General features: G+C 42.8%; 47 protein-coding genes and 1 riboswitch (2 of these 48 cut by a window edge). Of the genes, 23 read left to right on the top strand and 24 right to left on the bottom strand.

Annotation, left to right across the window (positions count from 1 at the left end; genetic code table 11):
- On the top strand, positions 1-139 hold the end of the coding sequence (locus AC1RRY_RS17995) for an NYN domain-containing protein (protein ID WP_492822042.1). It extends 635 nt beyond the left edge of the window; the window shows 139 of its 774 coding nt (coding positions 636-774); its start codon lies beyond the left edge, outside the window; it ends in the stop codon at positions 137-139.
- 123 nt (positions 140-262) lie between these two features.
- Here AC1RRY_RS17995 and AC1RRY_RS17990 read toward each other — a convergent pair whose 3' ends face one another.
- From AC1RRY_RS17990 to AC1RRY_RS17955, 8 genes are all read right to left on the bottom strand, one after another.
- A complete protein-coding gene (locus AC1RRY_RS17990) occupies positions 263-1477 on the bottom strand; it encodes a multidrug effflux MFS transporter (protein ID WP_492822044.1) in 1215 nt (404 codons plus the stop codon).
- Between the two features lie 168 nt (positions 1478-1645).
- Positions 1646-2584, bottom strand: a complete 939-nt coding sequence (locus AC1RRY_RS17985; RefSeq protein WP_492822046.1) for a hypothetical protein — start codon at positions 2582-2584, stop codon at positions 1646-1648.
- A gap of 538 nt (positions 2585-3122) precedes the next feature.
- Positions 3123-5798 carry an ABC transporter permease gene (locus tag AC1RRY_RS17980; protein WP_492822048.1) on the bottom strand — a complete coding sequence of 892 codons (2676 nt, stop codon included), beginning with the start codon at positions 5796-5798 and terminating at the stop codon, positions 3123-3125.
- Positions 5799-6006: 208 nt separating this feature from the next.
- Positions 6007-8652, bottom strand: a complete 2646-nt coding sequence (locus AC1RRY_RS17975) for an ABC transporter permease (RefSeq protein WP_492822050.1) — start codon at positions 8650-8652, stop codon at positions 6007-6009.
- Positions 8653-8855: 203 nt separating this feature from the next.
- On the bottom strand, positions 8856-11537 hold the full coding sequence (locus AC1RRY_RS17970) for an ABC transporter permease (protein ID WP_492822052.1): 2682 nt from the start codon (positions 11535-11537) through the stop codon (positions 8856-8858).
- A 279-nt stretch (positions 11538-11816) separates the two neighbouring features.
- A complete protein-coding gene (locus AC1RRY_RS17965; RefSeq protein WP_492822054.1) occupies positions 11817-14474 on the bottom strand; it encodes an ABC transporter permease in 2658 nt (885 codons plus the stop codon).
- A gap of 290 nt (positions 14475-14764) precedes the next feature.
- The gene (locus tag AC1RRY_RS17960) at positions 14765-17422 is read right to left on the bottom strand and encodes an ABC transporter permease (protein WP_492822056.1); all 2658 of its coding nucleotides are present in this window, start codon (positions 17420-17422) and stop codon (positions 14765-14767) included.
- 104 nt (positions 17423-17526) lie between these two features.
- Positions 17527-17853, bottom strand: a complete 327-nt coding sequence (locus AC1RRY_RS17955) for a PadR family transcriptional regulator (RefSeq protein ID WP_492822058.1) — start codon at positions 17851-17853, stop codon at positions 17527-17529.
- Between the two features lie 412 nt (positions 17854-18265).
- Between AC1RRY_RS17955 and AC1RRY_RS17950 the strand changes: the two genes are divergently transcribed.
- On the top strand, positions 18266-19438 hold the full coding sequence (locus AC1RRY_RS17950; RefSeq protein ID WP_492822060.1) for a ligand-binding sensor domain-containing protein: 1173 nt from the start codon (positions 18266-18268) through the stop codon (positions 19436-19438).
- A gap of 409 nt (positions 19439-19847) precedes the next feature.
- Here AC1RRY_RS17950 and AC1RRY_RS17945 read toward each other — a convergent pair whose 3' ends face one another.
- From AC1RRY_RS17945 to AC1RRY_RS17935, 3 genes are all read right to left on the bottom strand, one after another.
- Positions 19848-20921: an acyltransferase family protein gene (locus tag AC1RRY_RS17945; RefSeq protein WP_492822062.1), complete on the bottom strand. Its 1074-nt coding sequence runs from the start codon at positions 20919-20921 to the stop codon at positions 19848-19850.
- Positions 20922-21013: 92 nt separating this feature from the next.
- Positions 21014-21433: an outer membrane beta-barrel protein gene (locus tag AC1RRY_RS17940; RefSeq protein WP_492822064.1), complete on the bottom strand. Its 420-nt coding sequence runs from the start codon at positions 21431-21433 to the stop codon at positions 21014-21016.
- Positions 21434-21677: 244 nt separating this feature from the next.
- On the bottom strand, positions 21678-22907 hold the full coding sequence (locus AC1RRY_RS17935) for a sialidase family protein (RefSeq protein ID WP_492822066.1): 1230 nt from the start codon (positions 22905-22907) through the stop codon (positions 21678-21680).
- Between the two features lie 234 nt (positions 22908-23141).
- Here AC1RRY_RS17935 and AC1RRY_RS17930 point away from each other — a divergent pair, with 234 nt between their 5' ends.
- Together AC1RRY_RS17930 and AC1RRY_RS17925 are read left to right on the top strand one after the other, a co-directional pair.
- On the top strand, positions 23142-24179 hold the full coding sequence (locus tag AC1RRY_RS17930; RefSeq protein ID WP_492822068.1) for a nitroreductase family protein: 1038 nt from the start codon (positions 23142-23144) through the stop codon (positions 24177-24179).
- Between the two features lie 100 nt (positions 24180-24279).
- Entirely contained in the window at positions 24280-24945 is a 666-nt protein-coding gene (locus tag AC1RRY_RS17925) for a DNA alkylation repair protein (protein ID WP_492822069.1), read from the top strand.
- A gap of 126 nt (positions 24946-25071) precedes the next feature.
- Here the strand turns inward: AC1RRY_RS17925 and AC1RRY_RS17920 are convergent, their stop codons facing one another.
- Positions 25072-25464 carry a hypothetical protein gene (locus tag AC1RRY_RS17920; RefSeq protein ID WP_492822071.1) on the bottom strand — a complete coding sequence of 131 codons (393 nt, stop codon included), beginning with the start codon at positions 25462-25464 and terminating at the stop codon, positions 25072-25074.
- Positions 25465-25907: 443 nt separating this feature from the next.
- A riboswitch (TPP riboswitch) is annotated at positions 25908-26000 on the top strand.
- A 69-nt stretch (positions 26001-26069) separates the two neighbouring features.
- Here AC1RRY_RS17920 and thiM point away from each other — a divergent pair.
- Genes thiM through tenA form a run of 4 tightly spaced genes read left to right on the top strand, consistent with a single transcriptional unit; the run spans position 26070 to position 28966 of the window.
- Complete coding sequence (thiM, locus tag AC1RRY_RS17915; protein WP_492822073.1) at positions 26070-26861, top strand: hydroxyethylthiazole kinase; 792 nt, start codon at positions 26070-26072, stop codon at positions 26859-26861.
- Between the two features lie 5 nt (positions 26862-26866).
- Positions 26867-27496, top strand: coding sequence for a thiamine phosphate synthase (thiE, locus tag AC1RRY_RS17910; protein ID WP_492822075.1), 630 nt, complete (start codon positions 26867-26869; stop codon positions 27494-27496).
- On the top strand, positions 27493-28329 hold the full coding sequence (thiD, locus tag AC1RRY_RS17905; protein WP_492822077.1) for a bifunctional hydroxymethylpyrimidine kinase/phosphomethylpyrimidine kinase: 837 nt from the start codon (positions 27493-27495) through the stop codon (positions 28327-28329). The genes thiE and thiD overlap by 4 nt, the downstream gene beginning before the upstream one ends.
- Positions 28316-28966 carry a thiaminase II gene (gene tenA / locus AC1RRY_RS17900; RefSeq protein ID WP_492822079.1) on the top strand — a complete coding sequence of 217 codons (651 nt, stop codon included), beginning with the start codon at positions 28316-28318 and terminating at the stop codon, positions 28964-28966. The genes thiD and tenA overlap by 14 nt, the downstream gene beginning before the upstream one ends.
- 54 nt (positions 28967-29020) lie before the next feature.
- Here tenA and AC1RRY_RS17895 read toward each other — a convergent pair whose 3' ends face one another.
- The 4 genes from AC1RRY_RS17895 to AC1RRY_RS17880 all read right to left on the bottom strand — a co-directional run bounded on the left by AC1RRY_RS17895 (position 29021) and on the right by AC1RRY_RS17880 (position 32904).
- Complete coding sequence (locus AC1RRY_RS17895) at positions 29021-29875, bottom strand: DUF4261 domain-containing protein (RefSeq protein ID WP_492822081.1); 855 nt, start codon at positions 29873-29875, stop codon at positions 29021-29023.
- 69 nt (positions 29876-29944) lie between these two features.
- Entirely contained in the window at positions 29945-30694 is a 750-nt protein-coding gene (locus tag AC1RRY_RS17890; protein WP_492822083.1) for a hypothetical protein, read from the bottom strand.
- An 823-nt stretch (positions 30695-31517) separates the two neighbouring features.
- The gene (locus tag AC1RRY_RS17885; RefSeq protein ID WP_492822085.1) at positions 31518-31892 is read right to left on the bottom strand and encodes a hypothetical protein; all 375 of its coding nucleotides are present in this window, start codon (positions 31890-31892) and stop codon (positions 31518-31520) included.
- 193 nt (positions 31893-32085) lie between these two features.
- Positions 32086-32904 (bottom strand): universal stress protein, encoded by an 819-nt coding sequence (locus tag AC1RRY_RS17880; RefSeq protein ID WP_492822087.1) that lies wholly within the window; start codon positions 32902-32904, stop codon positions 32086-32088.
- A 213-nt stretch (positions 32905-33117) separates the two neighbouring features.
- On the opposite strand from AC1RRY_RS17880, the gene AC1RRY_RS17875 reads away from it, so the two are divergent.
- The 4 genes from AC1RRY_RS17875 to AC1RRY_RS17860 all read left to right on the top strand — a co-directional run bounded on the left by AC1RRY_RS17875 (position 33118) and on the right by AC1RRY_RS17860 (position 35067).
- Entirely contained in the window at positions 33118-33927 is an 810-nt protein-coding gene (locus tag AC1RRY_RS17875) for an SDR family NAD(P)-dependent oxidoreductase (protein WP_492822089.1), read from the top strand.
- Positions 33928-34163: 236 nt separating this feature from the next.
- Complete coding sequence (locus AC1RRY_RS17870; protein ID WP_492822091.1) at positions 34164-34424, top strand: PqqD family protein; 261 nt, start codon at positions 34164-34166, stop codon at positions 34422-34424.
- Positions 34425-34601: 177 nt separating this feature from the next.
- Positions 34602-34730, top strand: coding sequence for a hypothetical protein (locus AC1RRY_RS17865; RefSeq protein WP_492822093.1), 129 nt, complete (start codon positions 34602-34604; stop codon positions 34728-34730).
- Between the two features lie 211 nt (positions 34731-34941).
- Positions 34942-35067 (top strand): hypothetical protein, encoded by a 126-nt coding sequence (locus tag AC1RRY_RS17860; protein ID WP_492822095.1) that lies wholly within the window; start codon positions 34942-34944, stop codon positions 35065-35067.
- Between the two features lie 331 nt (positions 35068-35398).
- On the opposite strand, the gene AC1RRY_RS17855 is transcribed toward AC1RRY_RS17860, so the two are convergent.
- A complete protein-coding gene (locus tag AC1RRY_RS17855) occupies positions 35399-37237 on the bottom strand; it encodes an asparagine synthetase B family protein (RefSeq protein WP_492822097.1) in 1839 nt (612 codons plus the stop codon).
- A 90-nt stretch (positions 37238-37327) separates the two neighbouring features.
- On the opposite strand from AC1RRY_RS17855, the gene AC1RRY_RS17850 reads away from it, so the two are divergent.
- The 3 genes from AC1RRY_RS17850 to AC1RRY_RS17840 all read left to right on the top strand — a co-directional run bounded on the left by AC1RRY_RS17850 (position 37328) and on the right by AC1RRY_RS17840 (position 40618).
- The gene (locus tag AC1RRY_RS17850; protein WP_492822099.1) at positions 37328-38251 is read left to right on the top strand and encodes a phosphoenolpyruvate carboxykinase (ATP); all 924 of its coding nucleotides are present in this window, start codon (positions 37328-37330) and stop codon (positions 38249-38251) included.
- Between the two features lie 840 nt (positions 38252-39091).
- Positions 39092-39226: a hypothetical protein gene (locus AC1RRY_RS17845; RefSeq protein WP_492822101.1), complete on the top strand. Its 135-nt coding sequence runs from the start codon at positions 39092-39094 to the stop codon at positions 39224-39226.
- 243 nt (positions 39227-39469) lie between these two features.
- Positions 39470-40618 (top strand): DUF4249 domain-containing protein, encoded by a 1149-nt coding sequence (locus AC1RRY_RS17840; RefSeq protein WP_492822103.1) that lies wholly within the window; start codon positions 39470-39472, stop codon positions 40616-40618.
- 87 nt (positions 40619-40705) lie between these two features.
- Here AC1RRY_RS17840 and AC1RRY_RS17835 read toward each other — a convergent pair whose 3' ends face one another.
- The 5 genes from AC1RRY_RS17835 to AC1RRY_RS17815 all read right to left on the bottom strand — a co-directional run bounded on the left by AC1RRY_RS17835 (position 40706) and on the right by AC1RRY_RS17815 (position 47153).
- Complete coding sequence (locus AC1RRY_RS17835) at positions 40706-42388, bottom strand: ABC-F family ATP-binding cassette domain-containing protein (protein WP_492822105.1); 1683 nt, start codon at positions 42386-42388, stop codon at positions 40706-40708.
- Positions 42389-42745: 357 nt separating this feature from the next.
- On the bottom strand, positions 42746-43585 hold the full coding sequence (locus AC1RRY_RS17830) for a DUF2306 domain-containing protein (protein WP_492822107.1): 840 nt from the start codon (positions 43583-43585) through the stop codon (positions 42746-42748).
- Positions 43586-43832: 247 nt separating this feature from the next.
- Positions 43833-44834 (bottom strand): hypothetical protein, encoded by a 1002-nt coding sequence (locus tag AC1RRY_RS17825; RefSeq protein ID WP_492822109.1) that lies wholly within the window; start codon positions 44832-44834, stop codon positions 43833-43835.
- A gap of 915 nt (positions 44835-45749) precedes the next feature.
- On the bottom strand, positions 45750-46016 hold the full coding sequence (locus AC1RRY_RS17820) for a hypothetical protein (protein WP_492822111.1): 267 nt from the start codon (positions 46014-46016) through the stop codon (positions 45750-45752).
- Between the two features lie 666 nt (positions 46017-46682).
- Entirely contained in the window at positions 46683-47153 is a 471-nt protein-coding gene (locus AC1RRY_RS17815; RefSeq protein ID WP_492822113.1) for a hypothetical protein, read from the bottom strand.
- Positions 47154-47429: 276 nt separating this feature from the next.
- Here AC1RRY_RS17815 and AC1RRY_RS17810 point away from each other — a divergent pair, with 276 nt between their 5' ends.
- From AC1RRY_RS17810 to AC1RRY_RS17800, 3 genes are all read left to right on the top strand, one after another.
- Positions 47430-48125 (top strand): helix-turn-helix domain-containing protein, encoded by a 696-nt coding sequence (locus AC1RRY_RS17810; protein ID WP_492822115.1) that lies wholly within the window; start codon positions 47430-47432, stop codon positions 48123-48125.
- 164 nt (positions 48126-48289) lie between these two features.
- Positions 48290-48622 (top strand): hypothetical protein, encoded by a 333-nt coding sequence (locus AC1RRY_RS17805; RefSeq protein WP_492822116.1) that lies wholly within the window; start codon positions 48290-48292, stop codon positions 48620-48622.
- Positions 48623-48653: 31 nt separating this feature from the next.
- Positions 48654-49079 (top strand): SRPBCC family protein, encoded by a 426-nt coding sequence (locus AC1RRY_RS17800; RefSeq protein ID WP_492822118.1) that lies wholly within the window; start codon positions 48654-48656, stop codon positions 49077-49079.
- A gap of 203 nt (positions 49080-49282) precedes the next feature.
- On the opposite strand, the gene AC1RRY_RS17795 is transcribed toward AC1RRY_RS17800, so the two are convergent.
- Positions 49283-49576 carry a hypothetical protein gene (locus AC1RRY_RS17795; RefSeq protein WP_492822120.1) on the bottom strand — a complete coding sequence of 98 codons (294 nt, stop codon included), beginning with the start codon at positions 49574-49576 and terminating at the stop codon, positions 49283-49285.
- 218 nt (positions 49577-49794) lie between these two features.
- On the bottom strand, positions 49795-50469 hold the full coding sequence (locus AC1RRY_RS17790) for a TetR/AcrR family transcriptional regulator (RefSeq protein WP_492822122.1): 675 nt from the start codon (positions 50467-50469) through the stop codon (positions 49795-49797).
- A 127-nt stretch (positions 50470-50596) separates the two neighbouring features.
- On the opposite strand from AC1RRY_RS17790, the gene AC1RRY_RS17785 reads away from it, so the two are divergent.
- The 5 genes from AC1RRY_RS17785 to AC1RRY_RS17765 form a co-directional block, all read left to right on the top strand.
- Positions 50597-52234 carry a peptidase domain-containing ABC transporter gene (locus AC1RRY_RS17785; RefSeq protein WP_492822124.1) on the top strand — a complete coding sequence of 546 codons (1638 nt, stop codon included), beginning with the start codon at positions 50597-50599 and terminating at the stop codon, positions 52232-52234.
- A gap of 7 nt (positions 52235-52241) precedes the next feature.
- Entirely contained in the window at positions 52242-53588 is a 1347-nt protein-coding gene (locus AC1RRY_RS17780) for an HlyD family secretion protein (RefSeq protein ID WP_492822126.1), read from the top strand.
- A 92-nt stretch (positions 53589-53680) separates the two neighbouring features.
- A complete protein-coding gene (locus AC1RRY_RS17775) occupies positions 53681-55057 on the top strand; it encodes a TolC family protein (protein WP_492822128.1) in 1377 nt (458 codons plus the stop codon).
- 268 nt (positions 55058-55325) lie between these two features.
- Positions 55326-56981, top strand: coding sequence for a hypothetical protein (locus AC1RRY_RS17770; protein ID WP_492822130.1), 1656 nt, complete (start codon positions 55326-55328; stop codon positions 56979-56981).
- 557 nt (positions 56982-57538) lie between these two features.
- Positions 57539-57671, top strand: partial view of a hypothetical protein gene (locus tag AC1RRY_RS17765; protein ID WP_492822132.1) — the beginning only. Its footprint extends 1550 nt past the window's final position; 133 of the gene's 1683 nt are visible here — the first part of the coding sequence; its start codon is at positions 57539-57541; its stop codon lies off the right edge, out of view.

Raw genomic sequence — 57671 nt, 5'->3', positions numbered from 1 at the left:
AATTGACCCCAGCTTTGACTCCAGAACCTACGGCTTCAAAACGCTATCCAAACTATTAGAAACCCTCGATAAATACGAAGTTGTCAAGAAAGAAATCAACGGCATCAATCACCCACTTTTAAGACTGAAGCAGGTTTGATTCGATTCTCCATCAATTATCTACGCCTCAACCCCAAATAGATTATTCCGGCACAAGGCTACACAATTTCAAATAATCCAATTCGACAATCCGCAATCGAAAATCGACATTCGAAAATCCCCATCACTTTCTCCACCACAAAAATAGCCCCAATGCCAGGCAACCGTCAATACAATAAGCAATAGCCAGTGGAGTAATTGAATGCGCCAGCAGGCTGTCTATCACCGAGCCCAGAAACGCACCGATAACCAGATACGAAGTACCATAAATAGAAGCTGCCATTCCGGCCTTATCACCCATCGGCTCCAATGCCAGTGAACTACTATTGGGCTCAATAGCCACATTCAAACTCTGTAATAGTCCTATAATGGCAAAGAGCAAAAACAAATGCACCGGAGCCTGAGAAACAACCGTAAGCAGCAACAAGACACACGCCCCACCTGCATAGATAAACAGCAACAGCCGGAGCGTTCGTTTCGCCCCGAGTTTCTCAACCAAACGGGAGTTGATAAAAGTAAAAACACTCATGCAAAAGCCGATGGCTCCAAAAATGTATACAAACAAGTGAGGCTGGCCATATAACGTGCCAATGATGCGCTCCGAACTGCCCACATAAGAGCTAAACGCCGCAAACAGCACAGTAGTAATGGCAGTATAACGCACAAACTGCCGGTTGCTGAAAACGGTCCGAAACGACCGCATCAAACCAAAAACATCCGTATGCTTGCGCCCCTCGGCAGGTGCCGATTCAGGCAGGCGAAGCGACCAGCAGAAAAACACTATGGCAAATGCAGCCGGAGTAAGAAACACCACCTGCCAGTTGGAAACCGACAAAATAGCAGCCCCCAGCAAGGGCGCCAGCACCGGAGCAATCAGAAAGATGGTCAGTATCAACGACATGGTCTGTGCCATTTCATTGCCTACAAAGCGGTCGCGTACACAGGCAAGCACACTCACAAACATAGCCGACGACCCCATGCCCATCACAAAGCGCGCAGCCGACAGCCAGATGATATTGGGTGCCAAAGCTCCGCCCACACAGGCGCTGATAAACAACACAAAGCCCACCCGCATAACCGGCACACGCCCGTATTTATCAGCCAACGGACCGAATATCAATTGGCAGAATTGCCCCATAAAGAAAAAAGTAACTAACCGTGCCGTAGCAGCAGACTCCCTGCCCAAGCCAAAATGCGCCCGTACATCGGCAAAAGTAGGCAGCATGATATCAATGGCCAGAGCCGTCAGTAATTCTATACAGGCCATCATGGCAATAAATTCCATGCGGCTCAGTTTTTTATCGGCAGTTTTAGGCTGGCTCATTTCTATTGTTTGCATTGATCGGAAAGCTATTTTTACCCCACAAAATTATACTATCTGAACCACACCACAAAGGTGTAAAAACGCCAAAATAAGGGGGCAAACCGGACAAATAGCCGAGGTATCGTGGCACGCCTGTCCTCGCAAGCATAAGGGCGTGTCACGGTTAGTATTGGCATTGCACGCTCACTTATCTTTTATACAGATATACTCATAGGCAAATATTTCGTTTTCCTCTGTAACAGCCAGCTCTTCACGCTGGTACTTAAACCGGGTGACCGCTCCGTTGCTTTTATCAAAAACTGCCTGCCACAATTCTTTCCACACCGGCTGATATTTCTCCAGTTTAGCCTTAGCTTTTTCCAGACTTTCTATTGGCATTCCCATCTCAATCCAGGCCTTTTCAAAACCTGCTGTACGATATTTCTTGTATTCGGCAGGTGACAGCTCCGTTTCAAAGCTAACCTCATACTCTGCGGCTGACTCTTTTACCTTACGGCTCACCTTTTTTGGTACCCGCACTTTACCGGCTAACTCATTTTCTAATACCCTGACGGTATCTCTGGTAAGATCAGAATCGGCCCGTAACAACAAAAAAGCCTTGAAAAATTGACCCACCTCCGGCACATGACCCGATAGGAAATCTTTCGAATCTTCTCTTATCTGCGTCAACCATTGCACTCTATAGTCGCATATAGCAACTCCTGCTTTCCGACGTTCGTCATCATATAAAGCCAGTAGTTTTTTCCTAAGTTCCGGTAATTCAGTCCAACCTGCAAATGCTCCTTCTTTATTGATACGTAGCCGTAGGGGTGTCTGCAATAAAAATTTCCGTAGTATAACAATACAGCTATTCGGTAGGCTATCCGTCTGCGGACTATTATAATACAGATACTGCCATTCGGCCTCGTAGTCACCTGCTTCGCCCCGGGTCTCATCGAGAATCTTCAACCGAAAGCCCATCCGGCTTCTTTCATCGCCATCTGTCCATCGGCTCCGTTCCCTTTTCTGTAAATCGTAAGTCCATGAATCTCCCGCTTTCCAGCGTATGGGTATCTCAGTTTTTTGTGAGTAAGTTGTAAAAGAAGTAAGCAGAAGAAAGGATAAAAGGAAAAGACTTTTCATTGATGCCACAGTTATAAGTTGCAAAAGAATAAGGGTGCAAAATAGTGAAAATCAGGAAATAACAGAGATAAAACAAGAGAATTAAAGATAGATAAGAGAACACGCATCATTTCATAAAAACAGAATAAAATCCCCCCGCCCACAAACAAAAAAGCCCCTAAATGAAGGGGGTTTTTGCTTTAATTACAATTGATTTTTACTTTTTTACAAAGTACGTGCGTTGCACATTACTTACAACGCTTTTTTATTAAAAAATTGTAAAATAAATAAGCTATTATTAAAATATTTTAATAATTATTGAATTAATCCTATTTTATATAAAAGTGCCGCTCAATGCTCCCAAAAGCACTAAGCGGCACCAATTAATTATCAGAGTAGCCATGGAATTGCTCTATGCAGACTTAACAGGCTGCTATAATAGACGGCCCAACAGCCCTAAGATTACAAAAACCCAGAAATCTCTATTCGCTAATTCACCATTCACTAATTCGTCATTTCCCAATCACTCATTCACTAACTCACTCAATCACTAAATCTTTTACTCGCTCTTCAAACTCTTCACGGGATTCATCAGCGCGGCTTTAATGCCATGATAACTCACAGTCACCAGCGCTATTGCAACAGCTACACAGCCTGCCAATGCAAACATCCACCATTGCATGTCAATTTTGTAAGCAAAATCCTTCAGCCACTGGTTCATGGCATACCAGGCCAGAGGAGAAGCAATAAGCACTGCTATCAATACCAGCATGATAAAATCTTTCACCAACAACTGCACAATACCATTCACCGAAGCCCCCAGTACTTTTCTTATACCCACTTCTTTTTTACGTTGCTCAATAATAAAGGTTGAAAGCGCAAATAGCCCAAGGCTGGCAATGATAACCGCTAGCATGGCAAATATTGAAAATATCTGCTGGGTGCGTTGTTCTCCGGCATAGAGCGAGGCAAAATTCTCATCCAGAAAGTAATATTCGAGTGGCGCAGACGGATGAAAAGCATCCCAGTATTTTCGCAAATCAATCAGAAAATCCTTAATATCTGCCGTATTCATTTTTATTACCATTCCACCGTAGTTCCGGCCCAGTTGCATCATGGCAGGCGCCACTTTCTGTTTTACCGAAGTATAGTTGAAGTCTTGCACAACACCCAATACTTTAAGCTCTTGCTGCCCCGAGCGCACAATGGTACGACCGATGGGGTCAAGCCCTTTCCATCCCAGTTCTCGCACTGCCGATTCATTAATAACTACTCCGGCAGAATCGGTCGAAAACTCTTTCGAGAAAGCCCTACCCTTAATAATTTTCATGCCGAGCGTATTGAGGTAATCATAATCGACATTAAAAATATCAATGTGTATCTCCACCCCGTTCGACTTCTCATTTTTTGGATACACCTGCGTGCCGTTCAGATTGTTGTTACCCGGTACCATCCGCGATATGCTCGCCGACACCACGCGTTTATCCTGCTTCAATTGTTCCTGAAAAACCTGCTGGTTACTTTGTAACACACGGGTATCGGGCAGAAACAAAACCTGGTCTTTGTCGTAACCCAGTTTTTTAGTCTGCATGTGCTGCAACTGCTGATACACCACTATGGTGGCAATAATCAGAAGCGTGGAAACCGTAAACTGAAACACAATCAGGCTGCTTTGCAATGGTTTTTTCTGGCGGTTCTTGTTAAACAAAGCCCCTTTAAGCGTGCGTATAATATTGAACGACGACAAAAAGAAAGCCGGATAAATGCCCGCAACAATGCCTGACAAGAAACTAACCAGCAGCAAGGCGCCAATCACCCGGTAGTTCAGGAAAAAAGCGAAACTCAGGTTTTTACCGGCCAGTTGATTAAAATAAGGCAGCAATAAAAAGATAAACAGGTAAGCGAAAATCATGGCAAAGAATGTCAACAATATTGATTCAGCCAGAAACTGAATCACCAGTTGCTTTTTTACTGAACCCAGTACTTTTCTGATACCCACTTCTTTAGAGCGCTTCACAGATAGCGCCGTCGATAGATTGGTAAAATTGACACAGGCCAGCATCAAAATAAACATTGCCAACACACTGAACACATAGACGTACCGGATGTCTCCCCCCGGTTCAAGCTCATATTTGGTGCCTCCGTACAGATGCAAATCGGTTAGCGGCTGTAGCAAAAACCGGAATGTATCTACCGACTTGCGGGCTTCTTCTAAGCTCACGCCCATGTCGCGCTGCACTTCGGGCACAACATATTTCAATACCAGCTGCGGAAACTTCGCTTCAAGTTTTCCGGCATCGGTATTTTTGTTCAGCTCAATGTAAGTATGGGGCCCAAGATTGCTCCAGGTTGCATTCTGAATATGCCAGGTTACAATACTCAGCAAAGCCTCGAAATGAAAATGTGAATTGTCAGGTATTTTATCAAACACGCCCGTAATCTTATAAGCTCTTTGCTGTGTACCAATCTCCAGCGATTTTCCCACAGGGTCAGTATCTCCAAAGTATTTCTGTGCCAAAGCCTTTGAAATCACCATTGTGTTGGGTTCTGTCAAAGCATTATCAGGGTTTCCTTCCAGCAAAGGGATAGAGAACATCCTGAAAAAATTAGCTGTGGTAAAAGCCAACTTGGTTTCTTTAAAATGGTTGTCTTCATACTTCACAAAGTCAGTAGCCGGCGATACCATGGTATAGGCCTTTACTTCGGGAAATGAACTTTTCATGCCTTCTCCTACCGCAAAATCTACATTGGGGTAAGTGGCAATATTTCCATTGCCGGTAACAGCTACATTGACCCTGTAAATCTGCCCGGCGTTGTCAGGGTGCCGGTCATAGTTCAGCTCGTCGTATACAAACACAGCAATGAGCATGAAACAACAGATTCCCAGCGCCAGTCCGAAAATGTTGATAATTGAAAACGCCTTGTTGCGAATCAGATTTCGCCAGGCAATGGTAAAGTAATTGCGTATCATAATTAGTGAGAATATAGAAACTGAATTAGAATAAATATCTGGTGTTTTTGGGAAAAACCGTCGTTTCAGAAAATAGGGTCTGCAGAACCTTAGAACCTCCCACACATATAGCCATCTGGCTTGGGTTAAGCCCTTTTCTGTCACCATCCACTCAAATTGCTCGTGCATATCGCCCTGCAATTCTTCCGCCAGATCATCCGGCAAAAAAACCATCAGCAGTTTATCTGCCCAGCGTGGTGGCGATATGTTTTCGGGTTGGGTCATTTATATTTGTTTATTGAGTGATTGAGCGATTTAGTGAATGAGTGATTGGAAAATGACGAATTAGCAAATGGTGAATTAGTGAATAAATTTACTAAACGGATGTCTTAGAGTGAACAATTGTTTAGTCGTAACATATATAAATCAGTTAAACTAGTTATTAAAAATAATCACTAATTCACTCAATCGCTCAATCACTCAATCCTTTACCTCATTCACTTTTCAAACTCTTCACCGGATTCACCAATGCTGCCCTGATGGCCTGAAAACCGACTGAGATGAGTACAATGATAATTGACGACACCAGCGTAAGGATAAACACCCCTGCACCAATACCAATCCGGTAGTTATAGCCCTGTAGCCATTGCTCCATGGCATACCAGCCGATAGGCGCTCCTATGGCAAAGGCAATCAGCAACAACCGGATAAAATCTTTGGTTAATAACTGCACAATACTCACCACCGGAGCACCCAGTACTTTGCGTATACCTACCTCTTTTGTTCTCTGCTGTGCTGTATAAGCCGCCAGCCCGAACAAACCCAGACAGGCAATAAAAATGGTGAGGCCCGTAAACAATCCGGTGAGCGATCCGGTGCGTTGTTCATCCGCAAACTTTGCCTTATACGATTCGTCAGCAAAGCTGTATTCAAACGGATACGCCGGGTTATATTTGGCAAATATCCGTTCCAAAGTTTCCAGATTTTGCGCCATTGGGTTGTTGTTATTCAATCGGATACTAAGCCAGTTTTTAGCTACTGTTCCTCCCGGCCCCTCAATCAGCACCGGATTAATAGGATCATACGGCGAAGCAAAAATGAAATCTTTTACCACCCCTACCACACGCCAGTCGGCATTCTGAATACGAACCGTCGTGCCGATAGGGTTTTTCAGGTTCATCTTTTTTACCGCGGCTTCGTTCAGCATTACAGCAGTAGAGTCGGTCCGGTATTTACTAATATCTATTTCTCTTCCCGTCACCAGGCGGGTACCCGTTGTTTTCAGAAAATTGGCGTCCGTGCCGAATTTATCAAATTCCACATCTTTATCAGCTTGCGTACTACCCGGCCATATTACACCCCATTGCCGCGTATTAATTTCGGTTAGCGGCCCTAAAGATTTACTCATCGATACGGCAACCCCACTTTGCATCAATTCTTCTTGCAGGGCAGTATAGTGATCAGGCAAATCACCCGATAGGTAGGTGAAAAGTAAATTGTTCTGGTCATACCCTTTACTTCTCGCCTGGGCATGGTCAATTTGTCTGTTAATAATGAGCGTTGCCACAATGAGTACAATGGCAAAAGTAAATTGCACCACTACCAGAACCTTTCTTGGAGTAAAAACCGCTCTTTGCGAACTGAAGGTCCCTTTCAGAACTTTGATAGGTTGGAAATTCGCCAGAAAAAATGCCGGATAATAGCCCGCCAGCAAACCTATAAATAATAAAACACCCAGGGCTGCCAACCAGAAATAACCGGAGGTGAAATCTAACGAAAGCGTTTTACCCGTCAACTCATTAAAGAAAGGCAGTGCGATCAGAACAATCAGCAAGGCAACGATACCGGCCATAAAGGTAAGCAGCACCGACTCGCCGATAAACTGTAAAACCAACGACACTTTCTGTGCGCCTGCTACTTTTCTGACACCCACTTCTTTGGCTCTTTTCTCGCTGCGGGCCGTACTCAGATTGATGAAATTAACAGCCGCTATCAACAGAATAAAAACTGCGATTAATCCGAACAAACGCACAGTTACAATTCTTCCTTCTACCAGTTGTCCGTTTTCCTGCTTCGAATACAAATGCCATTTACTGGCAGGATGCAGGAAAATCTCGCGGTTTTTCACATCTTCAATAACGCCTTTCAGATGCTCGGCCGTCAATTTCTTGATTTTCTGATTTGCTGTTGCTTCATCGGCGTGTTCTTTCAGTAAAACATAGGTATAATCATTGTTCGACTCCCAGGCATCAGAGCCCCAACCCAGCGTAACAAAATAGTTGTAAGGCAAAAAATAAGATATATTACCGAATTTGCTGTTGTCCGGTATATCTTCCAACACACCCGTTACTGCAAAACTCTCTTTATTTTCAATCTGCACTACCTTGCCTACTGCCAGCTTTGTACCAAATAATTTCTCTGCCAGTGACTCCGTAATCACAATTCCGTTATTGCCGGCCAGCACACTTTGCACATTGCCTGACTTTAAGGGGAAATCAAATAATTTCAGAAATGACGGGTCAACAAAAGCCCCGCCAACGTTCAATTTATTATCATTTACACTTAATAATAAGCCCGTCTGTCTGAATCGGGACGTCTCCTCTACCTCCGGATAGTTCTGTTTCAAAGTTGGTGCTAAAGGTCTTGGTGTCGATTCCCACACCATTGGTGTCCCGCTGAAAATGTCCTTATTATATACCTGATACAATCGGTCGGTTTTGCTGTAAAAGCGATCGTATTGCAATTCGTTCTGTATCCAGAGAATGATGAGCGTACAGGCAGCGATACCCACAGCCAAACCGGAAATATTGATAAACACATAGCCTTTGGCACGCATCAGGTTACGAAAAGCTATTTTGAGATAATTTTGTAGCATAACAGGGTTTATTAAAGAGTAATAGTCGTTCACTGATTCAGCCTTGGCTGATAATTTACGTTTCAGAAAATAAGGTCTGCAAAACCGCAGCACCTCCCACACATACAGCACCCGGGCAAGGGCTAAGCCCTTTTGTTCCACCATCACCTCAAACTGCTCATGCATATCGCCTTGCAGTTCTTCATATAAATCCGGCGGAAGCATCGCTTCAAGCAACGCATCTGTCCAGCGGGGAGGTGATATATTTTGGGGATACTTTTTCATAATTTATTTGGTGAATTGTGTCCTGAACTGTGATTTAACTGATTAACCTGATTAGTATGATTTTCATTTGAAGGCTAATTTTAAAGAATGAATGATTCATAATCAATGATAAAATCATTCATAAAACAATCAGTGAAATCCTAAAATCAGTTTAATCAAAGTTCAAGACAATTCGACAATCTGCAATCGACACTCGAAAATCACTATTCACTCTTCAAACTCCTCACCGGATTCATCATCGCTGCCTTAATTGCCTGATAGCTTACTGTCAGCAGAGCAACGCCAATAGTAAATGCCCCTGCTACAGCAAAAACCCACCATTCAATATCTATTCGATAAGCAAAATTTTGCAACCAGTAATTCATCAGATAATACCCTATCGGAAACGCCACCAGCATGGCAATACCTACCAGCACTATAAATTCTCTGGTTAGTAAGGCATACACACTTCTGATGCTCGCCCCCAGCACCTTCCTGATGCCAATCTCCTTGGTGCGCAGTTGTACTGCATATAATACCAGTCCTAATAATCCAAGAGAAGCAATGAGAATAGCCAGTAAGGCAAAACTTGTGGAAATACTGCCGGTTTTGCGATCGGTTTCATACTGTCGGTTAAAATCTTCATCCATAAAACTGTAACTCAGAGCCTCTTCCGGCACACGTGCTTTCCATCTGGATTGTATCTGACCGACTAAACCGGGAAAATCCTGAGAGGATACTTTCAATGCAATATTTACGGCATTCCTGCCAGACACCAAGGCTAAAGGTGTGATTTCTTCCCGCAGGTTACTGAAATTGAAGTTTCGGGCAATGCCTATTACTGTATAGGTCCCTATCTTTTTTACATTCACATCAACAAAGGTGTAAATCTGCTTACCCACAATGGCATCCCCACCGAATTTTCGGGCAGCTATTTCATTCAATATAATCGCCGATGAATCAGTGCCGAATGCTTTTGAAAAATTACGGCCTTTTACTATCTGAATACCAAGGGTTTTGACGTAATCTTCATCAACAGACCAGTTCTGCATCGACACCATACCTTCCACATCGGCTGTTGGCGTACTAAAATAGGTGTTATTAGAGCGGTTAAAATTAACCGGAAGAAAATCACTGATTGAAGCGCTTTCAACACCCGACAGCCCCAGCAGTTCTTTCTTGAAGCTTTCAATCCTGTCGCCCAGAGAACCTACATTCTGCAAAACCAATACATGGCTGCGGTCGTACCCCAGGTCTTTATGCTTGATATAATCTAACTGGCGGTAAATAATAATGGTGCCAATCAGCAGAACAATGGTAATACTGAATTGAAACACCACCAGCGAATTACGGAACCAGCCCGACTTGAAACCTTTGGAAACCTTGCCTTTTAATACCTGGCTCGGCACAAAAGAAGAGATAAAAAACGCTGGATAAGCCCCTGAAAACAACGACAACAGGAGCATAAGCACAAACGACGACAACAGGAGGCCGGGTTTCAATATATCTGAAAAAGCCAGCGATTTACTTGCCAGCTCATTGAATGAAGGTAAAAGTGCAAACAGCAGCAAGTATGAAATAAACAGCGCTATAAACGAAAGTGCCAGTGATTCTGCCAGGAACTGGCTCACAATACTTAGTTTTGAGCTGCCCATCACTTTGCGCATACCTACTTCTTTAGCCCGGTTTGCTGCCACTGCCGTAGAAAGATTGGTATAGTTGAAACTCACCAGCAGCAGTATCAGAAAGCCTATTACTGAAAAAATATACACGTTATCAGGGTTACCATTGGCATCCAGTTCACTCACTTTATTCGATTTCAGGTGAATATCAGTCAATGGCATCAGGCTGATATTGGCCAGTCCGCCTCCTTTCATGAATTCTGCCAGCGTCTGGTTAATGACGGCTTTCAGTTCAACCGACAATTTTTCATGATTCATTTGATGCATCTTGCTTTGCAGCAACGCCAGATCAGCATCTTTTCTTACCCGCAGATAGGTATTGTAGTTTTCGCTCAGCCAGGTAGGTTGCTTGCTCTGTTCATCGTTCGACATCGGCACAAACACCTCAAAACTAAAATGCGTCTGCTTCGGAATATCGGCAATAACGGCAGTGACTCTAAAAGTTTTAGAGCTTGTTACAAAGCTCTGGCCTACAATATTCACGCTGTTGTATAGTTTCAGAGCTACTTTTTCAGTCAATACAATGCCGTTAGGTTCATCTAAGGCTGTGCTGAGGTTGCCCGCAAGGGTTTTAAGACTGAACACATCAAAAAAAGTAGAATCGGCATAAGCCACTCTCTCCACTGTTTGCGATTGTCCGTCTTTTTTGAATAGCAAGCTGCCCAGCCATCGGATACGGGCAGAGTTTTCAACTTCCGGAAACGAGCGCTTAAAAGTAGCTCCCATGCTGGCCGGACTCGCCGCCAGATTATAATGGTTACCGTTGAATTTCAACTCGTTATCAATCCGGTAGATTCTGTCTGAATTTTCGAAGTGGCGGTCGTAGCTCAGTTCGTCATTCACATACAGAAAAATCAGCAAACAGGTAGTAAGGCCCGTTACCAGACCAAAGAGATTAATTGACCCGAAGGTTTTGTTTTTGCGGAGATTCCTCCACGCGATTTTAAAGTAATTGCTTATCATAATTGTAGAAAATATAGAAACAGGGTTATAATCATTCGTTTTGCGCATCAATCGCCGTTTCAGAAAATACGGCCTGCAGAACCGCAGCACCTCCCACACATACAGCACCCGTGCTTTTGTGACACCCTTCTCCTCCACCATCACCTCAAACTGCTCGTGCATATCGCCTTGTAGCTCCTCTGCCAGATCATCAGGCAGAAAAGCCATCAGCAGTTTATCTGCCAGTTTCGGAGGGGCTATATTCTGAGGATGCTTTTTCATCATTTATATTGTCTTGAACTTTATCCTGAACTGTGATTTAACTGATTTTAGGATTTCACTGATTGTTTTATACTTGCACCTATTGATTGATTATGAGTCATCATTCTTTATCATTAGAGCTCAAATGAAAATCATAATTATCAGGTCAATCAGCTAAATCAGAGTTCAAGACTTAATTCAATCACACAATCACTAACTCACTAAATCACTCATTCACTCAATCTTCTACCTCATTCGACAATCGCGCGGCGAACCGTCTGCAATCGACACTCGACAATCCTATTCGCTTTTCAAACTCTTCACCGGATTCATCAAAGCTGCTTTGATGCTCTGAAAACTGACGGTCAATAAAGTAATCAATAGAGATCCGGCACCGGACATAGCAAAAACCCACCACGATAAGTCTGTATGATACTGATATTTTTGCAGCCAGTTATCAAGAAAATACCAGGCAATAGGTGTAGCAATGGCAAAGGCAATGATTACCAGCATTACAAAATCTTTCGACAGCAAAGTCCACAGATTCAGTACACTGGCGCCTAACACTTTGCGCACCCCTATTTCTTTGGTGCGTTGCTCAGCCACGAACGAAGCCAGACCAAAGAGACCCAGGCAGGAAATAAAAATAGTAAGCACGGCAAAAAATAAGGCGAGTGTGCCTATGCGCTCTTCTGCTGCAAATTTTCTGGCATATTCCTGATCGGCAAATTTGTAATTGAATGTTGAAGCTGGGTCATACTTCTTGAAAATCGTTTCAATAGCGCTCACCGCTTCGCTTGCGCTTATGTCAGGATTGATTCTGAAATTCATAAAGTTGCTATATGACCTTGAAAGATAAAAGAATGTCTGTCGCGCGGGTGTATAAGGCGATTCCATCACCATATCTTTTATGACCCCTATTATTTTATACCGAAGCATCCCTTCACCGCTGCCCTCTCTCACAATTGTTCCGATGGGGTTTTTCAATCCCATAAATTTCACGGCGGTTTCATTCACTATCAGGCTCAACGAGTCTGAACTATACTCTTTCGAGAAATCACGTCCGGCTTTCAATTGCCAGTTTATGGTTTTGCCGAATTGATGCGATATCCCGATTACTGCAAAATCCGGACTCTGACCAGGGTCTTTGCCTTCCCAGTCGAAACCTCCATTTACATGCCAAACGCCGGTAAGCGGGCTTTCCGATTCCGCTATTTCAGTTACCGCTCCTGACGCTTTCAAATCTCTGCTGAAAGCATCAAAGTGATTATGCAGGTCGGCGGTAGTGGTTTGCACATACAGTAATCCGCTCCGGCTATAGCCTATCGGGCGGTTCTTGGCAAACTGAATCTGTCTGAAAACCATAACAGTTCCGATAATCAGAGTAACAGATACCGCAAACTGCACAACTACCAGTACTTTACGGGGAACGGTCGCAAAACGCCCTACCCGAAAAGTACCTTTCAGTATGCTGACGGCTTGAAAAGAAGATAGATAAAAAGCAGGGTAACTTCCGGCAACCAACCCGGTGAGCAGACAAAAACCAAAGCTCACCAACCAGAAAACGGGGTTGCCCCAAAGCATAATCATTTGTTTATCGGCCAGTTTGTTAAACAACGGCAGCAATAACTGCACACCCAGCAACGCAATGGCAAAAGCTATAAAAACGACCAGTAACGACTCGCTCAGAAACTGACTGATTAACTGACCACGCACCGAGCCGACAGCCTTGCGGATGCCTACTTCTTTGGCGCGTTTTTCAGAACGAGCCGTGCTGAGATTCATAAAATTGATACAGGCCAGCAACAACACGAAAATGCCTATTATACCAAAAAGCCATACAAACTGAATCTGTCCGCCCACATTAACACCGTTCTTAAACTCTGAATACAAATGCCATTTGCTCATGGGTTGCAGAAAAATCTCAGGCTTAAATGAGGCTTGAAAACTGTTCACTCTCCGTAATTTCAAATCTTTTATTCTGGCAGATACGGTTTCTAAATCAGCCCTATCGGCCAGTTGCACAAATACCTGAAAAGAATTATTATCCCACTTGGTTTCAGAGAATTTCACCCAGTCTCTGATCGCCACATTTACCTTCCACGGCACCATGTAGTCCATATTACTGAACTGCGTATTATAGGGCAGATCTTCATACACGCCCATTACTTTTACGGGAATCTGGTTATCAATTTTCAGTATCTGATTCAGCGGATTACTGTTACCGAAAAGGTCTTCGGCCATGCTTTCCGAAATCAGGATTGAGTTGGGCTCCTGCAACCCTGCTCTTGTTCCTTTCAACATCGTGAGCGACAACATCTCTGTTGCTTCTGGCTCTATATAGTTTCCATCTTTCCAGAGCTTCTTATCACCCGTCGAAATCGTATGTCCTTCTGTCCACGACGAAAGCACTATATGCTTAAAATCATTTCCATAATTATTGCGGAGCTCGGCAGCTGTCGGGATAGGCACCGCCACACCTGTACCTTTCTCGCCATTCACAGTCTGTGTTTGCATTACCTGAGCAATGCGGTCGTAATTCTTAAACGATTTATTGAACGATAACTCGTCATAAATCCAGAGACCAATCAGCATTGTGACGGTCATTCCAACTGCCAGTCCGCCGATATTAATGAGCGAATAGCTTTTGTGTTTGAGTAAGTTCCTCCACGCTATTTTAAAGTAATTGCTTATCATAATAATTAAGAATATAGAAACAGGTTGATACTCATTCGTTTTTCGCATCAGCCGCCGTTTCAGAAAATACGGCCGGCAGAACCGCAGCACCTCCCACACATACAGCACCCGGGCTTTGGTGACGCCTTTTTCTTCCACCATCACCTCAAACTGCTCGTGCATATCGCCTTGTAGTTCTTCTGCCAGTTCATCCGGCAGAAAAGCCACCAACAGCTTGTCGGCCAGTTTGGGGGGTGATATATTTTGAGGATGCTTTTTCATAATTTATTTGGTCTTGAACTTTGCCGCGACGGCGTACCGTTTTAACTGATTTTAGGATTTCACTGATTGTTTTATGAATGATTTTATCATTGATTATGAATCATTCATTCTTTAAAATTAGCCCTCAAATGAAAATCATACTAATCATGTTAATCAGTTAAAACGGTACGCCGTCGCGGCAAAGTTCAAGACTTAATTCAATCACTAACTCACTCATTCACTCAATCTTCTACCTCATTCGACAATCTGCAATCGACACTCGACAATCACTAAATCACTAATTCACTCAATCACTCACTTCTAAGGCTCTTCACCGGGTTCATCAGCGCTGCCCGAACGGACTGAAAACTTACAGTTATAAAAGCGATAGCAATAGAGATACAAGCGGTGATGACGAAAGTCCAGATATTGATGCTGATTCTGTACGGGTAGTTCTGCAACCAGTTATCAATGGCATAGTAGGCTATCGGAAAAGCAAAAATGAACGATAATCCCACCAGTTTTATGAAATCAGAAGACAACAATTGCACAACACTACTCACCGATGCCCCTAATACCTTGCGTATACCGATTTCTTTCGTGCGTCGCTCAGCAGTCAGAGTGGCCAGCCCGAAAAGCCCTATACATGACACAAATATGGTAAGCACCGCACCGAAGAACATAATCTGCCGCCATTTGGCTTCTGTCGCATAATTAGCCTGATTGGCTTCATCGACAAAATCATAAGTATAAGGGTTAAGCGGAAAAAGTCGTTTGAAAGTGTTTTCAATATATTGCAGGCTGGCGGTTTCAGTATCGGGTTTCACTTTAATAAAAGCACGCCCATACTCATTAGCCTGGCGCATGGTAAATACCTGCCCCTTAATTTCGTAATTCAACGGACGGAAATGATAGTCTTTCACCACACCTATCACCTTGTATTTCTCGTCATTGTCGAACGAAAAATGCACCATCTGACCGATAGGATTTTTCCATTGGGCATTTTTTGCAAAAGTTTCATTCACCAGTACCGATTGTGTTGCATCACCCGGAAAATCAGGAGAGAAATTACGCCCCGCCACAACCGGAATCTTAAACAAAGGCAGAAAGGCTTCATTGATAGTTTCATACCCAAAACTTACAGTCTGCTCTCCGTTAACCTTAGCACCGTTAGCCGAGAAACCACTGTTTTTTGGTGCAACCGCCAGTATATCAGGATTTTTCAGCATTTCATCTTTCAACAATTGTGCTTCCGTGCGTGTCAGATTCGGCTTTCTGATGCTTATTACCTGTTGGTCATCATAGCCTAAGTCTTTATTAGTAAGGTAATCTAATTGCGAGTAGATAGTAATAGCGCTGATTATCATAAAAGAAGCCAAAGAGAATTGCACTACTACCAGTGTTTTTTGCAGATAGTTTTTGCCGGATAAATTGAAACGATTATAGAGGGTCTGAACCGGACTGTAATTAGATAAAACCAGAGCCGGATACACCCCTGCCAGCAAACCTGTGAGCAAGAAAAGGCCCGCATAGCCTAATATCAGTTTTGAGTCAAGCAAATATTCAATTGTAAGAATTTTATCAGCTAACTGATTGAAAGTTGGTAAAACCAGCCACACCAAAAGAATAGCAAATAAAAATGCCACAAAAGCCAATAAAAAAGATTCGCCCAAAAACTGAGCTATCAGTTGCATTCTTCCGCCGCCTACTACTTTTCTTACGCCAATTTCTTTGGCTCTTTTCACAGATCGGGCAATGGTCAGGTTTACAAAATTAATAACGGCTATCAGTAAGATAAACAAGGCAACGCCTGATAGAATATAAGAAAAAACAGGGCTGCTGGCATCAACCATGCCATTGTCGGCATTGAGATCTCTGTTGAGGTGTATATCTGTAAGAGGCTGTAGGGAATACACCCAGTTCTCTTTCATTTCATATTTTTCAGCCACAAATTTTTGGGCTTCTTTCGACTCAATCTGATAAACACGATTTATTTTAGAAGCTATCGTGCCGGCATCAGCCTTCGGATTCAGCAACACAAAAGTGTTTAAAGAAACACTGAACCAGTTATCCTCACTTTCCATTTGTTCCTTATCAGGTATCATCGGAATCAACACATCAAATTTGATAGATGAATTCTGAGGAGATTTCCTGACAACACCCGTTACCGTATACGGCATAAACTTATCGTTCAGCTTCAGCAACACCACTTTCCCAAGAGCATTGGCAGTGCCGAATTTTTTCTCGGCAATCGTTTCAGAAAGTATAATTGATGCCGGTTGTTTCAATGCGGTTGCACGGTTACCGCTTAGCATCTCAAACGAAAAAATCCGGAAGAAATCAGGGTCTGTTGCAAATATCTCCTGACTGACAATTTCATTATCAAATTTAATGTCTCTTCTCATTCCTTCATATCGGGCATAGGCTTGTATTTCCGGCACTGAGGCAGTAAATCTCGGCCCTTGCAGATAACCGGTGATCCCTGTCTGGTAAATCATACCCCCCGTAGGTGCATACGACTGGTAAGCGATGCGGTAGATGTTTGGATTATTGGCATGGAAACGATCATAACTGACTTCATCTTTGGTGTAAAGAAGAATCAACATAGCTGCTGCAAGGCCAATGCTTAAACCTATAATGTTAATAGAAGAATAAGCCTTGTTATTGGCCAATGTTCGTAAAGCGATTGTAAAGTAATTGCGTATCATAATTGTTGAAAGTATGGGAACAGAGTTATATTCGTTCGTTTTCCGCATCAATCGCCGTTTCAGAAAATACGGCCGGCAGAATCGCAGCACCTCCCACAAATACAGCCATCGGGCTTTGGTGACGCCTTTTTCTTCCACCATCACCTCAAACTGCTCGTGCATATCGCCCTGCAGTTCTTCTGCCAGATCGTCCGGCAGCAGCGCCATCAGCAGTTTATCTGCCAGTTTCGGAGGGGTTATATTCTGAGGATGCTTTTTCATAATTTATTTGGTGATTGAGCGGATTAGTGATTGAGTGATTAATTAAGAAATTTTCACTATTCGGTATCTTCCTAATTCGACAATCTGCAATCGAAAATCGACAATCAATTAAATGATAGTTTCGGTATGGCGCTCCAGAGTTCGTTGCGTACATCGCGCATTTCGTCGAGCGTGCGTTTACCTAGGCCGGTGATACTGAAATACCTCTTTCGGCGGCCACCTCTTTCGGTGGTTGCTCCACCCAGCGCCGACTGCACAAAGCCTTTCTCTTCCAGTCTGTAAAGTGCCACATGCACCCCGCTCAGGCTGATGACCCGGTCGGTGCGTTTTTTGAGTTCTGTCGCTATCGTAACACCATAGGCGCCTCCCTCAAGCACCGCTACGGTCAACAAAACCAGTTCTTCGAATTCTCCTAAATAGGGTCTTCCCATAATATTTTCTATTTCATTATTATTTGCTAAACAAATAAAGCCAACAAACACACTTTTCCCAAAACTCTCCCGGCTTTTATTTCATTATTATTTGTTAAACAAATGCAATGCCAAGTATAAAAACGGCTCTGTGGCATGCTGCAGGTCAGTTCCTTCAAATCGAAGTGTCCGAAATCGGACACCCGCCTGTCCGTTTCTGGGCGGACGCAACTACCTGTTTTCTCCCCTGCCGCCAGCTGTATCTGTCGGCCCCGCGCAACCCCTATAACTGTGTCAACAATGCGTTTACAAGGTTTTACATATCTTTTACATAATTCACATCACCCGTTTCTCCGGCATAGCCTACATTTACGAAGCAATAACAGCACGCAATGCCGTGCCGGGTGAAATCAGAAAATTAAACAGCTCATACATGAAACGCATCAATAGCTTTCTTAATAAAATACCTACGCTTTTAGTCCTGCTACTACTTATAGCCACTGCCGGTATAGCACAGGATATCCCGGTTATAAAGGCCCCGGTTGCCATAGACAGACCCAAGGGAATGAAGCCCGAAGTTAATGTAGAATGCATGGTGCAGGATAGAACCGGACGCACCTGGTTCGGCACTACGGGTGCGGGTTTGTATAGTTTCAATGGCCGGACATTTACACGCTATACTGAAAAAGACGGGCTGATGAATGGCATTATTTTTTCCTTGCTGGAAGACCGCGAGGGGCGTATCTGGGTGGGTACCAACGAAGGTGTTTATTATTTCGACGGCCACAAGTTCAATCATTTTACTCTGCCGGGGCTTGACGATATCAATTACAACCTCATCAGTTCTGCCAACATTGTCCGGTTCTGGTATCGGTACAAACCCGTGCTTAGTTTAGCGCAAGACAACGCAGGCAATATCTGGTTTGGTACAGCCGGACTAGGGGTTTACCGTTATGACGGACACACCTTCACCAATTACCGCTACGTAGCCGGCGAATGGAAATCTTTTGTGCCCGACACCTATAACCGCATCAATTGTAATATTTACGGGAATGCGGTTCGCCACATGATGGTTGACAAAAAAGGGCATATCCTGTTCACTTCAACAGCTGGCGGGCGGCTATTCAGGTTTGACGGCACTACTACTACCAGTCTCATTGACAGCGGCCGCATAAAAGGCAAAATTATTAGTATGATTGAAGATAAAACAGGCAGCATCTGGCTGAGTACGGAGCTGGACGGGGTCTATCGCGTACACAACAGAAACGTGCAGCAGTATACTGAAAAAGACGGTTTATGCTTAAACACCCTCACCGCCGCAATGGCCGACAAAAAGGGGAATATGTGGCTGGGAAGCGCGCGCCTGCCTGATAAAAAAAGGAAAGAGAGCTGTATTGTAAAGTTCGACGGCAAGGCTTTCAAGCAATTCCAGACAGGTATTCTGAAAAACATGGCTCTCACCGGTATTTTTGAAGACAGAACCGGAAACATCTGGATCAGTGGCCAAAACATGAGCCTCTATAAATATGATGGCCAGGTGATTACGAATTTTTCGGATATGACGCGAATTCCAAGCTCGCCCAAGCCAAATAAAACAAGCCTTTAAAACACTCCAAAACACCGGAGTATCGATAGAGTCTCCAGGACGCTTGCACCTATTGTTCCATCAGAGTCTCCCGTGTGCTATAGCCTAAAGCCAAGCCAGGGGACTCTGATGGCGAAGGTTTTTAAAATTACTTTCCATCAATCCGTTCAATATAGATTGGTTCTTTCCATCCAATACCTCGCATTGGCCGTGCATCCATGCCTTCCTCTACGAAATAGAAACCCTTTAAAACAAAAGTCAAGCCAAGAGTTTAAGTTAATTGAATTCAAATGGCTATTTATGAGTAATAGTCAACCTATTTTAGGACGTTACAAAATTTTATTCCGGTGCGTGAAGACACGCACCAGTGCGAAGGCCTTTAGGCCACGAAGCACATACAGTCCAGTTATGTGCAGTACCGCAACCACAATTATTTTTTTATCAATTTTCTTAAACTTTTTTGTATTGGCATATCAATCAATTTATATAAATATATACTTAGTATTATTGTAACCATTAGTGTAAATAATAGTTTTACTATTTGTATATAGAATATATTTATATCTCCAATGATTCTCGGGAATATAGCACGATAAAGAAATGCTATTATATGAGTATGAAAAAGATACATTGCATAACTTGCCTCCCCTAACAAAATCAGAAATTTTATTGTTACATTTTTCTTGTTTATATAATCTTCAATTGTCAATAATGCTATTATTAGAATTAATGATGGTATTCCTTTTTGTAAGTTTCTATTTTCTGAAAAAGAAAACCCCATAATGTCACTGCCTAGCAAATAGGCAAAACATACAATTGCAATACTCAAACAAATAATTTTAATACGCAATACATGGGGAGGGCAATGAGCCGATTTTTGTTTGATACATTCATAGACAGGGAATAATAAAAGCCCATAAATAAATTCAGGAAATAATCCTGTCCTATAATACTCCAATTCAAAGGAGTCGATCTTGAAGATATTTAAAACAACTAAGAATATAATCAATACAAGTGAACAAAATACTGCCAAATACCTTTTATTTTTTACAATAAAAATGCAGAAAGCCATTGTCATATAAAAAAACATTTCAAAACTTAATGTCCATCCCTGCCCCAATATCGGCAAATTTCCCTTGAGCTCATCTTTATATGGGATAAAAAACAATGATTTTACAATCTTTTCAGTGGTAATTTTAGTGCCATGGTATAAGTGTGGAAAAAGTAAAGCAACAAGTATTATTAACAATGTCACAATATAATACAACGGCACAACTCTGAATATTCGTTTTATCATAAATCTACTGGTATCTCTCGAAACAGTATAGGCTATAATAAAACCACTAATAATAAAGAAAATATCAACACCCCATCCCCCGGTATTTTTTATATTAGTAAAACCACCTTCACTGGCACAGTGCGTATAAACTACCTCTAAGGCCGCTATTGCCCTTAATATTTGGATTGTTATAAAATTCTGTTGGTGTTTAGTTTCATTGTCCATAAAATCTCCTTTGTAAGCCCATTATACATTCAATATATTTTTTTGTCAACAATTTTTTGCGGTATTGCACACAACGGTTCGGGGCTTGGCTTTTACTTTGCACTTGTAAAACAAAAATATAAAAATTCATAATTGATTTTTGAAGAAAACAGATAGGCATAGTACGCGCCTGCAGATATATAAGGATTGAAAGGCCGGAAACCCAGCGGCTTTATACCAACCTGAATGATATCGAGTTGAACGTAGTTTAATTTTGTACGGACTCTGGTAGTCTGGTTTTGTGACTCAAATACTTCAGACGCACCTTTCAGGTTATACGTGAGCTCCAGTTGGCTGGTAAATCTTTTTGTGTTGATGATATCTGCAACTAATCCGACGTGATACCCTACATTCGGATTCTCGGGCGGAGGCAGCCATCTATCTTTCATGTCTCTATAAAAGGTAGTCAAAGTAATACCGAATTTCAAACCGGCTATTCGTGGCTTATGGGTAATCTCAATATTCTGTGCCATACCCAAAATCGGCAAAACCAGAAGTTTAACACAGCAAATTAGCTTTATTTTCACAGATGAGTACGCAGAGTTAATCGTAAGTTTTACAAATAAAGGAATTTATAAACAAAGCATAAAAAAAAATTATTTAACGTATCCAAAGCCCTGCACGGAGACTCTGTCGCAGAGGCCATCAAAACCTTACCCATTAACCAAAAAAAAAGCCGGCGCTTCGCACCGGCTCCCAGTATCTTACATTCATATTCTATTCCACTACTCTCACGCTCAAAGCTGTTTTCTGGTTAGGTTTAGCTACTTCATAGGCAATTAGTAGTTTGCCGTTCGCTAAAAGCGTAGTGGCATTCTGGCCGTAGTCAGAGCCTTTCAGTACCTGTTCGTCAAGCGCTTTGCCGCCTGCTACTTTGGTATATAGAATCTGGCTGGTACCGCCTTCGGTGGTTTGTTCCCATACAAAAACACCTTGCTTGTCGTCAGCAGTTACGGTGCCGTTTTTAGCATTGGCATTCAGCACTTTCAATAGTTTACCGTCTGAGGTAACCAACCTAACACCTGCCTGAACATTAGCACCCGAAAACCAGGTAATCAGCGCGCCGTTGGCGGTAGCCACAGATGTAGCTCCTGTATGCGGACAGCCCTTAATCTCCCATTTGTCGTCATGCAGAATAGCAGGTTTCGACCAGCTAGTACCGTTATCGGCCGAGGTCATGCGGGCAATATCACGGATATCATCATTATTATCACGGTAGAATGCATTCAGCGTACCTTTATTATCAACCAGCAGACTGATGTTGCAGCAATCGCACACCACAGGGTCAATCACTTTTTCGGGTTGAAACGCCCCGTTTCTGGTAATCACCATGCGCAGGTCTCTTTCTTCATGCTTCGTGCTGCCTTTTACGTCTTTCAGATACGCCACTGCCAGCTCGTCGTTGGCCAATACAACGGCATCAAAAAAACCTCTCACCAGGCGTGAAGTATCTGAGTCGACCGATACGGGGGCTGTCCAACTGGTGCCGTTATCTTTTGAAACCGTATATCTGATCTGCAAATCTCTTTTCGCCTTCGGTGCCGGAGTAGCAGGCTTTTCATGATTACCGTGGCCACCTTCATGCGCTACAGGGGCAAGCACTGCCACTTCATTGCGATAAGAAAAAACGGCAGCCATACTACCATCCTTTTTAAAAAGCAGCTTCGGACGCATCAGTCGGCTGCTACCTATCGAGGGGCTCGCATAAATCAGTTTTTTTTCACCAAAGGTTTTACCGCCGTCTTTCGACACCGTAAAATACAGGCTCAGCACGTTAGCATTATCTTTTTCTGTCCAGTACAAAACGGGTTCTCCCTGATTATTCTTGGTGAAAGTAGGCAAAGTATAGGCATTCCCCGACTCCCCGAAAGGATTACTCTGTGCCATCGACGCTCCTGATAATAGTGTCAGAAACAAAGCAATTATTAAAGACATGTTCTTTTTCATTGTTCCGGTATTTTGGTTCATGTTTCCGTGTCCAGAAACTATTTAGAAGCTTTCTAAATAACAAATCTAAGTCAGTGTCAGAAGTAAAGCAAGAAAAACTGGTAGAATTTACTATAACCGGCTCTTTTGCATCTCAAAACTATATGCTTACGCCAAGAGCCGAACAGTCTGGCACATTTTTGTGAACACAGAATTATTTGTACTTTTATGTAATCCTATAAAAACACAGCAATTATGACCCGTAAAGAACGAATAAAGAAATTTATTCCACCTAAAATATTATCTCTCAGAATATCCTTCTTCGCTTATTTTGTCAAATTACCGGCTATCATTTATCTGCGTTTGCGCAAAGATTACCTGTATGATCTGAAAAAATTCCATCAATATTCGGCCACTATGAGCCTCGCAAAAAAGGATCATTATATGGCGCTTTTAATCAAAGAATATCATGCTATTGAAAAAGGATTAGCACTCCCCGATTCCCGGACAGCGTTTGGAGAAAGGCGCATCAGCAGGTTTATAAAGATTCTTGAAACGTATCTGAATAAGTACGGTAATGATATTTTCACTCAAGTATCGACAGACACCCTGTACTCGTATCTGCGCTATAACAAAGAAAACTGGCAGGTAGACAATCCGCTGATAAAACACATTGAAAACTTTATTGAATCACACAAGCAGGACGATACGCTCACAGGTGGCATAAAAGAGCTCGCAAGGGAAGACGTTCTGTCGCATGCAACCATTGCGTTCGATGATTTCATGAGCTCCCGACATAGCGTCAGAGATTTCTCATCCGACCCTGTTGATATTCAGATTATTGAGGAGGCCATCAAAACAGCAATCCATGCGCCCTCGGTGTGTAACAGACAAGCCTGGAAAGTATATGTGGTCAATAATGATACGAAAGACCTGAAATCGAAATTTTTGTCTATTCAAAATGGAAATAAGGGATTCGGTAAAAACATTGATACCCTGCTTGTTGTAACAGGTAAACTAAGCCATTTTTGGCGATACGAACGCAACCAGGTGTACATCGATGGAGGAATGTTTGCCATGGCACTCCTGCTTAGTCTGCATGCAAAAGGGCTAGCAACCTGCTGTTTAAACAACAGTTTCACGGCAGACACCGAGAAGGCATTCAAGGAGGTTACCGTCATGGATGAAGACATCGTTCCGATCATGTATATTGCCGTTGGGCATTATAAAGAAACATTTAAGGTAGCGCATTCTTTCAGAAAACCTATCGACATGATAATGACCAGGCTTTAATTTACCGATACAGAATCGCTCATCAATGCCTCATTTATTCCGGTCGGTATAGCCGGATTAAAAAAGATTGAATAAATTCGGGCACAAAACTATGTAGCTTATGACAGTCGACCAGATATTGACCGAATTGAAAGCACTCTCGAACGAGAAGGTGCACAAGATGAACAAGAAAAACGGTGCCCCCGACAACCAGTTTGGTGTAAAAATGGGTGACATTAGAAAGATAGCCGACAGAATAAAAACGAATCATGCATTCGGACTCGAATTGTGGGCCACAGGCAATATTGAAGCCAGACTATTGGCAACTCTGGTAATGATACCTAAGAATTTATCGACCGACGAACTGGACAAACTGGCACGTTCGGAGAAGTTCCCGCAACTGGCCGACTGGCTTTATTCCTACGTCATCAAAGTACATCCGGATAAAGAAGAGCTCCGCCGGAAGTGGATGCAATCTGCCGAACCAACAGTAGCTCGCTACGGCTGGAGCCTTACTAGCGGACGAATTGCCAGAGAACCGGAAGGGTTCGACCTCAGCGCCCTGCTTGACAGATTAGAAACTGAAATGCCCACGGCTGATCCTTTTGTACAATGGACAATGAACTCGGCACTGGCGCAAATAGGCATCTGTCATCCACACCTCAGAACACGTGCCGTAGCGATAGGAGAAAAACTGGGCATCTACCGCGACTACCCCGTTTCCAAAGGTTGCACCTCCCCCTTCGCTCCTATATGGATAAACGAAATGGTAAAACGGCAGGGGTGAGAGATAGAGGGCTGTCCCGGCCGAGTCTCCCGCGTGCGCATGCCTTTGTCAGGCAAGAGGACTCGGCCGCAGGAGGTCTATCATTAACAGTTAAATCCTGAATTTATCAACAGGCGCATTCGACTCCTACATCTTTTTTGCCTTAACGGTCACCTTCGTGCCATCATAATCAACAAAGTAAAATTCAAAGATATTCCCCGTCACAAGTCCGAATTTTTGTTCTTCTTTCAATAGCTCTATTGAACTTCCGCTATTCACCAAAGTAAGTTCAATCTCACCTGTATCAGAAGTATTGGGGAATATAGCCGATGTTCTCAGGATACACGTGTTTGCGCTCTTCGGAATTAATTCGAATATGAAAGGGGTATCACCAAATGGAAACGGATATTCCTGCGAATCGATAATAACAACATACCCTTGATAAGTTCCCTTTATCCCGGCAGACAAATCAGGTTCAGGAGATTCATCACGACAACCAAAAAATACAAAAGCCAGCAGCAGCAATAAAATTTGTTTCATGTTATGGGATTTAATATTAGTAGCAACAAAAGTAGATAGATGGGTGATTAATTGCAAGATATTAATTAATAGGCTTCTCTATACCCAAGGGCTGAACATTCTTCATCGCACCTGAAATGGTGAAAAGGCGGAGGGTGGATAGATGGGTTAGATTAAAATTAAGTTATGTCCCGGCAGAGTCTCCCGGTGTGTGTCGGCCATAAGCCAAGTAAGGGGACTCTGCCGCAGGGGGCTATCCAACTACTGAATATTCAGATAACGAGTCAGTTTTACCTTTTCATTATCTTCATGCTAATTATAAAACTTTGCAGGTAATACCAAAACTTAGTCAATATGCAAATAAACACAGCTATCCAATAAAGTCGAACTAAAAGTTCGCCCCAAATCTACAATCTGCAACTGAAAATCGACATTTGCCATTCTGCAAAAAAGCCCTATCTTTGCCCCGGCTTTAGGGGTATTCTGAAAAGAATTGAGAGAGTCCCTTTGAACCTGATACGGTTGATACCGACGTAGGGAAAAGCGAATAATATATAGCTGCACACAGGCATATCTTATCCTCTTTTATCATCTTCTTTAGCCATTGTACTTTAATACCAAAAGCAATGGAAAACAATCTCTGGAAACACATCAGCGCAGTCCGCGCACAGTCGCCTCTGGTGCACAACATCACCAATTTTGTAGTAATGAACAACACTGCCAATGCCTTGCTGGCAGTGGGGGCATCGCCCATTATGGCGCATGCACATGCCGAGGTAGAAGACATGACCGCCATCTGTCAGTCGCTGGTTATCAACATCGGCACACTGGATGAATACTGGGTGCAGTCAATGCTGCTGGCAGCTGCACAGGCACAAAAACTGAACAAACCCTGGGTGCTAGACCCCGTAGGCGCCGGAGCAACCCCCTACCGCGACAGCACCCTGAGCCAATTACTGGCTTATAAGCCTACCATTATCCGGGGCAATGCCTCAGAGATACTCGCACTGGCCAAAGCCAATACCACGCCTACCAAAGGTGTAGACAGCACCGCCGAAAGCAACGAAGCCATTGATGCTGCCAGATTGATTGTAGACCAATACGATACCCTGGTGTGCATTTCGGGCAAGACCGATATCATAGTGGGTAAGGATATCCTCATTTATCTCAACAATGGTGATGCCCTGATGACCCGGGTTACCGGTTTGGGTTGTTCGGCTACGGCTGTCATTGGCGCGTTTATTGCGGTTATCGAAAACAAAATCGAAGCGGTAACTGCCGCAATGGCATTATTCAGCATCAGCGGAGAGTTAGCTGCCCGGCAATGCGCCGGTCCGGGAAGTTTGCAGGTACAATTATTGGATACGTTACATACCATAACAGAACAACAATTTTTGCAAACCTTGAAAATCGAATAACGCTCATGCATCCGCAATTTCCATATCAGTTATATCTCGTTATTTCAGAAGCCGCCTGTCTGGGACGCGACTTCCTCAAAGTAGCTGAGCTGGCCATTGCCGGAGGAGTAGATATTATTCAGTTGAGAGAAAAAATGCTCGATACTCCCACATTCATCGAAAAAGCGCGACAACTCAAAGAAGTCACCGATCGATATGGCGTACCACTTATTATCAACGACAACATAGCAGTAGCCAATGCCATTGAAGCTTTCGGTGTGCACGTAGGGCGGAGTGATACTCCGCCGACAGAGATACGCAGCAGATGGGGGAATCGTCTGCAGATCGGGTATTCTATTGAGCACCTGAGCCAACTGAATACCTTTGAAGTAGACACAGCCGGGCATCTGGGCATCAGCCCCATATTCTCTACCCCTACCAAAACCGATACTATAACCGAATGGGGGCTGGAGGGTATACAGCAGATCAGAGGCCTGACTAACAAACCGCTGATTGCCATTGGTAACATGAACATCACCAACGCTTCGGCAGTAATGCATGCCGGAGCCGACTGTATTGCTGTGGTATCGGCCATTTGTGGAGCCGAAAACCCCGAAAAAGCAGCCTACGAACTACGTAATGAAATACTTAAATGAATAAAAAATATACCTATCCGTCAGTACTGACAATCGCAGGATTCGACGGAAGCGGAGGGGCAGGCATACAGGCCGATATAAAAACTTTCTCGGCTCTGGGTTGCTTTGCTACCTCAGTGCTTACGGCATTGCCTGTACAAAACACACAAGGGGTGCGCAGCATCTACCCTATCCCCTATCAGGCAGTAGCTGAACAGATCGAAACCATTCTGGACGACATCTTCCCACGAGCCATTAAAATCGGTATGGTACATACTGCCGAACTCGTAGCTACCATAGTGGCCGCATTGCAGAAATATCCGTCCGTACCACTCGTTTTCGACCCTGTAATGGTGGCCACAAGCGGCCACAAACTGATAGAAGACACCACAATACAGACCATCATAGAGCAATTGTTTCCGATAGCCTCGGTTATTACACCTAATATGGACGAGGCGGCTATTCTGGCCGGAATGCCCATCAGCACTTTAGACGACATGTACGAAGCCGGAGAAAAAATTCTGCAACTGGGCTGCCAATCGGTGCTGCTCAAAGGCGGACATCTCAATTCACCTGTCATCACGTCTTTGTATTTCGACGGCCGTGGACATATACATCCGTTTGAATTCGAGAAATTCCCAACCAACAATACGCACGGTTCGGGTTGTACGTTGTCGTCGGCCATTGCCGCTTATATTGCGCAAGGCAAAGATCTGTTTGAAGCCGTGTTGCTGGCACAAACCTACGTGCATCAGGCCATCAGGCATGGTGCCGACGTAGCCATTGGCCATGGTAATGGCCCCCTCAATCACTTTTTTAACCCTCAGAAACTAATCAAAAATGAAATGGTCTGAACAAGCCTGGCAGCAAATAGAACCTATCTACGAATCTGTTTTACAGATGTCATTTATTCAGGAATTGATAGCCGGTACACTTCCTCTTGAAAAATTTCAGTTTTACCTCTTGCAAGACTCCATCTATCTCGAACACTTCGGTCGCGCGCTGGCTATTGTCGGGGCAAGAGCCAACACTATTCCAGACATGCTGGCGTTCTTCCGCTATGCCGAAACCACCATTATTGTAGAAAACGCGCTGCACGAGTCATACTTTAAAGACTTTGGCATTGTTGACAAAGACAGCATCCAGCCTGCCTGCCATCATTATGCACATTTTCTGAAAAGCACCGCAGCGCTCGAAGCCGTAGAGGTGGGCATGGCTGCCGTATTACCCTGTTTCTGGATTTACAAGGCCGTTGGCGACTATATTTATCAGCATCAGCAAGGTGGCAATAATCCGTATCAGAAATGGATTGACACCTATGCCGGAGAAGAATTCGGCATAGCCGTAAAGGCTGCCATTGCTATATGCGACAGCAACGCTGCCAACACCACAACAGACATACAGGCTAAAATGACAGAGGCTTTCATTACCTCGTCGCGACTGGAATATGATTTCTGGGAAGCGGCGTACATTAACCGCAGGTGGAGGTAATCTTATCAGTGCCATGCCCGCGACATAAGTGCCGGGCGTGGCATAATTATCTGTCTAATTCGGAATAATGTTGACCACTAATCTGGCCGGTTCGGCTTTAGAATCTTCGTAGCTGGTTTGCCAGGTCGGGTTCTGCCCGAGCCCCTGAATCGTAGTATTGTTTCTGATTATATCATCAGTATCAAATACATAATAGGCAATATCGCTTAGCATTCCTGCTATTTCACCGGGTTCATAGTTACTGAATCTGCACTCGAAGTCAGCAATCCCAAATGCATGCAGGCCGAGTGTATCCATCAGCATTTCGCCATTGCCCAAACTGAACAGGCGTACGCTCATGGCGCCATGAAGAAAAGCGGGGTGTTCGTTATCACAGGCTTTCAGGAAATCGTGCGGTTCTATCAGTTTCTCACTGTTTCTGAAATAAACAGCGGTCGGCTCTGTCGCCTTTATTACCGCACAGACAAACTTCTGAAAAAAATCTAACCTTTGCTGATGCGGCAGGCTTCTCGACATTAAGTCTATCAGGTTGATTTCGTACTGGCAGCTTTCCATCACGGTTTTGGCCTCACTCCAATGCCACGACTGCTGAAAAGCCTTTGTGAACCTGTTCAGATCAATGGCACTGTCTATCTCAAGAATCGCTCCTTGGGCAGGCACCGAACCTTCAGTGAAGTGAATCATGTAATCAGGAAAAAAAAAAGCTAATGACGATTCATTATCTGCTGAATCAACATTTTCAAATCTTGTTTCTAACACAGCAAGAATTTTCTCTTTATCCATTTCCGGCTTGTTTTCATAAAACAGGCTCACAGATTGTAAAGCCGGTTCATTAGGAACAATTTCATCGGGTGCTTGCTGGGAAGGAATTTCAATTGATTTCTTTTTAAAGATGTCAAAAAACCCCATGTTCAGAGCAATTGTTTATGGTTAGGTTAAATAATTAAAACTCCTGTCGGCATGTATTGTACATCAGACTCACTTCTCTACTACCCCACCCTTCATTACGGTCAGATGCTCTCTTGCCAGCTCACGTATAGAATCAAACCGTCGGTAAACCCACGATGATTTCGATTTCAGGCCGTTATTCTGCGCCATAGCATAAGACTTAAGACTTAGCTCGCTCAGCGCACTGATATTCTTAACAATAGCTGATAATTTTACATCAATAATAGCACCTACTATGCAATTAACAGCAGGCAGATTCTTAGCCAGTTGTTGCTCCATTATCATAAAAAGCTCGGCATCATTATGCGGCCTGTAAAATATGTGCAGCAAGGCAGTTATAATCTTTTCGGCTGACTCAGACTGCAGATATTCCTTAACCGAGCTCTGCTTCAATAATAAAGGCATAGGCCCGAAAGCAAGTGAGCTTTCTTTCAGATTGGCTGGTTTTACCAGGCTGTCTAAACCACTTTGGCACGAATACCTGATCGCTTCCTTTTCATGATTAAGACCTGCAATAAGCACCGGAAGCACCTTCAGAAGTGTAAACTCCGTCAGGTTTCCAAGCAATTTCTGAAGACACATATAGGCCACTGTCTCCATTTGCGGATCCTTGATGTAAGTCAGAAATAAATCAAGGGTCTTCTCACTGTTTTCTCCAAGTAAGGCTACATTCAATAAGGCATGCTCTTTTTCCTTTGCCGAGCCTGTGCGCAAAATATGGTTTAGCTCAGTATCAAAAGTTTTTCCTTTCGGAGCTACGGGCGCTAAATAATTATTCATATAAAATATGCCTGAACTTTTAATTCAATTGTAAATATCTGTTATACAGCAGCCCTGTTGCCATTGCAACCAAAAACTCTTCCTAAATGCACATTTGCCTTTTAAATCATCAACACTGGCAGAGTCTTATCTATCATCTATTGACAGCGTTAGTCTCCGACTGGTGTGACTCACAGTGTGTAAATTGAATGGGGTAAATGAAGTGTCGGTTAATACTTTTTTGTTAAATCTAATATCAGCAGTTTATATCTGGCTCAGCTGCAGATAAATAAACCCATTGACCCTCCGCTTTTTTGGCAATTCCGCTATTATATACTTTTCTGCTCCGATTCTGTTTATACTATTATTCTGCAGAAACCGTTTCATACTATTTGTAATTGCTAAAATGCCATCAGCTAATTGGGCAATGCACCTTTATACTACACTAACGTACAATATTTACTTAACGTATAATAGCTAAAGTTGTTTATTTTTCTTTCACGAATCTGTTAATTCCATGAAAGGCTCGTATTATTCAATAGCAGAAATTTAACAATTTTAATCAAACTTTTTGACTTCTCACCTATTTTTCGTAAAAACTTAACGCAATATCTTCATTTTTTTTTAATCTCAAAATTAAATCTTTAAAAAATGGAGTTTTATCTTTATTTATATTTATTATATCTTAACTAAAGACCGATTCGTCTTAACAAAATGCACTCATACTTCTCTGCCTTAGCCGGCACTAACAACTTTGTTATCAGGCGCTGCACTTTCAATTAGTACTTCCGCCGACGCTCAACAAATAAGGAGTAATTGTTTTACGGCAGGCACAGCCTCATTTTCAATAATAAGTAACTACCGGTTTCTGAACGGTGAGAGAATCCAGAAACGCCATGAAGTTATCTTTAAAAACTTCAAATTTCTCAATAAGGCAACTCACATCTTCTTTTATATATCCGTATCTGTCTTTCCTCCTTGCTTCTTGTTTTTCAATCAGGCTAAGGCTCTCTTTCAGGTGGCGTGTCCGATGGAAAAAGTATTGAAAATGGTTAAAGAAGATATTCATCTTCTCGTCGTGTTTGTGGGTAACCACCTGTTCGGTTTGCAGAGAAGCCAGCAAGCTCAGCAGGAAATCGTTGTCTTCGGCAAGTAGTTCCAGTTCTTTTTGCCAGAGTTTCTGTTCCGGAGATAAACTATAGTTGTTTGCTACTTTCATTGTTTAATGTTGTTTGATTCAGTCTATATGCATTCAAAGCTAGCCCTGTCACCGGAAAAAAAATATGAGCAAACGCCACTTTCGACGTGACAAAAATCATAAAAAGGCAGTACGAAACCTCATACTGCCTTTAAGCTACTACTCAACTACTATGATTACACGCAAAGCGCGTTAATTTCTATTACCTGTGCCATTAGGCTATGGTCACTAAAGGCAGTTTAGTTCTGAACATCAATTCTTCTGTATTCGAGAGCTTCCACCATCGTTCAAACCACCCATGATGTTTCGGAAACACCACCATCAGATCAGCTCTATTAGCCTGCGCATGGTTCAGAAACGCAGTCACAAAATTCTCACCTTCATGCACATCAATCACATGCGGGTGCTCTCTGAGCAATTCCCTCAGTTTTACCAGTACCTCTTTCACCTCCGCATCTTCCGGATTTTTCACTACCGAGAAAACAGTAATAACCGCTTTAAACGGTTTAAGGTTGTCAAGCACTTGTTGGAGTGCCACTGCGTCTACTTTTTCGCTTACATCCATAGCCAGATACACATTTTCAAACGGCTTGAATTTAGCCTTATGCGGCACCAGCATCAACGGCACCGGCGACTTCAACAGCATTTCACTTGCCACATTTCCAAACAGTTCCGAGCTCCGTGGCAATTGCCCGACGGTGCTCATAATCAGCATATCGGGTTCAAGTTGCGTGGCTGTTTCTATAATGGCATCTACCGCAAGCCCATCTTTATTGATGGCCTCAACAGATACATATCCACCGGCTTGTTTCTGCAGGCGTTTGGCCAGTCGTTTCAACTTGCCTTCATAGTAACTACGTATGGTTGTATCGTCAAAAACCATTGCCGGTACATCGGGCGTGTAAGTATACGACGGATGCGACGCATGCAGTATGTACAACTGCGCGTTGGTTTGCGCCGCCAATTGTGCGGCATATCGGCAAGCATTAGAAGCTGATCTGGAAAAGTCGGTAGTGCAAAGTATTTTTTTCATAGTAACACGGTTGTTTAACACTACAAAGTTGCAGGATATTCTCCGGCTGGCCCCTGACCCACAACAGCGTTGGGTATGATTCAAATCAGTTTTTGGCCTGCGCTTGCGCAACGTCATTCCCAACTCTGATTTCGCTCATAATTTTTCATTTGCTCGCGCTGTTGCTTTGCATCATAATCAGTTCAGAACAATATCAGATAAACAAGACAACCAATGAATACAGCAATTCAGAAACTTTTCGACTTAACAGATAAAACAGCTATTGTAACAGGTGGTGCAATGGGTATTGGCAAAGGCATAGCCGCACGATTGGCGCAGGCGGGTGCCTCGGTAATGATTGTAGACATTATAAGTGAGCAGGAAGCCGCCGGAACACTGGCCGAAATCGGACTGAACGGAGGTAAAGTTGCCTACCATCAGGCCGACTTAAGCAACACCGCTTCGCTCACGGCGGTGATAGAACACACCCTCGGTGCATTTGGCGATGTCGATATCCTGGTTAACAATGCAGGTATTTTCAAATACATGCCCATTACCGACCTGACCGAAGACATGTGGGACAAAACCCTTAACCTGAATCTGAAAACGGTGGCGTTTCTGTCAAAAGCCTTTGTGAATACCCTCATTGAGAAAAAACATGGCGGCAAAATCATCAATATCTCGTCTGTCGACAGCCTGAAACCTACCGGGAATCTGTCGCCGTATGATTCATCCAAAGGTGGAGTCAGAATGCTCACCCGGGCTTTTGCCAAAGAAGCTGGCAAATATGGCATTACCGTAAACGACATCGCTCCGGGAGGCATTAACACACCGGGCATACAAAAAATGGCCGGCGACAACATTCCTAAAGAACAATTGGAAGCCATGCAGGCACAAACAGCCCAGTTTATTCAGTCATTGCCTTTGCAGCGCATAGGCGAACCTGAAGACATCGGCAATGCGGCCTTGTTTCTGGCCAGTCGAGCATCAGACTATATCACAGGTAGTACCATAGTAGTAGATGGCGGTCTATTGCTGGTGTAAGTGCTTATCTGTAAATATTTTTCCGGCCTCTTCGTTTCCCAATAGCGAAGAGGCCTGAACTGTAAACTGGCGTTATCAAATAAACATTTTTATCCTGATAAATCCGAAAGTGCGGGCATTCTAAAAAAAAACAGAACGAAACTATCAATTAAATTCATTTTATTTTTATTTCGCAGATATTTTCTAATTCACAGACTCCTTAAATGACACAATAAGGAATTTAAAAACTGATGTTGATGCAATACAAACTAAACGAAAAAAGAATTTTATTAACACCCTTGGGTGACGAGGGCGTTCTTCTTGATCTGGAAACCAACGATTACATCTCTCTTAATGAAACTATCTACAGAATCCTGAAAGGCATTGAAGATGGCCTTGAACTACCGGAAATCATAGAAAATCTTTGCGAAGAATATGACATTACGGAAGAAGAATGCAAACCCGAAGTAGAAGAGGCCGTAAGTGAATTGCTGCAGAAAAGCTATATTGTTGAATAACCAGAACCGGTAATCTTAAATTTTCAGCTGAACAAACATACTCTCAATCCTATTAATTATGAATGATAGTCTGGCAGCTGATTATTGTGTAAAAATTCTAAAACAACAAGTACGAAATAAAAAAAATTAGCATTGCACCTCTTTAAAAATAATTGTTAATATCAAACTGCTAAACTGATGAAAGTAACTGCGAAGAAAAAAAAATGGGTAAAACCACAAATGGAAAAAATTGTATTAAAAGGCGGGTATTGGGTAGACCCTAATGAAGATTCAAACTATAGCCCAAGCGGCGTAGACTTGCCTTAAACGCAAAGTGTTGTTAATTGCAAGTTTCAGACTAAAACTCTTCTAAAGCACGATAAAATCCGGCTGTGACCAGCCGGATTTTTTTTATTTCCCTTATCAATTCCAATTACTCAATTTTAATAAATTCTTAAGCACAACAGCCCTATACATTAATAAAATCGTACTATATTTGAAGATTATATAAAACATTACCATTAAACCACTTAACTATATGAAAGCATCCACTACAAAAAGAAAATGGGTATCTCCACGAATGGAAAAAATTGTATTGAAAAACGGCTACCTGTATAGTACTGAAGAAGATTCAATGTTTGGTCCGGACGGCGCATCATGGTAAATACTAAAAGGGTTTAATCTGTCTGATTATCTCACTTTGTTTGTCATGCTATTGCGGGCGTATTCCGGCTTTTTTACCGTTTATATGTCTTAAAAACTAATCACTATATATGAAAGTAACCGCGAAGAAAAGAAAGTGGGTAAAACCCCAAATGAAAAAGATTGTATTAAAGAGTGGATTGGACTCTACAGAAACGAAAAATCTGTACTTTGATCCATTCTCTGTCAATTTAGGCTAGTAAAAGTGAGTCAATTACGACAAATAATATTAATCAGGCCCGGCTGTAAATCAGTCGGGCTATTTTTTACATCTCTTCTCACGATAAGGTCATTCAGGCAAGCGGTTCGGGCACAGTTTGTTGTTGTGTATATTTATTGATGTAATAATCCATTGAATAATACAAAATACGCCTTGCGAGCAAATCCAGATCTTCCTCTGTTTTTACTTCACTAGCCGGAATCAACATATCAAGTGCATCCGTAACCCGGTAACCCGAAAAGTCTTTTATCCGCCTCTTCTTCCAGTATTCGGCAAAGGCGAGTGTCATGGCTCCGCTGAACTTAGGTTGTATACGTACCTGCTCCGGCAATATGCCCTTACACATATTTCTGAAAACTGCACGTGAGTAAGGACGGGGCTCAAACATACCTGCAGGCAGACTATACACAAACGTTATCAGCCTGATATCCGCCAGCGGATACACCGTTTCAACACCATGCATCTGTGCATAGGCACCCTCTGACTCCGTACGCAGGCAGGTATGTGGCCTGCCTATCAGGTTTTTGATAGATTCTTTGAACGAGGGATAAAATTTAAAGCTGTCGTCGTTCAATAAACCATGCCATGCTGAGTTTTTTTTCAGCAGATTTCGCCGTGCCTGAATTTTATCATAGCTACGCATATAAGACCCTCTCATTTTCGAGCGGTAATAACCTCCAATGGTTCTAAGGCCTTTCAGACGGTTTTTAGCCAGATAGCTACCAATGGCTCTCCAGTCGCGATTGGCCAGATACTCAAAGAAATATTGTGCACCGCCGATAGAGACGCACTCGTCGCCCGGAAACCCGCTCATCATCACGCCTACCTTATCTGCCGCTCCGGCTTTAAAGATAACATCCTGCCAGAGGCAGTCAGAGTTGGCATGGCCACCCATCACGAGGTCGGAGTATTCCAGTTCTTCAAATACATCTTTAAAATGGAAGTCTTCAATTTTGCGGTGGTTGGTAGGCAACAGCCCTGCATAATCCATTACCGCCTGCTGGGTACCCTGCTCGTCAATACCCCGTTCGGAATACGGCCGGGTTTTATCCGACAACACAAACGAATAAGTAAACAGGCGTTCCTTCGGGATATTCCTTGCGAGTAAAACCGCAATGGCCGACGAGTCGAGCCCTCCGCTCAACTGGCAACCTACGTTTTTATCAGTTCGGGCACGACAGACAATCGCCTGAGTAAAAAGTCGCCCGAGTTCGGCATAAATGGCTTCGGTGCTTGCAAAGGCCGAAATATCTACTGCCTGCAGTTCCCAGTATCTTTCTACCTTACCAAGCCCCCGTTCTGCATCGGCCATTACATAATGGGCGGGTTTCAGCCGTACTATATTGTCAAAAAATGTTTCTTCAACTTCCGGATTATAGTTTTTTAGCTCAATGGCTATGTAGCGTTGGTTAAGCACCGGTTTTATTACCGCTTTAATTGCCTGCATGGATGTTGAAAACAACAGCTTTTCGTTGTCCTGATAATAAAACAGCGGTTTGATACCCAGATGATCTTTGGCCATAAACAGGGTTCGCTGCTGTGTATCCCAGACTACAAAAGAGAAGTCGCCCAACAGATGTTTTACGCAATCTTTGCCGTAAACGGTAAAGGCAGCCAGCAGATACTCGTGGTCGGCTTGTGAATCGCTCAGTTTGAGTTTTTCTGCCAGTTCTACACGATTATCGAGCCTCACGGTAGCCACCAGTACAAACCGCTCATTCCGGCATAAATGGGGATAATTCGATGCCTCAGGTGTAGTAAACAGCAGTTCATTGGCTAAAATAGCGTCGGCAGATTCGAAAAAAACATGGGCGTCAGACTTGAAGAAATCCATACTTTGGTGCATCTTTGTATAGACACTTTTTGTATCTAATGCGGACGACAGCCGGACGCAGCCCCAATAATGACTCATATATTAAACATTGCAGTTGAAAATTAAAAGAGGCTCAATTTATACGAAGAATCTGAAGATTGAAAGGAAACTGCTGTAATAAAAATACGAATGGAATACCGATATCAGATTTACGGAATTACTGTTGTTTCAACCATTGAATTACCTGACCTCGCCCCGGCAAAAGATGAAATTGATACCGACAAACCCATACGGGTAAGCATCGGTAAAATGCCGCAACAACTGAAAGGGAACGTAATTATTCAAAGACCCACTCTCGATCTGACAGACGAAGAGGTAATCATAAAAGTAACGGATGTGGCTCATTATTATGTATCAGGCGGAGAGCATATCATAATAGAGCCTATAAGTAAGAATAGAGAAGAGGTGCTCGTCTACGCCTATAATTATGCCATGGCGGCAGTATTGCTCCAACGTGATATTATTCTGCTGCATGTATCCGGTGTATTTACCGAAACGGGAAAAGTACTGCTTTTCGGAGCGCCATCAGGAACCGGCAAATCTACTACAGCACTTATGCTGGGCCAGAAAGGCTACCGCATCTTTACCGACGATACCGCCCTACTCACCATTGAAGACAATAAATGCTACGCCAGGGCATCTTACCCACAAACAAGGCTGTGGCAGCAAGTGGTAGAAGTACAGGATATATATGATGAGAAAGACAAGAAACCATTCAAAACAGGAATGGATAAATACGCTTTTACCTTTGCTGATGATTTCGTTGACGAAAAAGTGGAGGTAGCAGGCATTGTATTTCTGGAAAAAAACGGAAACGACATCGACATTCAGCAATTGGGGCACATTGCCATCGTACAGGAACTCGATGAAAATATTTATGGCAGAAGATGGGTGCATGAAATGAACAAAAACCGCCAGTTGTTTCTGTTCAGCATGCAGATAGCCAATACTGTACCCTGCTGGAAAGCCACCAGACCGCTTGAGGCCGATAGTTTCCATCCTTTTGCCGAAGCAATTATTGAAAACATCATTTACAGCGAATCTGAAGTGTAGTTTTATCATAAAAACGGAACCTGTACCGCATAAATGTGAGACCTGATGAAAGGGTAAACACTGAGCCATAACTGGTTGTATACAAGAAAAAAGACGGGCAATACCCGTCTTTTTCGAACCTGACTGTTCTAATTCTAAGCTTTAGAAAAAATCTTTCCCTAAAAGGAGTTGTGTGAATCTTTCACGACTATTTACTACATACTAAAATATAGAAAACCCTTGCGTTTGTTTATAAACAAGCCTGAACAGTCGCTTTTGGAAAAAAGACAGGCAGTACCTGTCTCCTTCTTATTCTGAACATCGTGATATGGTCCAGCTCCTATTCATAAATAACAAATCTCCTGTCTTTCGCCAATCCTGATTCAGAAAAAAGACAGGCAATACCTGTCTTTTTCATATTTGTCAGAACCTAATTCTACAAACCTTCGACAAGCCCTTTAATATCTCTGTTGTGCAAATTTTTCACGCTTCAATACATGAGCTAATCAAAAAAAGGAATGCACATCTTTCACCAAATCTGTGATGTCATTACCCTGCGTTTCATTATGCTACTCAAAATTAGTGACGCTGTTCTTCTTAATTTATGACAACCCTTACATAAAAACATGATACATGTCATAAAATAAAACACAGACAAGACCTGAAAAAATATCGCCTCTACCCTCATTCAGATTTCAGAATTTCTCCTATCTTTGCTTGCGTATTTCTAACCATTTAGAATTAACCTATTATTTATGCCCTTTTCAGTTTCAGCGCAGGCGCTTGTTCTGTTGCACCGTTTTTTTGCAATCATAAGTACGTAAGAATAATGAATGCCTCCGCCAGTTTAACTGGTTGGTCATGGCTTTCTACAGACTGTTTCAGGCAATACCCGGTGTTGGTATTGCACTTCAGAATAGTCAGATTGTTGCAAAACAGGCGCATGCGCTGATCCTGAAAGGATTTATATGTGGAGTATCAATCCTTCGCCAATAAATATTCGCCGCAGGTAATACCTGCAACGAAGAGAAAATAAATTAAATGTGTATTTTAAAGGTAGAATGTGAGAGGTTAAACGACCAAAAAGCAAGGTGTTTTACACCTTGTTTTTTTCTTGTATCGATAGGCTGCTGAAACTGCCGATTGACTCTGACTTAAAAGTTGTCAGGCAAACATTCTTTTTCATATATTTGTTTTCGAACTTTCTTCCGGTTTCATTTTCATCGAAAACGCCGTGACATGCCTGCCACTATCCGAAAACCGGTTTTACTGATTACGCTTTTTACCTGCTGGCTAAGTGCCTGCGTAGAACCTTTTAACCTGAACCTAGAAAGCACAGCGGAGATTCTGACGGTTGATGCAACCCTAAGCGACTTACCTCAGCAACAGCATGTCAGAATTTATTGGTCTGTCAATAACCAATCCAATGTTACTTCTAAAGGGGTAACAGGCTTACGGGTAGAGGTGCAGGTTAATGAGGTCAACCGTATTTATTTAACAGAAGGGTATTCGGGTTATTATTATTTCCCTGAAAACTTCCGCACACAAGTAGGGCATAACTACAAGCTGTTTTTCTGGAAGCCCGACGGAACACCCTATGAATCAACAGTTGAGCAAGTACCGGAGGCACCCGCCATTACCCAAATACACGACACCTTCGCTTCTGAAGGCATAACCGATAGAGACGGTAAAACTCAACCCGCTCATAATATTTACATTGATGTAGCAGATCCTGCTAAAAGCCAGAACAATTATGTATGGAGTTGGACACATTGGGAAAAACAAAGCATTTGCGCCAGTTGCGACCAAAGCCGCTACGAATTGACTCCCCAACCCGGCTGCAAGCCGTATCCATCTTATGGAACTCTCGACTACAATTGTAACGGCAGTTGCTGGGAGATTTTCAAAAATCCGAAACCCATTGTGATGAGCGATGTCTTTTTTAATGGCAAAATGCTCCTTAACAAGCTAATTACGCAGATACCCTACTATTCAACCGAAGGCTGCCTGATTGAAATAAACCAATACAATGTTTCTAAAAGTGCCTATCAGTACCTGAAAATACTGCTGGAACAAAACCAGAACAATGGCACACTGGTTGACCCACCACCCGCTACCATTATTAGTAACGTTAAAAACATGAAGAAGCCTGAGGAGAAAATTGCAGGCTACTTTATGGCCAGTTCTTCTAAAAAGTTGCTGTACTGGCTCGACAGAAAAAACGCCACCACTGCGCCGATACGATATGGCATGCTAGGCCGTGAGCCCAATTATGAGCGAACGTCCCCCGACCTGCAACGCCCACCACTGGCCACTTGCTACTACAGCGACACCCGAACACCATTTGTGCCTGATGGATGGGCTGGCACTTTCAGCAGTAAATACTAAACCCTCCTCTCTTTGCTCTATGCCCCATGCTCTATGCCCTCTGCCCCTTGCCATCTGCCTTTTCCCCTCTGCCCCAAGCTCTCTGCCCTATGCCATCCCCAACTCAATCCGCTTATCAATACCAACTTCTTCAATAAAATGGGTATCGTGTGCGATAATCAGCATGGTACCACTGAACTGCTTCATAGCCCCGGTGAGCACCTCCTGGCTGTAAACATCCAGATTATTGGTGGGTTCATCCAGAATCAGCAAGTCAGGTGTATGGTTACTTACAGCCAGGCAACACAGCACCAGTTTCATCTTCTCGCCTCCACTCAATCCTTCACATTTCCTGTCCCACGTCTCCCGCTGAAACTGGTGATAATGCAAGAGCATTTTCAGGTCATGCTCAGGCAAAAGTCTGGAATTAAACTTTTCTGCCTGCTCAAAAACCGTAAGCTTATCGTCAATTATCGAATAATGTTGGTCTATGTACAGATACTGAAAATCTGCCCGGTAAATCTCTCCGGCACAAGGTTCAAGCATGCCTGTCATCAGTTTCAGCAGGGTGCTTTTACCTGTACCGTTATTCCCTTCAATTCTTACCCTGTCGCCCGAGCGAATCTGAAACGACAAAGGCTGCGGCCACAACAACGACTCACCGTACCCGAAGTTCACCTCCTTTGCCTCAATCAGAATTTTGCCTTTGTGTAAGTCCGACTTCCTAAGGTCTATTTTTAGCACCTGCCGCTCCTGTATCCTGCTTCTGATTTCCTTTAGACTTTCACCTATTTCACCTATTTTTTCCTGATGGGTATCATTTATTTTTGCCGAACTCACTTCTGCTTTACTTTTCAGATTCCCTGCCACAATCTTCGGCAGGTTCTGTTTTTGCCCATGCGCTTTCCCCTTCACTTCCTGTTTCCTTCGTTGTTCGGCTATATCTCTCGCCTTCTGCTGCGCTTGTTTCAGCGATTTTTCCTTTTCATCGCGCTGCGCTTCAAGGGCTTCCAGCTGGCCCTCTTTCTGCGCTTTATAGAAATCATAATTACCTCCGAACACTTCAACACCCGATCTGCTTAGTTCCAGCGTCACTTCCATCATGTTCAGCAGCGTTCTGTCGTGGCTTACAACCAGAACCGTCTCCTTGCTTTTGCCGATGAAATCATACAACAACCTGCGACTGAAAGCATCCAGATGGTTCGAGGGCTCATCGAGCAGCACAACCTGTGGCTCGTGAATCAGAATACCGGCCAGAAACACCTTGGTTTTCTCGCCTCCGCTTAACCGGTGCATGGGCTGCCTGAGCGATACATGTTGCAGATGCCAGTAGTCAAATGCCTGTTGCACCCTCTCTTCAATTGTCCAGTCGTCGTCTAGCGCCGTAAAATTCTCTGCGGAAGCATCCCCCCCTAAAATGGCTTCATAGGCATCCAGCTTTTCGGCAATGCCCAGGGTTTCTGCCACCGTGAACGCATCATATTGCCCCAGATGCTGTGGTACATAATAAGGTCTTTCGGCAGGTATCGCTTCACCTGCCCATGCCGGTAAATGCCCGGCTATTATTCGTAAAATGGTAGATTTACCAGTTCCGTTATTACCGACCAGTGCAGCCTTTTGCCCTCTGCCCACCGAAAAGCTGATGTTTTCAAACAGCATTTCCCGATCGGCATGACGGTATGCTAATGAGTTTACCAGTATACTCATGAATAAAATAATGTAAATGTGAAGAATAGACCATAACCAGACACGCAAACCGGGTTTGCTGTCAGAAAGCCAGATGGCCAACATGATAAAATGGTATTACATGGATTACTAAGTTGGTTAACAACACCTGTGCGGAGCCATCAACGGATTGACAATTGGTTTATCAAAACATTCCTTTCCGGAATCATCAGAGCAAGGCGCTCTTCACTTAGTATCTTACATTACTTGCAGGTTTAATTACGTTGCAAAGATACGGTATTGTTTTGGTTTGCGCAAATACAGGTTTGCAGGTTCGATAATCTGGTAGAGCCGTATTGCAATACGGCTTATCGACAAGCTTGTTTTTTTGTAATAATTCTTGAAGATAATCTATAGGTTAAGATTGCCCATCTGAGACCCATAGCAATGTGTCTCTATCATAACAATTCATTACATTTTTCCTCAGAACAACCAGCCTATAATAGCTGGCCCCCAGTAAAATTTGGTAAAGAAGTAAGTACCCAACAGCAAGAAGGCAGTCATCACAAATAAGATAACAATAAAAACCAGATTCAGTACAACTGAATTACGGCGTTCGTTTCTGGCACGTATAAATATTTCGGCCACCAACAGGTTAGGAATATAAAAGAAGAAGTCCATCACGTAATCAAAAGGCCCGTTGAATGCCGACGTATGTCCGGCTTTATCGGCCAGCAAAAACCAGAACCCATAGTCCATGCGGTATAACCACGAGCCAATGGCCAGCGCATACAAGCGCAAAGCCCAGGCACGATGCGTTTCGCTTCTTCCGGCCACGGCATGCCGGTACGTTTCAACTGCACAGACAAACATCAGAATGCCATACAAGGCAAAGCCGATGTCCATCACCGTACCACCAATAGTACCTTTGGCAACAATAAAAACCATACCCCCCACAGCAGCCAACAAGCAGGCCACTACATATACCCGCCCTATCCATCTATGAACAGCAGGATACTTGATTCTGATACCGTCAATCAACTGTATACTCCCCAATACCAGAATAATTCCTCCCATGGCAAAATGCACCCCTATACCGGTAGTAGCTGCCGAAGCCCCTCTGGAATAAATACCGGGCAGCATATCATTCCACCGCTCCAGATTACCCTGATACAAGGCCGCCGCATAAAAGGCCAGAATATACAGTCCGAAAAGCCCGGCGCTTGTCCAGACAGTAACAACCAATAAAAAACGCATCCAGTGTAAAACTGATGCTATTCTCTTCTCAGATTTAGAGATGGATAAAGTATTTGTGGCTGACATAGTGAGGGCTGTGTCGGTTTATGTTCAGGTAATTCAGACTTATAGTCAATCAGCTATAGTTCACATCATTGCATATCTGCTTACTGATATAACACAAAGAAAGACTATAAATTCGGCACAAATATAATTTAAAAGCGTGTTTTCACAATGAACCGTATAACTAAAGTATCGAAATAAACGCTATTCTGGGTTATAAAACTACAAACTACATTTCACCCTAAAACCCTCTGCCACGCGCCCCATGCCCTCAGCCAACAAACCGCCTGTTCGGAGCTTTGGGGTCGAAGGTTACTACATTGAAGCGGTCGTATATTCGGCTGGCGGCGGCTTCGCCGTAGAGGGCAGCCAGTTTTTCAGGTGTTTCAGCATTGGAGATCAGATGCACCCTGATATCCGGATGGTCGTAAAGCTCCATCAGTATTTTTTCTACCACATTTACGGGCGTGGTCTTATATGATTCCCCGCGAACATTCACCATGAGTTGTTCCCGGCCTATTTCTTCAATCAGCAAGTCGTATCTCGTAAAACCGTATATGTTTTCATCAGCAGCAACCGGTTTCTCAGTCAGAATCCGCTCCATGGTCTGTTCCGGATTATTTACATAGCTCTCTACAATTTCCTGCGCCTTCACGATCCGGAAAGAAGCCAACGGATTATCCTGAAAAGCTGCCAGCAGTGTCGACTTACCCGTACCCACTCTGCCGAGCAGACAAATACCTTTGTTTCTGTCCATCACAGAGCCTGTGCCCGAATGAAAATACCCCAGACATAACTCAAAGGCTTTGATACAATAATTATCGAGCCTGAATTTCCTGCCGGGGTTGCGTTCCTGCACCAGTCTGTCCAGATTCACCAGTATCCTGCTTTTGAAATCATCCGGCGATACATTCCTCATCGCCTTAATCTGTGTATCTCTCAGCTCGAATTGCCTTTGAGCACTTTCTGCGGCTTCCCGCTTTTGTTGCTTTTTCAGATATTCAAATGCCTTAGAGAAATACTCGCTCGTCAGCCGGTCGGCCAGCGCTTGTACAAATTCCTGCTGCATGGTTTCATTCAGCTTAGTTGTATGCTCATTTTGGGTCAGCACCGGAAAAATCGCCCTGAACAACTCATCCTGCAAAGGTCTGAACTCCCTTTCCTGAAATTCGGCGTAAGACTCCGTCTGCTCCCGGTTCAACAACGGAGTCGTCGTTAACTGACTCTTCGACAATCTGTCGACCGGTCGTCTTTGAGGTATTACGTTTTCCATTTTTGTCAATCAGATTAGATTTATAGTAAGGCAGCCAGTACATAAAGTTCTCGCGTGCATTACTCATGTCTTTCCAGTTTTTTTCTTTGCCCAGCCCAAACTTTACCTCCACAAAGTTTTCTACTGCCTTGCCATATTCTTCCGGCTTAATCTCATTGTTTTTGGCGGCCATCTTACAAATTTCACTGTCCATCAAATCGGCCTTCAGTTGCTCTTTGGTAAAGGTTCCGGCAACATGCTTTGCCGCTTGCATCCGGTTTTCTTCCACAAAATGAAGAGGTTCAATATCTGCGACCATAGATGCCGGCTTCGGGGCAGGTGTCAGCTTGGGTGTCAGATTCTGCTGCTCCGGCTCATCAGATGTATTGAACAGAGGTGTTTCGGAACTATACTTCTTCGGCGAACCTGTTTTCTTATTCATAATTTCCGGTTTCCCTTTCATCCATGCTTCCGGTGGCAGAATCTGATACCTTGTCTTGTTGCCATGTCCTTTGCCCCCCGGCACAAAATCTATTAACCCGGCCTGTTTCAGACGGTTACGCGAAGTCTTCATCGTATTGATGCTCATCCCGACATTGACAGACACTCGTTTGTCTGAATGCCAGAATTCATTTATCCAGCCCAAACCATTTGCCGTTTTTATCAGATAAAAATAGAGTTTGGTTTCCCAACCCGTAAATTGAACACCGTCATCCAGACGCCAGAAATGATTAATCAGGTCAATATAATTCATCACACCTTGGTTATTGTCTTGCACTGAGGCTGTCTGAACCCTGATTCATCTGCTTGAACTGATTCCATTGATTATACCTCGCATAGTAGCCGATTCTGCCATAATACATAGCAGCCTCCCCGTGCATGCTCTGTCGGCTTCATGAAATCAAAACAATCAGGTTACCAGTGTTCAGGGCCAACTCAGTCATCCAGCAGCTCTATCTCTACCACATTCTTTACATAGACCGTTGCGACAGCCAGGCGGACCTCCCGAACGATTTTCCCCACTTTGCCTGAACAGACAAATTCCTGCTGAATATTGATTTTGTGCAAGCCGCTATTGGTTTCATCCGGAATCACGTCTTGTATCTTCCCCTTGATAACCAGCTTATTTCTTTGGATAATTTTCACGTTACGAAACAGCATCAGTTCGAAATCAGCAGGTTGGTAGTTACGAAACAGAGTCATAATTATATTGATTGGAGTTTAACAAAAGGTTAATTGATGGCCGGTCCTTATGCTGAAATCAAACCGGGAAGCGATTGTCACGGGCAAAAGATTGATTCAAAAAAGGCAGATGTTTCCACCCCTTATCTCTATACGCACAGCAAAAGTATAGCGATAAGCCGCGGCTGTTGCCGGTAAAATCTACCGGCTTTGCTTACATGATTTCATAAAATCTGTAATTGTGCTCTTCAATGTTTTAATTCATGGCTATAGTTTATTTTCAATATTATCTTATTCATTTGGTTACTCGCCTATTTGTTTTAAACCTGATAAAAACACCTCCTTCAAAATGAAGGAGGGTTTCTCTTCATCGTTCCTAAAACTAATGTATAACCTAAACTACCTTTGCAACCTTAAATCGGGTTAAAAAATACCTCCCCCAAACGGGGGAGTATTTTCATCGTCCTATCTATTCTAACCCTAAAAACAAAATATCATTCGGTCGTCTTTTCAGCGGTCTGGTAAAAATGCCCCTCCAAACGGAGGGGATTTTCAGACCTATTAAACTTAACTAACCGTATTCTTTCAGAAATACCTCCTCCAGCCGGAGGAGGATTTAAATCAAACACACGCGTCAAATCTGACATGTCTTTTTAATCACAGCTATCTCTTTATCGCTTGCGCAGCTCATGTTTCCATCATCTGCCATGCGTCATTGGCACATGCAACGGCCTCCTGAATATACCTGTAAACCTCTCTTGCGGTAGTTTCGGCAGTAAACTTCAGTATCACTTCCCCTAAAACAGGTGTCTCGCCGGGTGGTGTCCGGGCATCGCCTTTGTCTCTGTCAAAACCACTAATAAAACCGCACATCAGTGTATTGCTATTCACCTGAAAACCGAATCCTTCAGGTGATTGCTCAAACTCATCGTTAATCAGCAGTGCCATTTCTGCCCAGTGATTAATTCTCTGCTGCAACCGGTGCGAGGCAGTAAAATGGTGGTTAGCCTCACACTCGCTTTTTCGTTCGGGTACTCCACCGTCTTTCAGTACATATACCCGGCAAGTTTCATTGGCACTTTGCACCTCTACAGGTATTTCAATACCTGGTCCGCTATTTTCGCTCCCCCTCTCCATATCATCTCTTTGTGCGGCCACTCATTTGCCTGTAAGCGGTCTGCCGTGGCAGACCGGCTCTGCGGCATTCAGCAGCCGGATAAACCCGGCTGCCATTACTATTACGTTATCTGTTGTGTGAATTCAGAGCAAAAAGGCTGAATTTTTTAAAATTTTTATTGCACATTTACGTATTTTCAGTATTTTTGTTGAAAAATATTTACTAATTCGTAAAATGATGAACAAAATTAACGAACATGTTCGTATTATACAAGTAAATATACAAATAAATTTTATTTTTTAAACGGAACACACATCATGAGCATAGGCATCCCTTTGGTAAGCGGAACAGAAATAAGGAGTTTCCGTAAGAAAAATAAGCTCTCACAGACAGAGTTCGCCGAACTTGTTGGTGTTTCCATGAGAGCCGTGCAGTTGTGGGAAAGTGGCGACAGGAATGTGTCCAGCCTGGCAGAGCGAACAATCAAAGAAGTTTTTCTCAGTTATAAAAAACCGGTAGAGCAAAGCGGTAACAAGAATAGAAACGTTCATAATTTTGTTAGCAATGAAAACGGCGACCTGATCGTGCAGGCACCTTTACTTACTTCTGAAGCCTTTGCGCGGTACCTCGACGAAATCAGCGAAGCAGGCGCTTTCCAGTCGGAAGAGATGGTGCCTTTTATGGTAGACAAAATAGAAAGGGGTAGTTTCATTGCATTCCGTATTTCGGGAGACAGCATGAATGGTGGCTTGATTGACGACACCCCCGACAGAGCCATTGTGCTGGGCAAAGAGCAGCCGATGGATTTATGGATGGATGGTTTCGGCGAATCGAAATTCGGATGGGTTATACTCACCAAGCGGAACGTATTATTTAAAGATATTGTGGCTTTCGACAAAGAAACGGCTACCATTACCTGCCACAGCCGCAATGACAGCCCCGAATACGCTGATTTTAAACTATCTTTGAACGACGTGCACAAGATTTTTAAGGTAATTAAACGGTCTTTTTGAGGATAACCTATAACAATGATACTGACTCTTATTTCTAAGAGTTGTTTTTATCAGACAAAACAAACTGCCGGATAATCGAAATCCATCAACTATCCTCATTTTTTTGTTTTTTCATTGCCGGCATTCATTAACTTTGCTGTTAGTATAACCAAAACTTAACTAACATGCAATCTGATAAAAGTCAGGAGGTGACCCGGCGTTTCTTCGAAATTCTGGACGAACTCGTGGAGATGGGTCATATTCACTTCATGAACGATTTCTATACAGAAAACAACATCAACAGCCGCAATATTTACCAGCTTCGCAAAGACCATAGCCGCGATATTCTGCAACTCGAGTGGCTTACCATTCTAATAGAGAAATACAAGGTATCTGGCGATTACCTGCTGGCCGGTAAGGGCAAAAAATACAAAAAACCATTGGCATACATTGAGCGCCCCAAACGCCGTAAATACACCAAGCATAAGCTGCCTATGGCTACAGGTGTCCAGGTATAACAAACCATAACCAATTAAACGAAGAAAAACTATGAGCAATCAACCAACAAAAATTACTGTATCAGCCACAGTAAACGCCCCTATTGAAAAAGTTTGGAAGTACTTCAATACGCCGGAGATAGTAATGCAATGGAACAACGCATCAGAAGACTGGCATACGCCCAAAGCAGAAAACGATTTGCGCGTTGGTGGTGAGTTTGTATACACCATGGCCGCTAAAGACGGAAGCTTCAGCTTTGATTTTGGCGGTGTATATGATAACATTCTTGAAAATCAGATAATAGAATATACCATGGCCGACGGCAGAAGAGTAAGTGTTATCTTCAACGATAAAGATGGTACTGAAACCTACGTAGAAGAAACTTTTGACGCTGAAAACCAAAATCCCATAGAAATGCAACAATTGGGCTGGCAGGCCATACTAAACAATTTTAAAGCCTATGCAGAAGGGAATTGAGGTACAGTTGAGTGAATGAGCGAATTAGTGATTTAGTGATTGAAAAATTACAGAATTTGATGCGTGCGAATGACATTTACTGATTGAAGCAATGAGTGATTGAGCGTAAAGCGAGTGTTTACTAAATGAGTGATTTATTACAATGCATTAATCACTCATTCACTAAATCACTAACTCACTCATTCACTAAATCACCCAATCGCTCATTTCTTCCCCTCTGCCTTTCTGGCAACTACACGGTAGGTATTATTAATATGTATGGTGTCTCCCTTAATGCATACCTCATTGCCCACTTCCCAGCGTTTAAATTCCGCTCCCATATTCGGTATCGAGAAAATAGCCTCAAAGGTCTCTCCCTTTTCATCTTTCAACGTAGCCACATAGCCATCCTTCCCGTTTTCAATACTTTCAATCACGCCGGTGTATCCATCAGAATCCGCACAGGTAATGGCAGTTATCAGTGTGAGTATCAATAAAATTGCTGTAATGGTTCTCATGCCCTGTTTGTGTTTATAAGGTTTGCCATATAAGAACGGCTATGGTAACGCGTTTGTTTTGAATTAAACTTAAAAACGCATGTCTTGCTGAATATCCAATCAGTCGTTTTATCAATCATTCTCTGAACGGTACTCAGCCAAAATAGCTATTCAACCTTTATAGCAATAGTATATTTATCATTCACTAAATCACCAATTCACTAAATCACTAACTCCTCCTACCCCAGCACCCTGAATACCAGATCTTCCAGATAAGCCGCTACGTAGACCGAGGCATCCTCATCGGTTTTTACGTCGGTCAGTCTTTTGAGATGTGAGCTAAAAAACTGCTGGTTATGCGAGGTCTCAATGAGCATACTGCTCAGCGAATGCGGGTATGGATATTGAGGGTCCAGTTCCAGAATAATATCGGCAATGGTATTGCACAAATCTTTAAACTGTCTGAATACCTGAGCCTGGTTGATTTCGTTAATCTCCTTCACCAGATACACCTTGCTGCTTTCGGTTATCACAATCTGGTTAAGATACGTAATATTATACTTCATTTTGCCTGCATTCTCAGGTAGCTCACGGGTAAGCAGTTGAATCACAGTCTTTATCTTCAACTGAGGGTCAGTTACATTCTTTAACTGAAACATCAGCAGAAATTCCAGATAGCTCCAGTACCAGTTCAGTATATACACCAACAGCAGGTGTTTATTTTTAAAATAACGGTAGATACTCGCCTCGGTAGTACCGATTTCAAATGCCAATTTTTTAAATGTAAAGTGCTCATAGCCTACCTCGTAAATCAGGTCAATAGCCTTTTTAACAATCTGCCGGCCCAATTCACTACTTTCCGGGTCTCTGAGGTATATCTTGTCGTTTACATTAAAATTTAACTGGTATTCCATCGGTGCGAATTTTGAACAAAAATAAAGAAATAATAGTTACTATACAATAAATAATATATTTACATTATTAAATAATAGTAATACTATCATAAAATAAGTTTATTATCTTTGCAGAAAAATTGTTCCAATGGCCGAAACTCATACTATCCATCCTTTTATTAGAATCATAAACCTGCTAAGGCTCGATAAGAAAGATATCAGCTCCCTTTACTTTTATGCCATTCTGTCGGGGATCATCCAATTGGTTATGCCACTCGGTATCCAGTCCATCATTAACTTTGTGATGTACAACACCGCCTCTACTTCATTGATTGTGCTCATCGCGCTCGTTATTATCAGCGTTTTCTTTGCGGGGTTTCTGCAAATCAATCAGATGAAACTAAGCGAAAAAATCCAGCAGAAGATATTCGTCCGTTATGCTTTTTCGTATGCCGAGGTATTACCCAAAATTCGCCCCGAAGCCACCGAAGGCTACTATATGCCCGAGCAGACCAATCGCTTTTTTGATACCGTCAACCTGCAAAAAGGTCTGTCGAAACTCTTGTTAGAAGTACCCACAGCCTTCATTCAGATACTATTCGGTATTTTGTTGCTATCATTCTACCATACCATATTTATTGCCTTCGGCGCACTGTTGCTGCTCATTGTTTATCTCATTTTCAGGCTCAGTTCAGAAAAAGGCCTCGAAACCAGCTTGAAAGAAAGCGATTATAAATACAAAGTTGCGGCCTGGCTGCAGGAAATAAGCCGTACACAGAACACATTCAAGAATTTCGAATACACCCAGTTGAATATTCAGAAAACCGACGAATACACCCAGGGTTATCTTGAAAACCGTACCCGCCACTTTGGTATCCTGAAAACCCAGTACTGGAGCCTCGTGGTATTCAAGGTAGTACTCACAGCGGCCATGCTTATCATCGGTTGCGTGCTTTTGTTGAATCAGCTTATCAATATTGGTCAGTTTATTGCAGCCGAAATCGTAATCATTGCCATCACTGCTTCGGTAGAAAAACTGATAACCAATATCGATGTCGTATACGATGTACTCACTGCCGTTGAGAAGCTCAACAAAGTATTGCAACGGCCAACGGAGTCGAGTGGTAAACTATCGCTCAACAATCAGAAACCGCTACGGGTCGAGTTCAAGAAGGTCAGTTTTTCGTATACCAGCCATTCAACCATTCTTAATAATCTATCCTTCGTGGTTGAGCCCTCCGAAAAAGCCCTGGTGCACAAAACCATTTCAGGAGTTGGTACCAGTACAGTATTGAAACTGATCAGCAATAACCTCACCCAATACAAAGGGCACATACTGATAAACGATGTGCCGATTGATAATTATGAAATGCTGAGTTACCGCAAGAATGTCAATTACCTGAGTGGCCAGAACGAGGTTTTCAACGGCTCTCTCTGGGACAACATCACAATCGGCAACGCAGATGTAAAACCTGAGGCTGTTATGCAGTTAATCCGAGAATTAGGCTTTGACGGATTCATTGAAGAGTTTGAACATGGCTTTGCCACCGAGCTTTTCACCAAGGGCGCCAAATTATCGTCGCATCTCATTCAGGAAATCCTGTTGTTGCGTACTTTTGTTCAGCCTTGCCAGTTACTCGTACTCGACGAGCCATTTAAAGGATTGAGCGCCATGAAGCGACAAAAGGTGGCTGAGTATATAAGCAAATTGCCGATGACCGTCATTGTGTCGTCTGAGCAACCCGAAATCAAATCTCATTTTACAAAAACCATCGAGCTGAAATAAATTACCCATGAAATACTTAGAAACCATTTTCGAAGACCAGGATCTGAGCAAAAAGCCCAAGTCGTTTCGTGATATTTATTTTATCAACAAACAAAGCACAGTAAAATACTGGACCTACTGCCTGTTAGGCTTACTGATACTTGCGGCCTTTTTACCCTGGACACAGAACATCAAAAGTCGCGGAAAGGTAACCACCCTGCGCCAGGAACAACGCCAACAGGGAGTTTACAGCGCCATTACCGGCAGAGTAGTACAATGGTATATAAAAGAGGGCGATATGGTGAAGCAGGGCGATACCATTGCCCGCCTGCAGGAAGTAAAGGTTGAATACCTCGACCCGGGTTTGCTTGATCGCACCCGCCAGCAGATTGTGGCCAAAGAACTGGCGAATCGCAATTATCAGGACAAAGCCAATACTGCCGACGACCAGACTTCGGCCATGACCGAAGCCCAGCGTTTGAAAATAGCCCAGTTGCAAAACAAAATTGTGCAAACCAAAGCTAAAATTCAGGCCGACAGTATGGACATGCTCGCGGCACGCAATGACTTTGCCATAGCCACCGAACAATTGAAACGCCAGAAACAACTCTACGACCAGGGGCTGGTGTCTCTCACCCAATACGAGCAGCGCAATCAGGCCTATCAGAATTCACTGGCCAAGCGTACCGGCAACGAGATTAAGTTCATGAATTCAAAACAGGATTTAATTAACCTATCGCTCGACCTCAACACTGTCACTCAGGAATACATAGAGAAAGTGTCGAAAGTGCGTGGAGAACGCTACCAGTCATTGTCGCAGATTGCATCCGGACAAGCAGATATTGAAAAACTCAAAAACCAGTACGACAGCTATAAACTGCGTAATGAACTATACTTTGTAATAGCTCCTCAGAATGGGCAGGTGACACGGGCCATCAAGGCAGGTTTGGGCGAAATTGTGAAAGAGGGCGAAGAAGTGGCGCAGATTGTACCTGACCACACAGACATGGCCATTGAGATTTTCGTAAAGCCGCTTGATATTACCCTTTTGCAAGACGGTAGTAAGGTAAACGTGATTTTCGACGGTATCCCCGCCATTGTGTTCAGTGGCTGGCCGAAACAGTCGTACGGAACGTTCAGAGGTGTAATAACTGCTATCTCGAATACCGTTGATGCCAGCGGGAATTTCAGGGTACTGGTAAAACCTGACCCCAAAGAACGCCCCTGGCCTAATACCCTGCGGCTCGGCACTGCCACCGATACGTTCATTTTGCTGAAAGATGTACCACTCGGTTACGAAATCTGGCGTAATATCAACGGTTTCCCACCCGAGTACTACGTAGAAGAAAACGCAGGGAAAACCGCCAAAAAATAGAATGAAACAATTGAGCGTCGGTATTTAGCAATAATCAGCATGAATTTTAATCGCTCAGTCACCCACTCGCACAATCACTCAATTAACAGAAAATGCACAAAATACTGCCATATATAGTAATTTTACTGAGTTGTGCGCTACAGGCGCAGGCTCAGGAAAAATTAACTTATGATGAGTTCATTAACGTTGTCAGAAAATACCATCCCGTAGCGCAACAGGCTGCTCTGCAGACCGACATGGCCAGGGCCGAATTACTGAGTGCCCGTGGAGCATTTGAGCCCTCGGTCTATTTCAACAAAAACGAAAAGGAATTCGGCAACAAACATTATTATACTTACCTGACCTCAGAATTGAAAGTACCCACCTGGTATGGAGTCGATTTCAAGGCCGGTACAGAAAACAATCAGGGGCAATATACCGCCACCGAACTCACCAAAGGCCGCAGCAGTTTTGCAGGGGTATCGCTGCCTCTGGCCAAAGGGCTACTGATTGATAAACGCCGTGCAGTGGTGAAACAGGCTCGTGAAATGGTGGCGTATTCTGACGAAGAGCGCCGCCTGATGCTCAACGAATTGCTTTATGAAGCAACAGGCGCTTACTACGAATGGCAGAATTCTTTTTTTCTGAAATTACTGGCCGACAGCCTATTACAGGTAAATCAACGACGCTACGAATTCATCAAAAGCGGTTTTACATTAGGCGACAGACCAGCCATTGATACTGTAGAGACACTCACACAGTTGCAGAGTTTTGAATTTTTGCAGGCAGAAACCCAGCAGGCACTCAATAATGCCAGTATAGAACTCGGAAATTTTCTATGGAAAGACAACCAGCAGGCTTACCAATTACCTGCTTTTGTAACGCCTGCTGCCATGCAGGTAGCACCCACTCTGCAGGATTTGAGTACCTACCAGAGTTTTGTAGCTACCCACCCCAAACTACAACAGGCGCAAATTAAGACCAACGTACTGGGCATTGAGAAACAGCTCAAGTTCCAGAGCTTGCTGCCCACCTTTAATGTGCAGTATAATCTGTTGAACAAAGACTATACCTTTTTTGCCGACCCCAACCTGTTTCAGAATAATTACAAATGGGGCTTTACGGTGGGTATACCCTTATTTTTGCGAGAGGCCCGTGCCGAATATCGCAAGGCCAACCTCAAAATAACTCAGCAAACCTGGGAGAACCGCCTGCTGTTTACCGAACAGCAAAACAAGGTAAACCGATACTATAACGATGCCGTTCAGCTGCAACGCCAGCTGGCCATCTATCAACAGACAGTTATCAACTACCGACGTATGTACGAGGCCGAACTGACCCGCTTCAACAATGGCGAAAGCAGCCTGTTCTTAGTCAATAGCCGGGAGAACAAACTCTTCGAAGCCCAGCAAAAACTCATCTCGCTACAAACTAAAGTAGCCAAAGCCGTTATCTCTATTGATTATGCAACGGGTAGATTAGGTTTTTAACAACCTTATAACAAAAAACGATGATTTCAGTAGATATGGAATTATTACATAATAATCTATTCGGAATCATCCTTCATACAAAAAAATAAAAGACCTCATCAGTATTCGCACTTCCATCTCAGAGCTATCATTTAATTTACAGTAAATTTACTCCCGACTATTTTTACTTTACTGTGACTATAGATTATATTTGCTTCGTTGAAATCTTGGTTCAAATTTTCAAAAATTAAGACCTTAAATATTTCTTACTTACATTTTCTTACCAACAATGACTTTGCTTGTACTGTACTCTACGATTTACTATTTCTTTATCGTTCCTCTTTTAGCTTTTTCCTTGTGGCTTCTTTTACGATTGCAGGAAACCAAAAACACAAACACGATTATTCTCGGGTTAGTATTCGTTATTCCTGTGCTTGTGAGATTACCATACGTCTTATTTAATTCCGAAATGGATTTGGATGAAAGTCAAATCATGGGGCAGGCCATCGGCCTGAAGAACGGTTTGCTTATATGGAAAGACATCAATCCTACCACTTCAGGCCCGATAAATACCTATGCCTATTATTTATTCTGCCTCATTCTCAATATTCCGCTTAACTATATTTCAGTACATATCCTGTCTTTATTGCTTGATCTAATCATGCTCTTTTTTTTGTTCAAAGCAGGTGAAAAACAATTCGGATTCAGGAAAAGTATATTAGCAATACTGGTAGTGGTTGTAGTGTTGCTCTTAAACCCTAACTCTTATTACACTTTTCTTACCGATAAAAGTGATATTTTCCAATCTGCATTCTTCAAAAATCCTATTTTCCATTATTCAGATTATGGTAATTTTATGAGTGTATTTTTCCATTATACAAGCGAAAAAGTATCAATGGTTATCATAGCTGTTATGTTTTATCTGGTAGCCTCAATCTCCGACAGCAAAAAAACATCACCTGCACAATTATATCTCATAGGCTTTTTAGCTGGCTTTGCAATATTTACTAAGCCTCAGTGCGTCCTAATTACTTCTTTTATTAGTCTTTATGTACTCTATTTGTCCTATAAATTCAAAACGATTAGTTTAACAAAAAATCTATCTTACTACTTTTTTGGCGCTGTTTCATTTCCACTTTTAGTTATCTCGTACCTATATTCCATTGATGGATGGAGTATTTTCAACAGTCAGTTAAAACTCATATTAGACCACCATGGCTTCATAAATGGTATCGTTGGTAATACAGTGCAATTCTTCAGGTCGGTGGGTTTTACATGGGTATTTTTTGCACTTTTTATTTTGTTCCTGATTAATTATTCACACAACCTGAAAGCCAATCCAGACTTCTTCTGGTTTCTTGTCGGATTATCTGTAATCTCAATCTACTCAATTTGCAAGCCCGGAAGATTTTATGGCCATTATTATCTTTACCTCCTGCCTTTAATTTTCTATTTCAGTATTTACTCCATTTATAATAAAACCTATAAGTTGAATACTGTTTTAATGCTCGCCATACTAATTTCATACATTGGCCTGGACCGTACTCACCGCAGATTAAATTCTTTAGAAAGTATTGAAGCAAGTATAACACTGCAAAAACATCCCCTATCTGAAACTATTAACAGACACAAAAAACCAAATGATAAAATGGCCATCTGGGGGTATACCCCCCATTATTTTGTAGAAACCCAATTACCTCAGGCTACATCGCAAAACCACGTTACAACTTATATTAAAACAGGCAAGTATAGGATGTTCTTTCGGCAGGAATATATGAATGAGATTATCAGAAACAAACCCGCCTTCTTCCTCGAAACAGGATTAACTAATCAGAAATACGAAAATTTTCTACCTTCATTAATACCTTATATTAATCAAAACTATGTACTTTCTGAAATACATGATGGTCACAGGCTATTCATTAGAAAAGACCGCTTGCATTAAAAAAAGATATTAATTAAGAAATGATACTATTTGCTAAAACAAAACAAACGCTATCATGAGAGCTCAACAACACATCATAGAACCGCAACCTGAAAATCATATTGAAAAGCATTTAGTTGCTTTCTTTCAGCTTGTGAAAAAGGGCATTATTGGCATCATCAATTACTTGAAAAAACAATAAAAATACAACCATGTCAACCTGCTGTCAGTTCTGCATAGACTGTAAAAATCACAGAAACTCATTTTTAAATGAATAAACTACAACCTTTTGCTTTGCTCCAAAGAACAAGCTATTATCTAATTATTATCTTCGCGCCCATTCATATACACTATGCCTTTATACGAAAAAATATAGTAATGATTAGTGTTAAAACATTTTTATCCAGGCTTAACAGAAAAGGCCTGATAATGTTTCTGCATGACAGTTCCTATATATTAAAAGCTAGTAATAGTTAATGCCAGCAAATGTATTTGGTAATTAACTTATAATTGATTTCAAGCCGAATAATGACTCTTTAAAAAGAGACACTGGTTTTTCTCTTTCCCTTATCAATCAAATGACTTTACTTGTACTGTACTCTACGATTTACTATTTCTTTATCGTTCCTCTTTTAGCTCTTTCCTTGTGGCTTCTTTTACGAACGCAGGAAACCAAAAACACAAACCGGATTATTCTCGGGTTAGTATTCG

The sequence above is a fragment of the Emticicia sp. GW821-FHT11C11 genome (assembly GCF_058808615.1).
This window is presented reverse-complemented; position numbering and strand designations above follow the sequence as displayed.

What these genes read in the sequence shown, in the direction of transcription:
- AC1RRY_RS17990 (WP_492822044.1), bottom strand. Translation starts at nt 1,477, where the DNA reads ATGCAAACAATAGAAATGAGCCAGCCTAAAACTGCCGATAAAAAACTG.
- AC1RRY_RS17985 (WP_492822046.1), bottom strand. Translation starts at nt 2,584, where the DNA reads ATGAAAAGTCTTTTCCTTTTATCCTTTCTTCTGCTTACTTCTTTTACA.
- AC1RRY_RS17980 (WP_492822048.1), bottom strand. Translation starts at nt 5,798, where the DNA reads ATGACCCAACCCGAAAACATATCGCCACCACGCTGGGCAGATAAACTG.
- AC1RRY_RS17975 (WP_492822050.1), bottom strand. Translation starts at nt 8,652, where the DNA reads ATGAAAAAGTATCCCCAAAATATATCACCTCCCCGCTGGACAGATGCG.
- AC1RRY_RS17970 (WP_492822052.1), bottom strand. Translation starts at nt 11,537, where the DNA reads ATGAAAAAGCATCCTCAGAATATAGCCCCTCCGAAACTGGCAGATAAA.
- AC1RRY_RS17965 (WP_492822054.1), bottom strand. Translation starts at nt 14,474, where the DNA reads ATGAAAAAGCATCCTCAAAATATATCACCCCCCAAACTGGCCGACAAG.
- AC1RRY_RS17960 (WP_492822056.1), bottom strand. Translation starts at nt 17,422, where the DNA reads ATGAAAAAGCATCCTCAGAATATAACCCCTCCGAAACTGGCAGATAAA.
- AC1RRY_RS17955 (WP_492822058.1), bottom strand. Translation starts at nt 17,853, where the DNA reads ATGGGAAGACCCTATTTAGGAGAATTCGAAGAACTGGTTTTGTTGACC.
- AC1RRY_RS17950 (WP_492822060.1), top strand. Translation starts at nt 18,266, where the DNA reads ATGAAACGCATCAATAGCTTTCTTAATAAAATACCTACGCTTTTAGTC.
- AC1RRY_RS17945 (WP_492822062.1), bottom strand. Translation starts at nt 20,921, where the DNA reads ATGGACAATGAAACTAAACACCAACAGAATTTTATAACAATCCAAATA.
- AC1RRY_RS17940 (WP_492822064.1), bottom strand. Translation starts at nt 21,433, where the DNA reads ATGGCACAGAATATTGAGATTACCCATAAGCCACGAATAGCCGGTTTG.
- AC1RRY_RS17935 (WP_492822066.1), bottom strand. Translation starts at nt 22,907, where the DNA reads ATGAAAAAGAACATGTCTTTAATAATTGCTTTGTTTCTGACACTATTA.
- AC1RRY_RS17930 (WP_492822068.1), top strand. Translation starts at nt 23,142, where the DNA reads ATGACCCGTAAAGAACGAATAAAGAAATTTATTCCACCTAAAATATTA.
- AC1RRY_RS17925 (WP_492822069.1), top strand. Translation starts at nt 24,280, where the DNA reads ATGACAGTCGACCAGATATTGACCGAATTGAAAGCACTCTCGAACGAG.
- AC1RRY_RS17920 (WP_492822071.1), bottom strand. Translation starts at nt 25,464, where the DNA reads ATGAAACAAATTTTATTGCTGCTGCTGGCTTTTGTATTTTTTGGTTGT.
- thiM (WP_492822073.1), top strand. Translation starts at nt 26,070, where the DNA reads ATGGAAAACAATCTCTGGAAACACATCAGCGCAGTCCGCGCACAGTCG.
- thiE (WP_492822075.1), top strand. Translation starts at nt 26,867, where the DNA reads ATGCATCCGCAATTTCCATATCAGTTATATCTCGTTATTTCAGAAGCC.
- thiD (WP_492822077.1), top strand. Translation starts at nt 27,493, where the DNA reads ATGAATAAAAAATATACCTATCCGTCAGTACTGACAATCGCAGGATTC.
- tenA (WP_492822079.1), top strand. Translation starts at nt 28,316, where the DNA reads ATGAAATGGTCTGAACAAGCCTGGCAGCAAATAGAACCTATCTACGAA.
- AC1RRY_RS17895 (WP_492822081.1), bottom strand. Translation starts at nt 29,875, where the DNA reads ATGGGGTTTTTTGACATCTTTAAAAAGAAATCAATTGAAATTCCTTCC.
- AC1RRY_RS17890 (WP_492822083.1), bottom strand. Translation starts at nt 30,694, where the DNA reads ATGAATAATTATTTAGCGCCCGTAGCTCCGAAAGGAAAAACTTTTGAT.
- AC1RRY_RS17885 (WP_492822085.1), bottom strand. Translation starts at nt 31,892, where the DNA reads ATGAAAGTAGCAAACAACTATAGTTTATCTCCGGAACAGAAACTCTGG.
- AC1RRY_RS17880 (WP_492822087.1), bottom strand. Translation starts at nt 32,904, where the DNA reads ATGAAAAAAATACTTTGCACTACCGACTTTTCCAGATCAGCTTCTAAT.
- AC1RRY_RS17875 (WP_492822089.1), top strand. Translation starts at nt 33,118, where the DNA reads ATGAATACAGCAATTCAGAAACTTTTCGACTTAACAGATAAAACAGCT.
- AC1RRY_RS17870 (WP_492822091.1), top strand. Translation starts at nt 34,164, where the DNA reads ATGCAATACAAACTAAACGAAAAAAGAATTTTATTAACACCCTTGGGT.
- AC1RRY_RS17865 (WP_492822093.1), top strand. Translation starts at nt 34,602, where the DNA reads ATGAAAGTAACTGCGAAGAAAAAAAAATGGGTAAAACCACAAATGGAA.
- AC1RRY_RS17860 (WP_492822095.1), top strand. Translation starts at nt 34,942, where the DNA reads ATGAAAGCATCCACTACAAAAAGAAAATGGGTATCTCCACGAATGGAA.
- AC1RRY_RS17855 (WP_492822097.1), bottom strand. Translation starts at nt 37,237, where the DNA reads ATGAGTCATTATTGGGGCTGCGTCCGGCTGTCGTCCGCATTAGATACA.
- AC1RRY_RS17850 (WP_492822099.1), top strand. Translation starts at nt 37,328, where the DNA reads ATGGAATACCGATATCAGATTTACGGAATTACTGTTGTTTCAACCATT.
- AC1RRY_RS17845 (WP_492822101.1), top strand. Translation starts at nt 39,092, where the DNA reads ATGGCTTTCTACAGACTGTTTCAGGCAATACCCGGTGTTGGTATTGCA.
- AC1RRY_RS17840 (WP_492822103.1), top strand. Translation starts at nt 39,470, where the DNA reads ATGCCTGCCACTATCCGAAAACCGGTTTTACTGATTACGCTTTTTACC.
- AC1RRY_RS17835 (WP_492822105.1), bottom strand. Translation starts at nt 42,388, where the DNA reads ATGTTGGCCATCTGGCTTTCTGACAGCAAACCCGGTTTGCGTGTCTGG.
- AC1RRY_RS17830 (WP_492822107.1), bottom strand. Translation starts at nt 43,585, where the DNA reads ATGTCAGCCACAAATACTTTATCCATCTCTAAATCTGAGAAGAGAATA.
- AC1RRY_RS17825 (WP_492822109.1), bottom strand. Translation starts at nt 44,834, where the DNA reads ATGGAAAACGTAATACCTCAAAGACGACCGGTCGACAGATTGTCGAAG.
- AC1RRY_RS17820 (WP_492822111.1), bottom strand. Translation starts at nt 46,016, where the DNA reads ATGACTCTGTTTCGTAACTACCAACCTGCTGATTTCGAACTGATGCTG.
- AC1RRY_RS17810 (WP_492822115.1), top strand. Translation starts at nt 47,430, where the DNA reads ATGAGCATAGGCATCCCTTTGGTAAGCGGAACAGAAATAAGGAGTTTC.
- AC1RRY_RS17805 (WP_492822116.1), top strand. Translation starts at nt 48,290, where the DNA reads ATGCAATCTGATAAAAGTCAGGAGGTGACCCGGCGTTTCTTCGAAATT.
- AC1RRY_RS17800 (WP_492822118.1), top strand. Translation starts at nt 48,654, where the DNA reads ATGAGCAATCAACCAACAAAAATTACTGTATCAGCCACAGTAAACGCC.
- AC1RRY_RS17795 (WP_492822120.1), bottom strand. Translation starts at nt 49,576, where the DNA reads ATGAGAACCATTACAGCAATTTTATTGATACTCACACTGATAACTGCC.
- AC1RRY_RS17790 (WP_492822122.1), bottom strand. Translation starts at nt 50,469, where the DNA reads ATGGAATACCAGTTAAATTTTAATGTAAACGACAAGATATACCTCAGA.
- AC1RRY_RS17785 (WP_492822124.1), top strand. Translation starts at nt 50,597, where the DNA reads ATGGCCGAAACTCATACTATCCATCCTTTTATTAGAATCATAAACCTG.
- AC1RRY_RS17780 (WP_492822126.1), top strand. Translation starts at nt 52,242, where the DNA reads ATGAAATACTTAGAAACCATTTTCGAAGACCAGGATCTGAGCAAAAAG.
- AC1RRY_RS17775 (WP_492822128.1), top strand. Translation starts at nt 53,681, where the DNA reads ATGCACAAAATACTGCCATATATAGTAATTTTACTGAGTTGTGCGCTA.
- AC1RRY_RS17770 (WP_492822130.1), top strand. Translation starts at nt 55,326, where the DNA reads ATGACTTTGCTTGTACTGTACTCTACGATTTACTATTTCTTTATCGTT.